This is a genomic window from Pseudomonas fluorescens, assembly GCF_002837185.1.
Lineage (GTDB): Bacteria > Pseudomonadota > Gammaproteobacteria > Pseudomonadales > Pseudomonadaceae > Aquipseudomonas > Aquipseudomonas fluorescens_AM.
In genome coordinates this window covers 1-47836 of the sequence record NZ_KZ478025.1, presented here as the reverse complement: position 1 = coordinate 47836, position 47836 = coordinate 1, and the positions used below count along the sequence as shown (strand labels likewise).

General features: G+C 56.4%; 43 protein-coding genes. 9 read left to right on the top strand and 34 right to left on the bottom strand.

Translation table 11 applies throughout. The annotated features are described in order from the left end of the window. The 3 genes from CIB54_RS24805 to CIB54_RS24795 form a co-directional block, all read left to right on the top strand. A partial coding sequence (locus tag CIB54_RS24805; protein ID WP_269801696.1) for an RHS repeat-associated core domain-containing protein occupies positions 1 to 724 on the top strand: 724 nt, incomplete at its 5' end. After that, the gene (locus tag CIB54_RS24800) at positions 708 to 1127 is read left to right on the top strand and encodes an Imm50 family immunity protein (protein ID WP_101221234.1); all 420 of its coding nucleotides are present in this window, start codon (positions 708 to 710) and stop codon (positions 1125 to 1127) included. The genes CIB54_RS24805 and CIB54_RS24800, both read left to right, overlap by 17 nt. A gap of 126 nt (positions 1128 to 1253) precedes the next feature. After that, positions 1254 to 1616 carry a DUF962 domain-containing protein gene (locus CIB54_RS24795; protein WP_065950354.1) on the top strand — a complete coding sequence of 121 codons (363 nt, stop codon included), beginning with the start codon at positions 1254 to 1256 and terminating at the stop codon, positions 1614 to 1616. A gap of 3 nt (positions 1617 to 1619) precedes the next feature. Here the strand turns inward: CIB54_RS24795 and CIB54_RS24790 are convergent, their stop codons facing one another. From CIB54_RS24790 to CIB54_RS24780, 3 genes are all read right to left on the bottom strand, one after another. Beyond that, positions 1620 to 2417, bottom strand: coding sequence for an acyl-CoA thioesterase (locus CIB54_RS24790; RefSeq protein ID WP_065950353.1), 798 nt, complete (start codon positions 2415 to 2417; stop codon positions 1620 to 1622). Positions 2418 to 2506: 89 nt separating this feature from the next. Continuing rightward, entirely contained in the window at positions 2507 to 3268 is a 762-nt protein-coding gene (locus CIB54_RS24785; RefSeq protein WP_101221233.1) for a CHAD domain-containing protein, read from the bottom strand. Positions 3269 to 3309: 41 nt separating this feature from the next. After that, positions 3310 to 3588 carry a hypothetical protein gene (locus CIB54_RS24780; RefSeq protein WP_101221232.1) on the bottom strand — a complete coding sequence of 93 codons (279 nt, stop codon included), beginning with the start codon at positions 3586 to 3588 and terminating at the stop codon, positions 3310 to 3312. A gap of 217 nt (positions 3589 to 3805) precedes the next feature. Between CIB54_RS24780 and CIB54_RS24775 the strand changes: the two genes are divergently transcribed. After that, positions 3806 to 4843 (top strand): patatin-like phospholipase family protein, encoded by a 1038-nt coding sequence (locus CIB54_RS24775; RefSeq protein ID WP_065950351.1) that lies wholly within the window; start codon positions 3806 to 3808, stop codon positions 4841 to 4843. Between the two features lie 123 nt (positions 4844 to 4966). Here the strand turns inward: CIB54_RS24775 and CIB54_RS24770 are convergent, their stop codons facing one another. The 6 genes from CIB54_RS24770 to kdpF all read right to left on the bottom strand — a co-directional run bounded on the left by CIB54_RS24770 (position 4967) and on the right by kdpF (position 13023). Continuing rightward, positions 4967 to 5656 (bottom strand): response regulator, encoded by a 690-nt coding sequence (locus tag CIB54_RS24770; protein WP_101221231.1) that lies wholly within the window; start codon positions 5654 to 5656, stop codon positions 4967 to 4969. Between the two features lie 130 nt (positions 5657 to 5786). Beyond that, positions 5787 to 8438: a sensor histidine kinase gene (locus CIB54_RS24765; RefSeq protein WP_101221230.1), complete on the bottom strand. Its 2652-nt coding sequence runs from the start codon at positions 8436 to 8438 to the stop codon at positions 5787 to 5789. 130 nt (positions 8439 to 8568) lie between these two features. Then, entirely contained in the window at positions 8569 to 9114 is a 546-nt protein-coding gene (gene kdpC, locus CIB54_RS24760) for a potassium-transporting ATPase subunit KdpC (RefSeq protein WP_101221236.1), read from the bottom strand. 40 nt (positions 9115 to 9154) lie between these two features. Continuing rightward, entirely contained in the window at positions 9155 to 11218 is a 2064-nt protein-coding gene (gene kdpB, locus CIB54_RS24755) for a potassium-transporting ATPase subunit KdpB (RefSeq protein WP_232790607.1), read from the bottom strand. Positions 11219 to 11229: 11 nt separating this feature from the next. After that, entirely contained in the window at positions 11230 to 12924 is a 1695-nt protein-coding gene (gene kdpA / locus CIB54_RS24750; RefSeq protein ID WP_101221228.1) for a potassium-transporting ATPase subunit KdpA, read from the bottom strand. 9 nt (positions 12925 to 12933) lie between these two features. After that, the gene (kdpF, locus tag CIB54_RS24745; RefSeq protein WP_003218754.1) at positions 12934 to 13023 is read right to left on the bottom strand and encodes a K(+)-transporting ATPase subunit F; all 90 of its coding nucleotides are present in this window, start codon (positions 13021 to 13023) and stop codon (positions 12934 to 12936) included. 412 nt (positions 13024 to 13435) lie between these two features. Here kdpF and eat point away from each other — a divergent pair, with 412 nt between their 5' ends. Both eat and CIB54_RS24735 read left to right on the top strand, forming a co-directional pair. Then, on the top strand, positions 13436 to 14800 hold the full coding sequence (eat, locus tag CIB54_RS24740; protein WP_065950346.1) for an ethanolamine permease: 1365 nt from the start codon (positions 13436 to 13438) through the stop codon (positions 14798 to 14800). Between the two features lie 111 nt (positions 14801 to 14911). Then, positions 14912 to 15079 (top strand): DUF2897 family protein, encoded by a 168-nt coding sequence (locus CIB54_RS24735; protein ID WP_065950345.1) that lies wholly within the window; start codon positions 14912 to 14914, stop codon positions 15077 to 15079. Positions 15080 to 15087: 8 nt separating this feature from the next. On the opposite strand, the gene CIB54_RS24730 is transcribed toward CIB54_RS24735, so the two are convergent. From CIB54_RS24730 to CIB54_RS24645, 18 genes are all read right to left on the bottom strand, one after another. Continuing rightward, the gene (locus tag CIB54_RS24730; protein WP_101221227.1) at positions 15088 to 15936 is read right to left on the bottom strand and encodes an urea carboxylase-associated family protein; all 849 of its coding nucleotides are present in this window, start codon (positions 15934 to 15936) and stop codon (positions 15088 to 15090) included. Positions 15937 to 16066: 130 nt separating this feature from the next. Further along, entirely contained in the window at positions 16067 to 16399 is a 333-nt protein-coding gene (locus CIB54_RS24725) for a ComEA family DNA-binding protein (protein ID WP_101221226.1), read from the bottom strand. A 111-nt stretch (positions 16400 to 16510) separates the two neighbouring features. Next, a complete protein-coding gene (locus CIB54_RS24720; RefSeq protein WP_065950342.1) occupies positions 16511 to 18505 on the bottom strand; it encodes a polysaccharide biosynthesis protein in 1995 nt (664 codons plus the stop codon). Positions 18506 to 18597: 92 nt separating this feature from the next. Then, the gene (locus CIB54_RS24715; RefSeq protein WP_065950341.1) at positions 18598 to 19626 is read right to left on the bottom strand and encodes an MraY family glycosyltransferase; all 1029 of its coding nucleotides are present in this window, start codon (positions 19624 to 19626) and stop codon (positions 18598 to 18600) included. Further along, complete coding sequence (locus tag CIB54_RS24710; protein ID WP_083217938.1) at positions 19623 to 20582, bottom strand: UDP-glucose 4-epimerase family protein; 960 nt, start codon at positions 20580 to 20582, stop codon at positions 19623 to 19625. The genes CIB54_RS24715 and CIB54_RS24710 overlap by 4 nt, the downstream gene beginning before the upstream one ends. Before the next feature lie 14 nt (positions 20583 to 20596). Continuing rightward, positions 20597 to 21724 carry a non-hydrolyzing UDP-N-acetylglucosamine 2-epimerase gene (wecB, locus tag CIB54_RS24705; RefSeq protein WP_057722891.1) on the bottom strand — a complete coding sequence of 376 codons (1128 nt, stop codon included), beginning with the start codon at positions 21722 to 21724 and terminating at the stop codon, positions 20597 to 20599. Then, positions 21717 to 22727, bottom strand: coding sequence for a polysaccharide biosynthesis protein (locus CIB54_RS24700; protein ID WP_065886424.1), 1011 nt, complete (start codon positions 22725 to 22727; stop codon positions 21717 to 21719). The genes wecB and CIB54_RS24700 overlap by 8 nt, the downstream gene beginning before the upstream one ends. Positions 22728 to 22743: 16 nt before the next feature. Continuing rightward, on the bottom strand, positions 22744 to 23601 hold the full coding sequence (locus CIB54_RS24695; protein WP_065950339.1) for a dTDP-4-dehydrorhamnose reductase family protein: 858 nt from the start codon (positions 23599 to 23601) through the stop codon (positions 22744 to 22746). A 9-nt stretch (positions 23602 to 23610) separates the two neighbouring features. Then, entirely contained in the window at positions 23611 to 24849 is a 1239-nt protein-coding gene (locus CIB54_RS24690; RefSeq protein WP_191951166.1) for a glycosyltransferase family 4 protein, read from the bottom strand. Position 24850: 1 nt separating this feature from the next. Further along, positions 24851 to 26062, bottom strand: coding sequence for a glycosyltransferase family 4 protein (locus tag CIB54_RS24685; RefSeq protein WP_101221225.1), 1212 nt, complete (start codon positions 26060 to 26062; stop codon positions 24851 to 24853). A 17-nt stretch (positions 26063 to 26079) separates the two neighbouring features. Then, positions 26080 to 27195 (bottom strand): EpsG family protein, encoded by a 1116-nt coding sequence (locus tag CIB54_RS24680; protein ID WP_065950337.1) that lies wholly within the window; start codon positions 27193 to 27195, stop codon positions 26080 to 26082. Continuing rightward, positions 27195 to 28475: an O-antigen translocase gene (locus CIB54_RS24675; protein WP_101221224.1), complete on the bottom strand. Its 1281-nt coding sequence runs from the start codon at positions 28473 to 28475 to the stop codon at positions 27195 to 27197. The genes CIB54_RS24680 and CIB54_RS24675 overlap by 1 nt, the downstream gene beginning before the upstream one ends. Next, entirely contained in the window at positions 28459 to 29604 is a 1146-nt protein-coding gene (gene rffA / locus CIB54_RS24670; RefSeq protein ID WP_065950335.1) for a dTDP-4-amino-4,6-dideoxygalactose transaminase, read from the bottom strand. The genes CIB54_RS24675 and rffA overlap by 17 nt, the downstream gene beginning before the upstream one ends. Continuing rightward, the gene (locus tag CIB54_RS24665; RefSeq protein WP_065950334.1) at positions 29588 to 30160 is read right to left on the bottom strand and encodes an acyltransferase; all 573 of its coding nucleotides are present in this window, start codon (positions 30158 to 30160) and stop codon (positions 29588 to 29590) included. Before CIB54_RS24665 ends, rffA begins: the two co-directional genes overlap by 17 nt. Positions 30161 to 30431: 271 nt before the next feature. Next, entirely contained in the window at positions 30432 to 31706 is a 1275-nt protein-coding gene (locus tag CIB54_RS24660) for a Wzz/FepE/Etk N-terminal domain-containing protein (protein ID WP_065950333.1), read from the bottom strand. Between the two features lie 446 nt (positions 31707 to 32152). Further along, positions 32153 to 32392 carry a LapA family protein gene (locus tag CIB54_RS24655; protein WP_065950332.1) on the bottom strand — a complete coding sequence of 80 codons (240 nt, stop codon included), beginning with the start codon at positions 32390 to 32392 and terminating at the stop codon, positions 32153 to 32155. A gap of 20 nt (positions 32393 to 32412) precedes the next feature. Beyond that, positions 32413 to 32709 carry an integration host factor subunit beta gene (ihfB, locus tag CIB54_RS24650; protein ID WP_065886416.1) on the bottom strand — a complete coding sequence of 99 codons (297 nt, stop codon included), beginning with the start codon at positions 32707 to 32709 and terminating at the stop codon, positions 32413 to 32415. Between the two features lie 131 nt (positions 32710 to 32840). Beyond that, positions 32841 to 33125 carry a hypothetical protein gene (locus CIB54_RS24645; protein WP_065950331.1) on the bottom strand — a complete coding sequence of 95 codons (285 nt, stop codon included), beginning with the start codon at positions 33123 to 33125 and terminating at the stop codon, positions 32841 to 32843. 474 nt (positions 33126 to 33599) lie between these two features. Here CIB54_RS24645 and CIB54_RS24640 point away from each other — a divergent pair, with 474 nt between their 5' ends. Genes CIB54_RS24640 through CIB54_RS28085 form a run of 3 tightly spaced genes read left to right on the top strand, consistent with a single transcriptional unit; the run spans position 33600 to position 36304 of the window. Next, on the top strand, positions 33600 to 34847 hold the full coding sequence (locus CIB54_RS24640; protein WP_101221223.1) for a hypothetical protein: 1248 nt from the start codon (positions 33600 to 33602) through the stop codon (positions 34845 to 34847). A gap of 39 nt (positions 34848 to 34886) precedes the next feature. Beyond that, complete coding sequence (locus CIB54_RS24635) at positions 34887 to 35894, top strand: glycosyltransferase family 2 protein (protein WP_065950329.1); 1008 nt, start codon at positions 34887 to 34889, stop codon at positions 35892 to 35894. Then, positions 35891 to 36304, top strand: a complete 414-nt coding sequence (locus tag CIB54_RS28085; RefSeq protein ID WP_101221222.1) for a GtrA family protein — start codon at positions 35891 to 35893, stop codon at positions 36302 to 36304. Before CIB54_RS24635 ends, CIB54_RS28085 begins: the two co-directional genes overlap by 4 nt. 177 nt (positions 36305 to 36481) lie before the next feature. Here CIB54_RS28085 and rpsA read toward each other — a convergent pair whose 3' ends face one another. The 7 genes from rpsA to gyrA form a co-directional block, all read right to left on the bottom strand. Then, entirely contained in the window at positions 36482 to 38167 is a 1686-nt protein-coding gene (gene rpsA / locus CIB54_RS24625; protein ID WP_065950327.1) for a 30S ribosomal protein S1, read from the bottom strand. 119 nt (positions 38168 to 38286) lie between these two features. Next, a complete protein-coding gene (gene cmk / locus CIB54_RS24620; protein WP_101221221.1) occupies positions 38287 to 38976 on the bottom strand; it encodes a (d)CMP kinase in 690 nt (229 codons plus the stop codon). Next, positions 38973 to 41183, bottom strand: coding sequence for a bifunctional prephenate dehydrogenase/3-phosphoshikimate 1-carboxyvinyltransferase (locus tag CIB54_RS24615; protein ID WP_232790608.1), 2211 nt, complete (start codon positions 41181 to 41183; stop codon positions 38973 to 38975). The genes cmk and CIB54_RS24615 overlap by 4 nt, the downstream gene beginning before the upstream one ends. 28 nt (positions 41184 to 41211) lie before the next feature. After that, positions 41212 to 42324 (bottom strand): histidinol-phosphate transaminase, encoded by a 1113-nt coding sequence (hisC, locus tag CIB54_RS24610; RefSeq protein ID WP_101221219.1) that lies wholly within the window; start codon positions 42322 to 42324, stop codon positions 41212 to 41214. 9 nt (positions 42325 to 42333) lie between these two features. After that, positions 42334 to 43428 carry a prephenate dehydratase gene (gene pheA, locus CIB54_RS24605; protein ID WP_003172650.1) on the bottom strand — a complete coding sequence of 365 codons (1095 nt, stop codon included), beginning with the start codon at positions 43426 to 43428 and terminating at the stop codon, positions 42334 to 42336. Further along, positions 43428 to 44513, bottom strand: coding sequence for a 3-phosphoserine/phosphohydroxythreonine transaminase (serC, locus tag CIB54_RS24600; protein WP_065950323.1), 1086 nt, complete (start codon positions 44511 to 44513; stop codon positions 43428 to 43430). Before serC ends, pheA begins: the two co-directional genes overlap by 1 nt. Positions 44514 to 44737: 224 nt before the next feature. Further along, entirely contained in the window at positions 44738 to 47392 is a 2655-nt protein-coding gene (gene gyrA / locus CIB54_RS24595; RefSeq protein ID WP_101221218.1) for a DNA gyrase subunit A, read from the bottom strand. Positions 47393 to 47836 lie beyond the last annotated feature (444 nt).

The window sequence follows — 47836 nt, the reverse complement described above, 5'->3', positions numbered from 1 at the left end:
ACTTACAACGCCCGACGGCGAAATCGCCTGGTCCGCCCACTACCGCGCCTACGGCCAGATCGCCCGGCTGGACGTAGGCAAAATCGACAACCCACTACGTTTTCAAGGCCAGTACTACGACCAGGAAAGCGGCCTGCACTACAACCGCCATCGCTACTACCATCCGGATATTGGTCGTTACCTGACGCCGGACCCGGTAAAGCTGGCGGGTGGGATCAATGCGTATCAGTACGTGCCCAACCCAACGGGATGGGTGGATCCGTTAGGGCTAAGCTTCAACTGTCCTGGTTTGGGAACGAAAAGCCCAACCTGTTCTTCTCCGGCCGAGCCGGACATCCCTAATATTTCTAGGAGAGGAGCGTTTCGAGAGGCGAAAAGAGATGCGAATATTCCTATGTCACAACAACCTGATAAAGTCGCCGACGCAAAATCCGGATTAGAAAAACAATACGGAACGGTTAAAATGTCAGATATAAATCAGCGAAGCATTTTAGACAGCTTGGGAAAACCCACTAACACGAGGGTGTACCAATACACGAGAGCCGATGGTTCTATAGTGCTAATTCAGGACCACTCTGCCGGGCATGTATTTGGAGATACAAATAAAAAAGGTGACCAGGGTGCTCACTTCAACCTACGACCTATTGCGACACCCCGAACTGGCAGCGTCCCGGGCACAAAAGACCATTACCCATTCAGGAAAAAAAATGAAATACTGGAATAGTCTAGAAGAAACTATTTTCTTCAACAAAGTATTTAGTTATCCAGTTGAAATTGGAAAAATCTATATACATTCATTAACCATCGAAAATGACCGACCCGACGTGGGGATTGGTTTTGACATACCAGAATTCCCTGATCGCTTACCTGAAAAATGGAAAAACAAAGGTTATAACACTTGCAGAATTGGCCTAAGCTGCTTAGGAGTGAGCGACTTACGAATAGTAAACCTTCCTAGAAGAGAAGTTTTCATTGCCAATATAAAGCAAGAACACGAGGGTTTTTTATTTACCGCAAAATCTAAAGAAGCCTCTATTGAGTTCAGGGTTAAATGGTTATCTCTAGATGGGCCGTCCGTTTACATAAACTGCCCTGACCCGGATGACCACGATTGGGAAAATCTGTAGTCATAGGCGGCATTCAAATTCTCAGAACGGCAACTATGACCCCCATAGTCAACCCCAATTCGCCGCCCCACCCTCTCCCACCTAAACTCCATCCAAGTTGTTTCAACGGACAGAGGATTCACCATCATGGGCAAACGTCACCCCAATCTCCCCGCCTGGCAATGGCGTCACTACCCACAAAACCATCAGCACCCGGCCAACCTGGCCTTGCACCTGATTGCCGTGCCGCTGTTCATCATCGGCTTCTTGTTGATCGTCTCCGGCGTGTTCAGCCTGAGTCTGGTCAGTGTTGCCATCGGCGTGATCGGCATCCTGGCGGGCCTGGCGTTGCAGCGTCACGGCCATAGCCTGGAAGCCCAGGCCAGTGAGCCGTTCAGCGACCGTAAGGACGCGGTGCAACGCCTGGTGGTCGAGCAATTCGTGACGTTTCCGCGCTTTGTGCTCAGTGGTGGCTGGTGGCGCGCGTGGCGTCGGCGCCACTCGCGTTGAATGTCAGGCGAAGACCACTACGGTCTGGCGGCTGAGCGCGATCAATTCGCCGGTCGGGCTCCAGAGCGCGGCGGCGGCGTGGCCGTAGCCGTCGCGGGCGTGTTCGATGTTGACGTGGTATTGGCACCAGTCAAGGGTGGTCAGGTTCTGCAATGGCTGGATGAACTCGATGGTCCAGGTCAAGGTGCTGCCCGGCGCCGGTTTGCGCAAATGCGGGAGCAACGCCGGGGGCCAGGCATCGACCAGTGCGAGGATGTGCGCCTCGGTCAGCGGTTCCTCCTTCACATCCCCACGCAAACGTACCCAACCGCCCATGTCACGGGATTTATTGCCGGTAAACGGCAGGCCGCCGACGCTCCAGCGCATTGCCAGGTGCCGCATGAATTCGGGCGTGACGCCCTTGATATAGGGCAGCTCCTGGCATTCATCCCACTGTTTGAACACCGGTGGCGGCTCGCTCGCTACATCAATCTCTGACTCACGGGACGCACCGAAACTGGCCTGGACCAGCGTCGCCACTTCACCGTTCTGCACCACACGGCCCAGCAATTGGCTGACGGCCTTGCCTTCGCGCAGCACTTCAACCTGATAACTGGCGGATACATCCGGCGCTACCGGGCCCACGAAGGTGATCGCCAGTGAGCGCAGCGGCCGGTCTGCCGGAACGTGCGAACGCAAGGCCTCGTACTGCAAGGCGGCGACCAAACCACCAAACGTGGCGCGGCCCTGGGCCCATTCGGCGGGAATGGTGACATCCAACGGGTGACTGCGAGCAGCGTCGAGCAAATCACTAAAGCGCATGGCGACCTCACATCAAGCAAACGATGCGGAGATCTTAACCATCCACCCCGCCAGGCACAGCGCCTATTCCGGCCAAAAGCCGGACCGGTTCAGAAACAATCGGCGCCGAGTTTATCCAGCACACGATCCGCCCGTGCCTCGGCCTTGACCATGGCGGCACGCCAGGTCGCAATGCAGGGCTGCAGGTCAGCCTGGTGCTCGGCCTGGAGCAGCCATTGCCAGCAGTCATGCCAGTCACCCAGCACGCCCTGCGCTTTTTTCAAAGCGGCCACGGCGTTGGCCGGCAGCTTGTCCAACTCGGGGTACGCTTCGGCCGCGTAGCGCACACGCTTGATCAGCAAGCGCAAACGGTGGCGATCATGCGCTGGATCCTTGAGCGCGTGATTGAGTGTTTTCCATTGCTTGGCCAGGCGTTTCTGGATGCGTGAGCGCAGGCTCTTGAGCAGTTTCTGGTGTTGGGATGCACGGATAAAGCGTGGAAACGCATCAAGGATCTGCAGCAGCTGGGCCAGCTCCGGGCTTTGCGCCACCTGGCGATAGGCCTCAGGTTGCAGGCGCAGACGACGCTCAGCCGCCTGATGATGCCCGTGCTGGTGCAAGTACGCCGCCAGCACTTCGCGGTCACGCAGCGGCGTGGTCAATTGGCCGACGGTGCGGGCGGCGGATTCAAGCTGTTCGACACCCGGTAACCCGCGCAAGGGCCGCAACAGGCTGCGCAAACGGCGCACCGTGGTGCGCAGATCATGCAAGGCTTCATCGTCGGTGACGGCGGCAAGACGAGCCTGGCAGCTCAGTAATCCCACTTCCAGGCCAATGACCTGAGCAACTAACTGATTGACCAGCGCTGACATCCTGCCCTCCCTTTGCGATGAAAAACTCTGCGGTGGCTAAATCAGCGCCCGGCGCGTGACTCATGGATATAGAAGCGCGCCTTCTCGGCCTTGTTGGAGCAGCCTTCGAACGCTTCGAATTGCTGCTGGGTCTTGGCCCCCGTCAACAGCGACAAAGCCTTGGAGTAGCTGACGGTGCCGGCGAAGCCCTCGGCCTTGGCCAGGTCGAGTTCTTTCCAGGCGGCATCCAACTGCGACCCGCAGCTGTCGCGATACGCGGTTTTCCCGGCACAGCCCGCCAAGGCCAACAGGATCACAGGTACACACATCCAGGCTTTCATTGATGACACCTCAAAATATACAAAATCTGTCGTAGCCTGTAGACGATGCCTACAAGAAAAAGTGCCTTGTCCCTAGCCTGAAATCAGTAGTACCTATTGCCAGAGCATACCCGAGCCTCGTGGCGATTCTGGAAAAATTTTGTCAGGGCTCACCGAGGATTGAAGCCGCCCCCTGGATGGGTGCATTGTGGGCACCTGTTTTGCGAAGGATCTGGTCATGAAGAAACGTGTTGCCTTGGTACTGGGCTCCGGCGGAGCCAGGGGCTACGCCCATATCGGCGTGATCGAAGAAATCGAACGACGCGGCTATGACATCGCCTGTATTGCCGGCTGCTCGATGGGCGCCGTGGTCGGCGGGATCTATGCGGCCGGCAAGCTGGACGAGTATCGACACTGGATCGAAAGCCTGGATTACCTCGACGTATTGCGCCTGGTGGATGTGAGCTTTCGCCTGGGTGCGATTCGCGGTGAAAAGGTCTTCGGGCAGATCCGCAAGATCGTCGGCGAAATCAATATCGAAGACCTGCGCATCCCCTACACCGCCGTGGCCACCGACCTCACCAACCAACAGGAAATCTGGTTCCAGGAAGGCTGCCTGCACCAGGCCATGCGCGCATCGGCAGCGATCCCCAGCCTGTTCACGCCGGTGATGCAAGGCAACCGCATGCTGGTGGACGGTGGTTTGCTCAACCCGTTGCCTATCGTGCCGGTGGTGTCGAGCCATTGCGACTTGATCATTGCGGTCAACCTCAACGCCACCAACCAGAAGCACTATCATCTGCCGGTGATCCAGCGCCCGCCGGCGTTCAAAAGCCGTTTCAACAGCCTGGCAAAATCACTGGGCTCGCACCTGCCGTTCCGCCGCAAGCAGGCCGAGCAGTTGATGAAGCTCGAGCAGGAAGCCTTGCAGGCCCAGGCCGCCGAGATCAACCCGTGGCTGGACTCGGCCGAGCCGGAATCCCAGCAACCCGCCGCCGCGCCGGAGAAGCCCGGCGCGCCGAAGTCGGCCACGGGCTCGTTCATCATCGACAATGTCGGGCCGGCCTCGCTGCTGGACCTGATCAACCAGAGTTTCGAGGTGATGCAGACGTCATTGGCCCAGTACAAAATTGCCGGTTACCCGCCGGACGTGCTGATCAACGTACCAAAGCGAGTGTGCCGTTTTTTCGAGTTCTACAAGGCGCCGGAGCTGATCGCGTTGGGGCGGGAAATTGCCAGTGATACATTGGATCGGTATGAGAGTGAGCAGGCCTGAAATTCAGGGTGTTATAGAGGGCCTCATCGGGGGCAAGCCCCCTCCCACCTTTTGATCGGTGAATACATTCAAAGTGTGGGAGTGGGCTTGCCCGCGAGGAGGCCGGTCCAGACAGCGGTAAACTCAAGCACCCAGCAACCGATAACCCACCCCCGCCTCAGTCACGATAAACCTCGGCTGCGTCGGATCATCCGCCAGCTTCTGGCGCAAATGGCCCACCACAATGCGCAGGTAGTGGCTGTCTTCGGTGTGGGTCGGCCCCCAGATATCCTTGAGCAATTGCTGCTGGGTAATTACCCGCCCAGGATGCCGCGCCAGTTGCGCCAGCACCGCGTACTCCTTGCGGGTCAGTGCCACTTCGGCGCCGTCAAGCAGGACGCGGCGGTAGGCCAGGTCCACGGTCAGCGGGCCGAAACTCAACGCGGCCTCCTGAGCTTCCCCCGTCGGAGCCTGGCGCAATAGTGCGCGCACACGGGCGAGAAACTCCTGAATGCCGAAAGGCTTGGTCACGTAGTCGTTGGCGCCACCGTCAAGGGCTTCGACCTTCTGCGCTTCGCTGGCCCGCACCGAGAGCACCAACACCGGCACCGTCGACCACTCGCGAAACTCGCGCAGCACCTGCTGGCCGTCCATATCGGGCAAGCCCAGGTCAAGTACGAGCAAATCCGGTTTGCTCAGTGCCGCCTGCGCGAGGCCTTCGTTGCCGGTACCGGCTTCGATCACCTTATAGCCTTGGGAGGCCAGGCTGATGCGCAGGAATTTGCGGATCTGCGGTTCGTCATCAATGACGAGAATCGTCGCGGTCTGGCTCATGGTGTCTCAGTTAAAATCAATTAAAAACCAACCAATGTAGGAGCGAGCTTGCTCGCGAAAAACGTCTAGGCGCCGCGTGCATTCAGGAAGCCATCTTTATCGTTAACGACCTTCGCGAGCAAGCTCGCGCCTACAAGTTTTGCTCCAAGGCAGGTTGTGTCGGCAGAGGCAGAAACAAGGTAATACAAGTGCCCCGCCCTTCAATACCGTCGGCCACACTGATGTGCCCGCCGTGCGCGCCGACCATGCCCTGGCAGATCGCCAACCCCAGGCCGGTGCCCTGCCCGCCGCGATCACCGCGCGCAGCGGTGTAGAACATATCGAAGATTTTTGCCCGTTCGTCCTCCGGAATCCCCGGCCCCTCATCGGCTACGGCGAAAAACACTTGGCCGTCCGACACGCCGGCGCTCAACTGCAAGCGGCCCTGGGGCGGCGAAAAGCGCGCGGCGTTTTCCATGACATTGACCAGGGCCTGCTCGATCAACGCCGCATGCACATAGAGCAAGGGCAGGTCCGGCGGCACATCGGTGTCGACCTGCAAAGGCGCCAGCACGGCGCGCAATCGCCCAAGGGCACTGCCGACGATATCACCGGGCGACACCCAATCGCGCGCCAGCTTCAGCGCGCCGTGGCCCAGGCGGGTCATGTCCAGCAGGTTCTGGATATAGCGGTCGAGGCGCTCGGCTTCATCACGGGTACCTTCGAGCAATTCGCGACGGTCCTCCAAAGGGATCGCCTCGCCCAGCGCCAGCAGGCTGTCGATACTGCCGCGCATGGAGGTCAGCGGCGTACGCAAATCGTGGGAGACGGAGGCGAGCAAGGCACTGCGCAGTTGTTCGGTCTCACCGTGCAAACGTGCGGACTCCAATTCCTGCGCCAACTGCGCACGCGCCAACGCCTGGGCCAACGGCTGGCTCAGCGCGGTGAGCAGGCGACGGCGTTGGCCGCTCAACGCCATGCCGGCTTTCGCGCTCACGCCCAGCAAGCCCAGAGGGCCCTCTTCACCCGACAACGGCCACCACCACCAGCGTCCAAATGGCAAGGTGCCGGTGCCCATGCCTGCCGGTTGATCGTGCTGCCAGGCCCAATCGGCGGCGGCACGTTCGGCCTCGGTGAGGGTCAGCGGCCCGCCGGTCTCGATCGTCCAACCGCCCTGACCATCGCGATTGACCAGGCACAGATCCAACTCATTCCAGCCTTGCAGGTGATGAGCCGCCGCACTGATGACCGCCTGGCGATCCGTGGCGGCGGTGAGCTTGCGTGACAGGTCGAGCAGCTCGCTGGTTTCTTCCTGGGTATCGCGCAGCGCCTGTAATTGCCGACGCTGGCGTGCGGCCAGGTTGCCGGTGAGGGCCGCCATCAACAGGAAAAACAACAGCGTGAGGACGTCTTCTTCACGCTGGATGGCGAAGGAGAAATTCGGCGGGATAAACAGAAAGTCGTAGGTCATGAACGACAACGCCGCGCACACCAGCGAAGGCCCCAGGCTGCTGCGCACCGCCACCAGCAGCACCGCAGCGAGAAACACCAGCGAGATATTCGGCAACGGCAAGATGCTGGACACCCCCCACGCCAAGCCTGCCGCGACAAGGGTGGCCGCCACGGCCAGGGCATAATCGAACCAGCGCAGCCCGCGCACATCCGGCAAGCGCGGTGCCGCAGGTATATCGTCGCTGTCGAGTACGTTGATTTCCAGGCCCCGCGCATTGCGCAGCAAGCGTGCGGCCAGGCCGCCGCCGAACAGCCGTCGACGCCAGCGCATGCGCGACTGTCCCACCAGCAGCAGACTGGCGCGGCGCTCGGCGGCATGCTGGATCAACGTCCTGGCCACCTCGCCGGCCCGCAGCAGCACCACCTCACCGCCCAGGCGTTCAGCCAGTTGCTGGGCATTTTGCAGGCGTAGCCGTGACTGTTCATCCCGCGCACGGCCGTTGTCGATATGCACCAGGCTCCACGGCAAATGTCGCCGCTGGGCGACGCGGCTGGCATGGCGCACCAGACGCTCGGCTTGCGCATCGCCATCGACCCCCACCAGCAGGCGACCCCGCACAGCCGGCGCCGCTTGGCCGAGTTGGCGGTAACCCTGGGCCAGATCGTCGTCGACATGGGCGGCAGCGGTCTGCATGGCCAGCTCGCGCAGGGCCATCAAGTTGGTCTGGGTGAAAAACGCATCGATGGCCGCACGCGCCTGTTCCGGCACATACACCTTGCCGTCGCGCAGGCGCTCGAGCAATTCGCGGGACGGCAAATCGATCAGCAGCAGTTCATCGGCCTCCTGCAGCACCCAGTCCGGCAGGGTTTCACGCACCTGCACACCGGTGATGCCACGCACCTGGTCATTGAGACTTTCCAGATGCTGGACGTTGACGGTGGTGAACACGTTGATGCCGGCCGCCAGCAGCTCCTGGATGTCCTGCCAGCGCTTTTCATGACGGCTGCCGGGGGCATTGCTATGGGCAAGCTCGTCGACCAGCACCAGCTTGGGCTTCGCCGCGAGCAGGCCGTCGAGGTCCATTTCTTCAAGCATTACGCCACGGTATTCGCTGCGTAACAGCGGCTGCTGCGGCAAACCGCTGAGCAAGGCTTCAGTCTCGGCGCGGCCGTGGGTCTCGACCACGCCGGCAATCAGACCCACGCCTTGGCGCAGTTGAGTATGGGCAGCCTGGAGCATGGCGTAGGTCTTGCCTACGCCGGGCGCGGCGCCGAGGAAAACTTTGAGCCGGCCACGGCCGTTGCGGGGCAGATCGGCTAGCAGGGCATCGGCGCGGCCGGAGTCGCTCATGTTGTGGTCCTTCAAAAATTTCGATGTAGGAGCAAGCTTGCTCGCGAAAAACCCCAGAGCGCCACGCTGACGCTGGATGCCCGCGTCATCGTTTAACGACCTTCGCGAGCAAGCTCGCTCCTACAGGGGGTCAGAGTTTTTCCAGGGCCATGTTCAGGGCCAGCACGTTTACTACGGGCGGGCCTACCAACGGGCTTTCGATGTGTTCATCCAACAGCCGCTGCAAGCTCGACACCGGTACATTTCGTGCGGCCGCCACTCGCGCCAGTTGATAGGCAATTGCCTCGGGTGGCAAGTGTGGATCGAGCCCGCTGCCGGAGGTCGTCAGCGAGGCCAACGGTACCGGCCCCTGGCCTGGCACCTGTTGTTTATTCGCGTCGTCAAAGATACGCGCGGCCAGCGCGGGGTTGCTCGGGCCAAGGTTGCTGGCGCTGCTGGAAACCGTCGCGAACGCGCCAGCCGAAGGGCGTGGGTGGAACCAGCCGTCGCCGCTGAAATCCTGGGCGATCAGGCTGGAGCCGCGCACCTTACCGCTGGCATCGCGCACCAGGCTGCCGTTGGCCTGGTCCGCAAAGGCCACTTGCGCGACGCCGGTCACCACCAGCGGGTAGGCGACGCCGGTGATCAGGGTCATGAGTACCAGCAGGCTCAGGGCCGGGCGGATTATATTAGTCATCATCAAATCCTCGTTGAATCGGGCCATAAAGACCGCAGGGTTACACCAGGTGCAGCGCCGTCAGCAGCATGTCGATCGCCTTGATGCCCACAAAGGGCACCAGCAGCCCACCCAGGCCGTAGATCAGCAGGTTGCGTCGCAACAATGCGGCCGCACTCGCGGCCTGCACACGCACCCCGCGCAGGGCCAGGGGAATCAGCACCACGATGATCAGCGCGTTGAACACGATGGCCGACAGGATCGCGCTCTGCGGGCTCTGCAAGTGCATGACGTTGAGCACGCCCAGCTGCGGATAGATCGCGGCAAATAGCGCCGGCAGAATCGCGAAGTACTTGGCCACATCGTTGGCGATGGAAAAGGTGGTCAGCGCGCCCCGGGTCACCAGCAACTCCTTGCCGATCTGCACCACATCCAGCAGCTTGGTCGGATCGCTGTCGAGGTCGACCATGTTCGCGGCTTCGCGTGCGGCCTGGGTACCATCGTTCATCGCCATGCCGACGTCGGCCTGGGCCAGTGCCGGGGCGTCGTTGGCGCCGTCGCCGCACATGGCGACCAGACGGCCGTCGTTCTGTTCATGGCGGATACGCGCCAGTTTCTTCTCAGGCGTGGCTTCAGCCAGTACATCATCCACGCCAGCTTCAGCGGCAATCGCCGCAGCGGTCAGCGGGTTGTCGCCGGTGACCATCACGGTACGAATGCCCAACGTGCGCAGCTCGGCAAAACGCTCGCGAATCCCGGGCTTGACCACGTCTTTGAGATGGATCGCACCGAGTAACTTGCCATCGGCGCACACCAGCAACGGCGTGCCGCCACTCTGGGCAATCTTGTCGATTTCCCGCGACAGCGCAGGTAACAGGTCGCTGCGTTGCTGGCCGATAAACGCCAGCAGCGAATCCACCGCGCCCTTGCGGAAGACGCGGCCCTGGTAGTCGACACCGGATAACCGGGTTTCGGCGCTGAAGGGTACGGCGGTCAGTTGGTCCAGCGTCGGCTCGGCCTGGGGGTGCAATGCGCGCAGGTATTCAACGATAGACTTGCCTTCCGCCGTGTCATCAGCCAGGGAGGCGAACAACGCGCCTTCAGCCACTTCCCGGCCACTGACACCGGGCGCCGCAACCACGGCCGAACAACGACGGTTACCAAAGGTGATGGTGCCGGTCTTGTCCAGCAGCAACACATGCACATCCCCTGCCGCTTCCACCGCGCGACCGGACTTGGCGATCACGTTCAGGCGCACCAGACGGTCCATGCCGGCAATGCCGATGGCCGAGAGCAAACCGCCAATGGTCGTGGGAATCAGCGTCACCAGCAGTGCGACCAGGAACACCAGAGGCAGGCTGCCATTGGCGAAGTGCGCGAACGGCTGCAGGGTTACCACCACCAGCAGGAAAATCAGGGTGAGGCCGATCAGCAGGATATCCAGCGCAACTTCATTGGGGGTTTTCTGGCGTTTGGCGCCTTCCACCAGCGCGATCATGCGATCCAGGGTCGACTCGCCGGGGTTGGCGGTGATGCGGATCAGCAGCCAGTCCGACACCAGGCGGGTGTTGCCGGTGACGGCCGAGCGGTCGCCGCCGGACTCGCGGATCACCGGGGCGGACTCGCCGGTAATCGCCGCTTCGTTGACCGCGGCGATACCTTCGATCACTTCGCCGTCGCCAGGAATCATTTCGCCTGCCGCGACGCGCACCACATCACCTTTGCGCAGGCTGGTGGCCGGGACCACCTTGAAGCTGCCGTCGGCCTCCTTGCGGCGCGCGCTCAGGCCTTCACTGCCGGCCTTGAGGCTGTCGGCGCGGGCCTTGCCACGGCCTTCGGCCAAGGCTTCAGCGAAGTTGGCGAACAGCACAGTGAACCACAGCCACACTGCGATTTGCACGGCCACGAAGGTCGGCACGCTGGTATCGGGCACAAAGCACAGCACGGTGGTGAGAATGGCGGTCAGCTCGACCACCAACATGACCGGAGAGCGTTGCAGTTGACGGGGGTCCAGCTTGACGAACGCCTGGACCAGCGCCGGGCGCCACAACGCAGAGATCGCGGTCTTGGCGGGCTCCTGAGTGCGCGCAGGGGCAGCATTTTTTACAGACATGTTCATTCTCATATCCCCTTAACTTAGAAGCCCATGCTCAGGTGTTCAGCAATCGGGCCCAGCGCCAGTGTCGGCAGAAAAGTCAGGCCGCCCACCAGCAAAATGGTCACGGTCAACAGCGTCACGAACAACGGGCCGTGGGTCGGGAAGCTGTTCTGGCCAATCGGTGCGGTCTTCTTCATCGCCAGGCTACCGGCCAGGGCCAGTACCGGGAGGATGTAACCGAAACGGCCGATCAACATGCCCAGCCCGAGCATCAAGTTGTGAAACGCGGTGTTGCCACTGAAACCGCCGAACGCCGAACCGTTGTTGGCACTGGCCGAGGTGTAGGCGTAGAGCAACTGGCTGAAACCGTGGGGCCCAGGGTTGCTGATGGCTCCGGCCGGGCCTGGCAGGCTCGCGGCGATGGCACCCAGCACGAGCACACCCACCGGCATCACCAGCAGAGTCACCACCAGCAATTGCACTTCCTTGGCCTGAAGTTTCTTGCCCAGGTATTCCGGGGTGCGGCCGATCATCAGCCCGGCAAGGAACACCGCGATCAACACGTTGAGCAACATGCCGTACATACCGGCACCGACGCCGCCGAAGATCACTTCACCGACCATCATGTTGACCAGCGCCACCATGCCGCTCAGAGGGCTGAGGCTGTCCTGCATGCCGTTGACCGATCCGTTGGAGGCCGCGGTGGTGGTTACCGACCAGAGCACCGTGCCGGTGGTGCCGAAGCGTGTTTCCTTGCCTTCCAGCGGCGCGGTCTGTTCCACGGCCGGGTTGTTCAGGGTCGGATTGGGCTGGTACTCGGACCACAGCGACGTCGCACCGCCAATCAGGAACAAGGCCAGCATGCACGCGAGAATCGCGCGGCTCTGACGCAGGTCTTTGACGTAGTGGCCGAAGGTGAACACCAGGGCGACCGGGATCAGGATGATTGATGCCACTTCAAAGAGGTTGGCCCAGGCCGTCGGGTCTTCAAACGGATGCGCCGAGTTCACCCCAAAGAAGCCGCCGCCATTGGTGCCCAGTTGCTTGATCGCAATCTGGCTGGCTGCCGGGCCCAGGGGAATGACTTGATCCACACCTTGCAGCGTCACGGCATCAACGTAATGGGCGAAGGTCTGCGGCACACCCTGCCATACCAGGAACAGTGCCAGCACCAGGCATAGCGGCAGCAAGCCGTAGAGAGTGGCGCGGGTCATGTCGACCCAGAAATTACCCAAGGTCGTGGCGGATTTGCGACCGATCCCACGGCAAAGCGCGACCAGGACTGCCAGGCCGGTGGCGGCACTGACGAAGTTCTGCACGGTGAGGCCGACCATCTGGCTGAGATAACTCAGGGAGGCTTCGCCGCTGTAGTTCTGCCAGTTGGTATTGGTCATGAAACTGACCGCTGTGTTGAACGCCAGCGTCCATTCCTGGCCCGGCAATTTCTGCGGGTTGAGTGGGAGGTAGTCCTGGAATAACAGAATCGAGAACAACAGTAAGAAGCCCGCAAGGTTGAACGCGAGCAAGGCCAGCATGTATTTCTGCCAGCTCTGTTCCTGCTGGGCGTCTACGCCCGACAGGCGATAACAGGCGTTTTCCACCGGCCCCAAAACCGGCGTCAACCAGGTGCGCTGACCTTCCATCACCTTGTAATAGAACCGCCCCAGAAACGGTGCCGGCACCAGTACCACGGCGAAGAAGGCGATGATCAGCCAATAGTCATAACTGTGCATAGCCCGCTCCTAGTTCCGATCCGCGCGTAACAGCGCAACCAGCAGATAAATGAACAGCGCCACGGCCAATAGCAGTGACACCCCGTCCAGAACGCTCATGGAAGTTTCTCCGTTTAACGGCGAGTGCCGCGTGTGGGGCAATTGTCCGCAGGAGGGGTGTAAAGGAACGAGAGCGAGGCGGGGCGCGGGGCGTAAAGATGGCGTAAAGAGTGGCTTTATGCAGGGTTTACAGGGGGATTTGCGGTGGCTGGCAAGGCCTCGTCGCGGGCAAGCCCACTCCCACCTTTTGATCGCGTTTTTCAGGCCCGACGCGGTGCACTGTGGGAGCCGGGCTTGCCCGCGATGGCAGCAGTCCAGGCACTATCGCCCTTATCTGGTGCGCACCAAGCCGTGTTCGAACGCCAAACCGTCTCGCCCGCGACATAGGCACTGCTTTGCGACAGGATTGCCAAGCCTGGCATAGCCACTGCAACAACCTGAATCATTCCAACCGTTCAGGGAACTCCTCACAATGAACACACAACTCAAACCCACCTTGGGCACGCTGCATCTCTGGGGCATCGCTGTCGGGCTGGTGATTTCCGGCGAGTACTTCGGCTGGAGCTACGGCTGGGGTGTCGCCGGCACACTGGGCTTTCTGGTGACCTCATTGATGGTCGCCGCGATGTACACCTGCTTCATCTTCAGCTTCACCGAACTGACCACGGCGATTCCCCACGCTGGCGGACCCTTTGCCTACAGCCGCCGCGCCTTCGGTGAGAAAGGCGGCTTGATTGCCGGCCTGGCAACCCTGATCGAATTTGTCTTCGCGCCACCCGCCATCGCCTTGGCCATCGGCGCCTACCTCAACGTGCAGTTCCCAGCACTGGACCCGAAACACGCCGCCGTCGGCGCCTACATCGTGTTCATGGGCCTGAACATCCTCGGCGTGAAACTCGCCGCCACCTTCGAACTGGTGGTCTGCGTACTCGCTGTCGCCGAACTGCTGGTGTTCATGGGCGTCGTTGCCCCGGCGTTCAGCTTCAGCAACTTCGCCCTGAACGGCTGGGCCGGCTCCGACACCTTCGGTGCCCCGGCGATTGCCGGCATGTTCGCCGCAATTCCCTTCGCCATCTGGTTCTTCCTCGCCATCGAAGGCGCGGCCATGGCCGCCGAAGAAGCCAAAGATCCCAAGCGCACCATTCCAAAAGCCTACATCAGCGGCATTCTCACCCTGGTAATCCTGGCCATGGGCGTGATGTTCTTCGCGGGCGGCGTGGGCGACTGGCGCACCCTGTCAAACATCAACGACCCGCTGCCCCAGGCGATGAAAACCGTGGTGGGCGAAAGCTCCGGCTGGTTGCACATGCTGGTATGGATCGGCCTGTTCGGCCTGGTGGCGAGTTTCCACGGCATCATCCTCGGCTACTCGCGCCAGTTCTTCGCTCTGGCGCGGGCCGGTTACCTGCCGCCTTTCCTGGCCAAACTGTCGCGATTTCAGACGCCTCACCGCGCCATCATCGCCGGCGGCGTGGTCGGCATCGCGGCCATCTACAGCGACGGCCTGATCAACCTGGGTGGCATGACCCTGACCGCCGCGATGATCACTATGGCTGTGTTCGGTGCCATCGTCATGTACATCATGAGCATGCTCAGCCTGTTCAGATTGCGCAAAACCGAACCGCTGCTGGAGCGGACTTTCCGCGCACCGGGCTACCCCATCGTGCCGGGTATCGCGTTGGTACTGGCAGCGGTGTGCCTGGTGGCGATGGCCTGGTTCAATACACTGATCGGGTTGATCTTCCTTGGCTTCATGGCCGTGGGCTTCATCTACTTCCAACTGACCGCCCAGGATCGCGCCGATGCGCCGGCGGATGCGATGTTGACCGGGCTATAAGGTTCGCGAGGCAGAACGGGCCTACAATGAACTACTCAGAACGCCCGTAACTCAAAGCAGTTATTACCGTGGGAAAATTCTCCCCCGGCAATCTGCCTCAAGGAGAGCCTTATGCCGTGGTATGCGTGGTTGATTATGATAGTTGCGATCGGATCGATCGTCGGTGGGTTGATGATGCTGCGCGACAGCGCCAACAAAGTGGAACTCACCGACGAACAACGCAAACGCGTGGCCGAGCGCAATGCGCAGGCGGATGCCAAGGATGCCCAGGATCGTTGAGCCTTGGGTTACTCCCAAGCCGCCTTGGCAATCTGCAACCCGTGCTGCCCTTTATAGGCAGCACGCTCGGGCTGGCTCCAGCCTTCAAGCAGCTCTTCCTCCAATTGGTAGATCTCGACGCCCAACGGGCGACACACCGTCAACGGATCCTGCGCATCCGGCCCCCACATCGGCAGCGACAAATCCCCACCCGGACACGTAGACAGCGCGCACAGCACATCAATCTCGGCAAAGAACTCCAGGTAATCGCCCTTCTGCGCAGGACAGGCTTTCATGAAGTACATGTCATCATGATTGAGCCCGGTGCACTGGAAAATATTCAGCACGTCGTGCACATCGAATTCCGTCAGACCGTGGGGCAATACCGCGCGAGTGAGGTTCGAATGGCAATGATGATGAAAGTCCTCACCGGTGAGCATACGGTTCACATACGGATCGCAGCGCGTGCCAAGCAAATCGTGCAGACGCCCGCCGTGTTCATCGATGCCATAGCCTGCCAGGCTGTCATCGGTAATGGTAACCAGGGGCCTCAGAAATGGAAGGTTCGACCACAAACGGTCGTGGGTGCTGACATGTGCGCCTTGGAGTTGCCGGGTGCGGGCTGCCCACAACCGCTCGCGCGGATCATTGGCGTTCCACACGTTGAAATCCCCCACCTGCGGGCCCACCGGAGTGGTTACGCGGAAGACATGCCCGGCAGGGACTTTCCATGCCCTGCCCGTGCGGATCGGTACCTCGAACTGTTCGATCAGCGTGCGCTGGCCCTGCCGATCCCGGATGCGCTCGTAGAACGCCGTATCCACCTGTAATGCCGAGCCTTTACTGACTTGGTAGGCGGCCGGATAGTCTTTATACATGGGGCAATCCTCCATCAAGGGTGACTGTTGAACAATCGATAATCTTGAGGTAACCACATTTCATGCCAGGGCTGGACTAAAAACGCAGAGGATAAAAGGCCGATCAATGATCGGCCTCTGGCAACGTCGTTTAGTTGATAACCAGCCTGTCGCGGTTCTTCTCCAGCAGGGCCTTGCCAATTCCCTTTACCTCCAGCAACTCATCCACCGCTGTGAAGGGGCCATTGCTTTCGCGAAAAGCAACGATCGCTTTCGCCTTGGCGGCGCCGATACCGAACAAATCGCGGCGCAGGGTTTCAGCATCGGCCGCGTTGAGGTTGACCTTGGCCGATTGCTCGGTTTTGGTCATTTGCGCGGAGATGGCGGTTGGGGCTTCAGGTTTGGCGGATGGGGCTGCGGTGGTGGCGACAGAGAGGCTGGCGAGGAAGGCGAAGACAAGGGAGGAAAGGTAGGTGTTTTGCATTGGTGACGCTCCATGACATCGGTAAGAGAAAAGCAGCTTTTCCGAAGCTGCTTCTCTAACTTAGGCGATGGTTGGAGGGTGTCAAAAGCGCTTGAGTAACAGGGTGTTAACTCACGGTTCCAGGCGACGCTGCTGATAGATCCAATCGACGATTTCGCCGTCGGGGGCATAGCCGCTGACAGTGTCGCGCAGAAGCTGACGGACACGGGTGTAGTCATCCTCATCAACCGCGGCAAGCAACTCAGAGAGCTTGCCTTTGAGTACGTCCCATGACAGATAATCTTCGTTGGCACTCATGATCATCGGGTGCTGGGTCGCAACAACGTTGTCGCCAATCAGCAACTCTTCGTAAAGCTTTTCGCCGGGACGCAGGCCGGAGAACTCGATGGCGATATCACCATGGGGATTCTTTTCGGAACGAACGCTCAGGCCGGAAAGATGAATCATTTTTTCGGCCAGCTCGACAATCTTCACCGGCTCGCCCATGTCCAGCACAAACACATCACCGCCCAGGCCCATGGAGCCTGCCTGAATCACCAACTGCGCCGCTTCAGGGATCGTCATGAAGTAACGCGTGATCTTGGGATGGGTGACCGTCAAGGGGCCGCCAGACTTGATCTGCTTGTGAAAGAGCGGAATCACTGAGCCCGAAGAGCCCAGTACATTGCCAAAACGCACCATCGTGAAACGGGTCTTGTTGACGCGTGAGACATTCGACTTATCACCGAACAGTACAGGAGCCAGCTCACGACTGAGCGCCTGCAAGGTAAGTTCGGCCAAACGCTTGGTACTGCCCATGACATTGGTCGGGCGTACGGCTTTATCCGTAGAGATCAGAACAAAGTTGGAAACGCCAACTTGAAGTGCGGCCTGGGCCGTATTCAACGTCCCGATTACGTTGTTCAGCACACCTTCTGCGATGTTGTGCTCAACCATCGGTACATGCTTATACGCTGCGGCATGATAAACCGTATCCACGCGCCAGGTTTTCATCACATCCAGCAGCTTGGACTGGTTGCGCACAGAACCGAGGATGGGCAATAACTTGACGGGCAACGACTCACGAACGACGCGTTGCTCAAGTTCCGAAAGGATGCTGTAGAGATTGAACTCACTGTGTTCGAACAACAGCAGCGTCGTCGGACGCAACGCCAGAATCTGCCGGCACAGTTCGGACCCGATCGAACCGCCCGCGCCAGTGACCAGAACGGTCTGGCCCTTGATGCAGTGTTCCAGGAGCTCGCCTTGAGCAGGCACGGTATCGCGACCCAGCAAGTCGGCGATGTCGACTTCCTGGATGTCATCTACCTTGACGCGACCACTGGCCAGGTCCATGAACCCCGGAACGCTTCGCACGTGAAGCGGGAAGCCTTCGAGGAAACCCAGGATTTCACGGCGACGGCCACGGTTGGAGGATGGGATGGCCAACAGAATTTCCTGGGCGCCAGTGGTATCGATCATTCGCTGGATATGCTTGGCCTTGTACACCTGCAGGCCCGAAATGACGCGATCAGTGATGCTTTCATCGTCGTCGATAAACGCGACAGGGCGCATCACCCTGCCCATCCTCAACGCCGCGACCAATTGGTTGCCGGCTGCGCCCGCGCCATAAATAGCAACGCGCGGCAGACCATCTTCCCGGCTAGTGAACGGAACGTGCTGAGCCGCCGTAAACCAGTCCCCCAGGAAGTATTGGCGCATCGCCAGACGCAGGCCGCCCACCATGATCAGGCTGAGCCACCAATAGTTGAAAATAATCGAGCGCGGGACCACATTCTGGTGATTGCTGTACCAATATACGACGACGCCAAGAATCAGCGATGAAAGGCTGACCGCCTTGATAATCGCAATCAGCGCGTCGTTACCGAAATACCGCATCACCGCTCGGTACATACCAAATCGAATGAACAGAGGTATTGCGACGACAGGCGCGGCAATAAACAGCCAAAGGTGAGCGATGATTGGATTAGCCATTTCATCGACGCCCAGACGTACAACGAAAGCCAGCCACAATGCAGCCCAGACCACCATTACATCGGTACTGACCTGAATCAGCCGCTTTTTGCGTCGAGGCAAACCGACTAAGAACGCCCGTAACTTATCCATAACCCCTTCGAACACCTCTGTACATTCCAATGCCTAATGCTGCAAAGCCATCCACGGGCTTTTCAGGACTCGCTGACCGACTACGATAACCTTTACTTCTGCGCGACCATAATCTCGAGCTCGCCGGCATGAAACTTTATCGCCAGCGCGACCAACGGCAGGTAGGCAACAACCAACGCCCACGTGCCATCCCATCCGCTCAAGACTACACCCGCTGCAATAGGTAAAAGCCAGAAAACGTTGATGGCAGCAACTGCCATGGTCACTGGCAAGTGCTTGCCATATTTGCGCGAGGCAAATTGATAAGCATGACTGCGATGCGCTTCGTAAACCTTATCACCCCTTACCAATCGACGAACAAGCGTGCAGGTTGCGTCGACGACGAATACGCCCAGCAAAATCAACCACGCCCAGAAAAAATCCGATTTGACCCAGGCTGCCTGCAGTGAGAAGAACGCCAGGGTAATCCCCAGGAAACCGCTACCGGCATCACCCATGAAAATCTTGGCGGGTGGAAAATTCCAAACCAGAAACGCCCCCACTGCTGCTGCCAGCAATAAAGGCAGCCAGATCATCTGCGGGTGACCGCCCAATACGTAAAGCAAACAGGCGCCCAGGCAGGCGCAAATCGCTTCCACGCTGGCGATACCGTCAATTCCATCCATGAAATTGTAGAGATTGAGCATCCAGACGATATAGACAGCCGCCAGCACATTACCGACAAGCCCCAGATCCAGGGCCCATCCGAACAGGTTCAGCGGGGCCAGTCCGTTGATCCAGAACAACGCCCATGCCGCCGCTGCAAAATGCCCTGCCAAACGCCAGCGAGCTGCAATGTGTCCATGGTCATCCATAAAGCCCAGGACGGCTATTACCACTCCGGCGCCGCCTGCTGCAACGAGCGAAGGCCACGGGACCAGGTCCAGCCATCCGACCAGCGGCAGTACCGCAAGAAAGGCCAATACAATGGCTACCCCGCCGCCCCTGGGCGTAGGAACAGAATGTGAACTCCGTGCGTTCGGTATATCAATGATGCTTCGAGATAGCGCATAGCGCCTAAGCACAGCGGTCATGACAAACGAGACAAACGCAACAACCGGAACGATCCACCAATAACTCATGTGTTTTGACTTTCCATATAAGCAGACGCCGTGACCTTGAGCGCCTCATCAACCGACAGCGGAGGCGTCCAGCCTAAAAGGGCACGCGTCTTCCCAATATCGACCTGCAGGGAACCGCACAACCGTTGGGACAGGCTGCGCTTGCCCAGCATGATTGCGGCAGTGCTCAGCAAAGAGGCTGGAACCGGAAGAAGACGCGCGGGTTTGCCCAGCGCAGACGCCATTTTGCGTAATAAAACAGTGGTTGAAAGATCCTCGCCATCACTGACCATGAATACCTGGTTGGCGGCGGCTGGATGAGTGATGCAGGTAATCGAAAGATCAACCAGGTTATCCAGCGCGACCAGACTGCGCGCGTTATGGATGGCGCCGAAAGGCAATGGCACACCTTTGTGCAGCCAACGCATCATGCTCAGGAAGTTGGCCTTTACACCCGGGCCATAAACCAGCACCGGACGGATGATCACCACTTCCATCCCTGTCGTTGCAGCCAATTCCAGCAGACCCTTTTCGGCCTCCATCTTTGATATGCCGTAAGGGTCCGACGGTGCCGGCGGCTGATCGGCGGTATAAGGCGCGCCCGAGACCGTGCCTTCACCGTTGACCTTGATTGAACTGAGGAACACAAAGCGTCGCACACCAGCCTGCGCCGCCTGATGCGCCAGGGCCAGGGTGCCCTGGACATTGACGCGGCGAAAGGCCTCAAGCGGATCGGCCTCGGAATCGTTCATCACATGAACGCGGGCCGCGCAATGAACAACCGCCTCAACCCCCGTCAGAACGCCTGAAAAATCAGCGCTCGACAGGTCGTCGAATTGAACCACTTGATCGGCGCCAGGACAGGAAAAACCGGGGTCTCTGACGGCAACCGTGACCTGAACATCTGTACGAGCGGATAACACTTGGACCAACCGGCTACCAACAAATCCAGATGCCCCAGTCACAAATATGCGCACACCAAACTCCTTGTTTAGGATTTAGACCAAACGGTGCGATTAATGTAATCGGTATAGCTGTGCACAATGCGCACGACTTTTTTGGAGACGGCGCCACCCAAATAATCGCCTACCACCGACATCACTCGTTCACCACGTACATGCTGGCTGGTCACGACCCTGACAGCGTTCAGCACGCGATCAGTCGTCAGGCCACACATGATAAGCGTGCCTTCATCCATGCCTTCAGGCCGCTCGTGAGCGTTGCGAATCGTCACCGCCGGCAGGTTCAACAAAGACGCTTCTTCAGTGATGGTGCCGCTGTCGGACAGAATGCAAAACGCTTCCATCTGCAACTTGATGTAGTCGAGCAGACCGAACGGTTTAACGAAGCGAATCAGTGGATGGTCAAGCGACTCACCCAATGCTTCAAGGCGCTTACGCGTCCTTGGGTGTGTGGAAACAATAATAGGCAGCTTGTACTCGTCCGCCAGTGCCTTCAGCGAGCCAATCAGATCCCGAAGATTATCCGGGGTATCTACGTTCTCTTCACGATGCGTGCTGACAATAAAGAAGCCACCGGAGGTCAGCCCTTCGCGAGCCAGTACATCGGACGCTTGGATCTTGGGCATGTAGAAGTCCAGGACTTCTGCCATGTGCGACCCGGTCTTGATGATCGTTTCCGGGCGCACGCCCTCATCCAGCAGATAGCGACGGGCGTGTTCGGTCAGCACCATGTTTATATCGCTGAGGTGGTCGAGAACCTTGCGATTCAACTCCTCGGGGACGCGCTGGTCGAAGCAACGGTTACCCGCTTCCATATGGAAAACCGGGATTTTTCTGCGCTTGGCAGAAATGACAGCCAGACAGGTATTGGTATCCCCGTAGAGCAGCAGTGCATCCGGCTTTTCCGACTCGAACAGCTCATCCGATTTAGCGATAACCTGAGCAATCGTCTGGGCCGCGGTATCACCTACGGCGCCCAGGAAATGGTCGGGCTTGCGGATATCCAGGTCATCAAAGAATACCTGGTTAAGCTCATAATCGTAGTTCTGACCGGAATGAACCAGAATATGGTGGGTCTGTTTATCCAGCTCTGCGATCACGCGGCTCATTTTGATGAGTTCCGGCCTAGTGCCCACCAAGGTCATGACTTTAAGCATTGAGTTGCTCCCGAACAAACTCCAACTTCATCAGCAGCGCTTTAACACCCTCAACATCCAGGCGTTCAGTGTTATGTGATGTATAGTCGTCCAACTCCGAAATATGCGTTTCACCCTCTACGAAATATTTCTCATAGTTCAGATCGCGATTGTCAGCAGGGATCCGGTAGTAACGGCCCATGTCTTCTGCCTTGGCCATTTCCTCGCGAGAAATCAACGACTCGTAAAGCTTCTCGCCGTGACGCGTGCCGATCACCTTGATCGAATTCATGCACTTGAACAGTTCTTTGAGCGCTTGAGCCAAATCTTCGACCGTCGATGCAGGCGCCTTTTGTACGAAAATATCGCCTTGTTCGGCATATTCAAAAGCATGCAAAACCAAATCAACCGAATCTTCCAGGGACATGAGGAAACGGGTCATGTTGGGGTCAGTTACCGTCAGTTCGCCGCCCTGCTTCAACTGATTGATGAACAAGGGGATCACCGAACCTCGGGAAGCCATAACGTTGCCATAGCGTGTGGAACAGATGACAGGACCGTTTTGCGGGATCATCCGGGACTTGGCAACGACCAGCTTTTCCGCCATGGCTTTGGAAATGCCCATCGCATTGATTGGGTAGACGGCTTTATCCGTACTCAGAACCACTACGCGTTCTACATTGTTGGCGATCGCCGCGTTCAGCACGTTTTCCGTGCCCATCACGTTGGTTTTGACCGCTTCCATCGGATAGAACTCGCAAGAAGGAACTTGCTTGAGCGCAGCGGCGTGAAAGATGTAATTGACCCCGACCATCGCCTGGGAAATGCTGGCATAGTCACGCACATCACCGATGTAAAACTTTACCTTGTCGTTACCCAGCGCAATGCGCATGTCTTCCTGTTTCTTTTCGTCACGGCTGAACACACGGATTTCTTTAACATCGGTATCGAGAAATCGCTTGAGCACGGTGTTACCAAAGGAACCGGTACCGCCGGTAATCATCAACACTTTATTATCGAACATCTGTAAAATCTCCTAATTATCGCTGAGCGCGCATAAATTGAATAAGGTCTGGCCAAGCAGGCGGAACGTAGCCCACTGCCTGGCGGAATCGCGTAGAGTCCAGAGACCGATCAATCGCTAGATGATCATCTGGGACAATGTCGATTTTCTTTTCATAAATCTTCGCGATTTCATTCAGCAACGTGAATTTATCGATAGGCTCAGCGGAAACATGATAGAGACCGAACAGCTGCGGATTGGGAATCACGAAATCGGTGATGATGCGAGCAAGTTCTGAGGTCGGTACACCCGAGAATATGGCTTTCGTAAAACCTTTTACGGCACCTTCCTGGGAGAGGAACCAGTCAACCAGAGACGCACTGCTTGCCAGCTCATGGCCGATGATTGAGGTGCGCAAGGTGATGGCGTGAGGTTGGTCTTGAACCTCACCAATAAACTTGGACTTTCCGTACAAGTCGACCGCGTCTGAAATGTCAGATTCCAAATACATTCCCTTCTCGCCAGTGAAGACGCAGTCGGTACTGATATGGACAAGCCGGGCACCGATCAGCGCGCACAACTTCGAGAGGCGATGCGGCAGCATCGAGTTGAGCGGCAACGTCGACAGCGGATCCTTGGCCTGGGCTAACTGTTTGATCAAGCCAACGCAGTTGATAACGACGTCCGGACGTGCCTGCTCGAAGACACCGACCAAGGCTTCGTAGTCCAGAACATCAACATCCGAATAGAAGTTCTCTGCGTACTTTTCATCGAAGTACTTACGCCCCCCTCTACCACGCATGGTGCCAAACACACTATGTGAGGTATGGCTGGCGATGTACTTGAAAACAGCACTTCCGAGCATCCCTGTCACACCCAGCACTAAAATTTTCATATTGGATCTCTACGTATTTTTAATTCGATCTTGAATAATTTCGACCAAGCGGCGGCACTGGCTTTTCATTTCGTAATTATCACAGAAAAACCGATACCCTGCGGCCCCGTAGGCGCTTCTTTTTTCGGGCTCGCAGCGATAAATTTGTTCGATATTACTCGCCAGCGCAGCAGCGTCACCTGCGGGAGAGCAGAGGCCGGCGCCCGCCAACTGCACGACTCTCGCACCCTCGCCGTCAAGGGCGGCCAAGATGGGCTTGCCTGCTGCCATATAGGCCTGGACTTTGCTGGGAATGGTCAGGGTGAATATTTCGTCCTTTTTGAGCGTCACCAGCAGGGCTTCACTCTTGGCGAATAATTCCGGCATTGATTCAGATGGCAAACGCCCCACCAATTCCAAGTTGTGCAGCGCATGCACACGCTTTTGCTCATTCATCCATTCAAGACGGCTACCACTGCCAACCACCACGATCTTGCAACTAAGGTGAGTCAGGGCTTTTGCCGCATCGACGATAGTTTCCAAAGATTGCGCAAATCCGAGATTGCCAGCAAACACAATGCAAAAATGGGAGGTTAACAACTGATTGATTTCATCAGGTAAAACACTGGCGGCGCCAGCGGGCGGCGCAGGTGACAGCCGATAGGAGTTGGGGTAATAAACGAGCTTGCTTTTCTCCACATACTTTTCGGCAGACGATATAAATGCTTCAGACTGTACCAATACGGTATCTGCCTTGGCATATATGAACCGAACCAGCAAACCCACGGCTTTCAGCGCCCAGTGATTTTTTATAAACCCGGTTGCTTTCAGCGTTTCGGGCCACAAATCCTGCACCCAGACCATCAGGTGCGCATCCGTAGAGCGTTTCAACACGATTGCGGGGATCGCAGCAGTGATGGGAGACACCGCGAACACAATGATCGCGTCGAATTTTTTTCCCGCATTCTGCTTTGGAAAATACTTGATGCCATTAACTACAAATGACAGGTAGTTAAGGATCAGATTCTTTGCACCGCCTGCATGACGTGGCCTTAAAGGTGCACGGTGAACCTTTATCGAATCCTTGTACATGTGCTCGCTGCAGGAAGCTGCCTGATACCCTTCGTAGGTATCACCGTCCGGATAATTAGGTTGCCCCGTGAACACTTCGACTGTATGGCCAAGCGATGCCAATTCCTGCACGATATCATTAATGATAAAGCTCTCAGGGTAAAAATACTGAGTAACTATTGCAATATTCAGGGGCATGTCAGCTCACACTATCGAATCTGGACTTGAGCGCTTTGGGCCCCAAAAAAATCACAGATTTAATGAATGACAACATCGCGATCCACCGGTTAATTTTAATATCGAAACGGGGGGCGCGATTTGATTTCTCTACAAACTGAGCAGAGGTTTCCAGTATGTCAAAAAGCTTGGCCTTCTTTCTGTGACGGTCGGAAACCTGCATGTACTCGGAAGCGCTCATCGCGTGCAGCATCGCAATGGTATCAAAAATCCCAACCCGGTTGGTGGTGGCGGACTCTTCGTTATAGGAATATCCGGCAACGTCCGAAAACAGACCACACGTGAGCGGGCGCTCAATCGACTCGATGCCAACGACAGAGGGAATGCCAGCTGCCGAGGCCTCGATAATCGTCGTCCCCGACCCTACAAAGCAAAATGCACCATCCAGGATAGAGGGCAGTTCAGCGTAATCTACCTCACCGCAAAAATGCACATAAGCCTCAACGCCGTGCGACTCAGCCAAGGCAATCAGCGCGTTGCGCTCAGGGCCGTCGCCATATATGAAGTACTCAAAATCGGCTAACTTGCGAAGCTCAGCCAGTTGCGAGATGACATGGCGATTGTAGATTTTGAAGTCAACCAAACGACCGACGGAAACTATACGCAAGGATGACTGGAGCGGCTGGCGAGCACTGTAGCTTTCAAAAGAAATGCCCAGCGGTAGAATATCCAGCCCCGACACATCGGCGCCACTGAATTCTGCAGCCATCTCAGCCGTTCTTTCGTTAGGAAATAACGTGAGCTGGACGTTGCGATCATACAACGCCAACATTTTTTTCCTGAAATAGATATTACGACCGCGCCACCAGGCAATTTCCTTAGAGTGATAAATACCGACACTGACCGATTTGAAATCCAGCTGATCTCTATTTAAACAAACATAGGCCAACGTCAGCACATCCACCACATGAACGATGTCGTACTTTGTGGTATCCGTTTTTGCCGGCAACAGCGCATTGACCCAACTGGAAGCAGACAGAAAAGGAACATGTTCGACAATCGTGACCGACGCGTGCTGGGAGAGTTCGGTAAACAGCCCCTGATCATACTTATCAGACAGTAAAGTCACGCTAACGGAGTGCCCGGCCAGCTTGAGATATTTGGCCAATCTGACCACGTAAGTCTCAACCCCGCCAATAGCGAGTCCTCCCATCACAAACAATATGCTTTTCATACACCCTCAACCACAATCTATAGGAAATCGAAAAACACTTCGGAACCACCTGTCCACCCTGAATTGCTGTTGAGGTTCAGGTACAAGGTTGCAAAGGTATAAGCCGCCACCAGCAAAAAGCCCAATTTCTTGCCACACACATGCACAGCGATCATGGGGATCAGCACGTACTCAAACATTGAAATACTTGCGTAGCCCCGACCCGCCAGGATCGCGAAATCGCCCAGCACAATACGCAAAAAGGCCGCACAATAAAAAATACAGAAAATCAGATTGAAACTCTGGTATCGATGTTCAATCTTCTTCCAACATACCAGGCCTGCGATGATCACCAGCAAATTCTTGATATTCACCATGTCAAAAAGCGGCAAGGCATAACTGTACATGTCGGCGTTGAGATACAATTCGATTTTATCCCCCACAAAACCGAAAATCGCCATTTGACGCAGCACAGATTTAAAGTCGATGGTTGCGGAGATAAAGATCAGAACGGCACTGACGAGAAGATACAAACTGCGCTTGGGCCGAAAAAGATACAACCCCACTGGCACAATAAAAAATACCGATGACACATGAACCAATGTCGCGGCAACGATCAGCGCCGTCATCATTTTATACTTTCGCTGATCCAGATAGGCCGCAGCGAGGAATAGCAACCCGGATGCCAACCCCAAGCGTATTGCATTGAGTTCTTTGGCCAGGTAAAAATGCGTAAAGTAAACCAGCACCGCCAATGCAAAGTAAGGAGAAAAATACCTTATGCTGCGAATATTTAACGTCACCGCAACTAACGAACTAAAGCCGAATAAAACGGCCGCATTCTTTCCGAGTGCTGCCAATACCGACAGGAACATGAAAAAACCGAACTCGACATTGAATGTCGCGTAGCTGTAATCGCAATAGACGTTCTGGCAATCCAATACCGACGGTATCTGATAGAGCATCTCGAGATAAGCGGCATCATCGCTGCCAACTCCCACTGCCCTGAACGTAGCCAGGAAAACTAGCGGAACAGCCATCAGCACAGACACAACAATCGCTGGTAGTTTCCTATCACTTAAGGTATCAAATGCAGCCACCAGCACCAAAAAGCCATAAGCCAGGTATAACGGGAGAGTGAATTCCAGTTCCATTATCTACGCGCCCAGCAGGCAAAACCGATGACACACATGACAAAAAATACGATGTAAGCGATCATATAAGAATACATGACACCGTAAATACCGCCGATACTTTTTCCCAGCGAAAAAGTGAGCCCGACAAACAGCAGCGCTTGAATAACTTCAGACAGTATATACAATTTGGTCGCAGCCTTGGCCACTGCCACGAACCCGATCACGTAAGCGGATACTTTGAAAAAATCGCCCACCAGCTGAAAAATTATATAATTCTCCAGCTCATTAAATTCGGAAGACAGCAGCAGCGGGATGAAGAAGTGCCGACCAAAATAAAGCACACTTCCGCCGATAAGGAACCCGCCCATCACCAGCAACATGAACTTGATGACCTGACGTGTTATCGCCTTCTTCTCTCGCGTTGCCGAAATAAGTGGCATATAGTAAGACGCCAGGAAGACGCTAAAAAATCCAATATAAGCGCTTGAGAGTTTTATACTCCCCTGCCATATACCTGCCTCACTGTACCCCACCTGCGTTATCAGCGACTCCCTGATAACTATTTCCACCACAGGAAACATGACCGCACTGACCAGTAACATCAAACCGAATCTGGCAAAACCCTTCCCAATGCCAACATCAAATTTTCGCCACTTGATCATTCTGAACAGCGGCATGCCTTTAACAAAAAACAACGAAACAATAATCGGCATGACAAAGATCGCAAGCATGGCAATCGCCGCACCTGGCATTTTATAGCTTGAAATCAAAAACCATATTAATGGCAGTGCCAGGATATTTGAAACAACCTGCACCACCGCATTCACCTTCAGTTTACCGAGCCCATTGAAGAAACCGGAAAACAGAATATTGAACGCGAACGCAACCTGGGCGACAGCAAGGCACAGGATCACCCAGTAAAAGCGAGGCTCTCCAAACACCAGGACCGATATCTTCTCAGCAAATGAAAACAAGGCCACCAAGACAAGTATGGAGGCCCCCAACGCATAGAACACCGAGGTGGAAAACAGCCTGTACAGGCTAAACTTACTGTCCTTGAACTCGGCTACATATTTGATGACACCGTGCCCCAATCCCCCCCCCGCCAACAAGACCGCGATGGAGACCAGGCTCATAAAGTGCCCCAATTTCCCGAGGCCATCTGCACCCAAATACAAAGCAATCAGCTTAAGAATGCAGAACCCTACCAGGATTTTTGATGCTTGAGCGGCGCTCGTGAAAAAAGCGCCCGCCAGCAGTCCCGCCCTTTTCTCTTTTAATTTACCGACCGGCGGCATTAACTGCACCTATCACAGAATCAATGACGTGCTGAATTTCAACGTCTGACATTCCGTACCATACCGGCAGACGAAGAAGACGCTCACTTTCCTTAGTGGTAAAGACATCTTCGCCGTTAAAACGTCCCAACAGAATTCCCGCCGGAGCGCTGTGCAGAGGTACATAATGAAAAACCCCGCCCACGCCGGAGGCATTCAGATGTTTAAGCACTGCCGTGCGGGCGACAATATCTTTAACCTTAATATAAAACATGTGCGCGTTGGCTACACAGCCCTCTGGAACTGACGGCGTTTCGATCAGACCGGCACCGACCAGATCTTTAAACGCGGCATTGTAGCGATTCCAGATTTTGCAGCGGAATTCGTTAATCACCTCCGCCCGTTCTAATTGACCGAACAGATAGGCTGCCTGAAGTTCACCAGGCAGGTAGCTGCTGCCAATATCCACCCAGGTGTACTTATCAATCATCCCTCTGAAAAACTGGCTACGGTTAGTGCCTTTTTCACGGATAATTTCAGCGCGCCCAATAAAACGCTCGTCATTAATGAGCAGCAAGCCACCCTCACCGCCACTGGTGTAGTTTTTTGTTTCATGAAAACTGTAGGCAGCTAAATGACCAATAGTGCCCAACTTACGTCCTTTGTAGGTGGACATCATGCCCTGTGCTGCGTCTTCGACAACAAACAACTTGTGTCGCTGCGCAATGTCCATGATGGTGTCCATTTCACACGCCACGCCTGCGTAATGGACCGGCACTATGACCTTGGTTTTTTCAGTAATGGCCGCTTCAATCAGGGTTTCATCAATATTCATCGTGTCCGGACGAATATCGACAAATACGATTTTTGCCCCGCGAAGTACAAAGGCATTGGCTGTACTTACGAAGGTGTAGCTGGGCATTATCACTTCATCGCCCGGCTGTATATCGACCAATATTGCCGCCATCTCAAGCGCCTGGGTGCAAGAGGGCGTCAATAATGCCTTTTGGCACGAAAACGTTTCTTCGAACCAGCGCTGGCAATTTATCGTGAAGTCTCCATCTCCGGACATCTTCGCGCTGCGCATGGCGCGGGTTACATATTGATCCTCATTACCGGTATAAGGCGGCTTATTAAAGGGAACTTTCATCGAACTCACCATAAAATTCTTTTTCTAGTTGAAGTAAATCTTTCTTACGTTCTTTGACACGTTTTGCGGGTATGCCTGCATAGACACCCCAGGCGTCAGTAGGTTTGGTAACAAGCGCCATCGCGCCTACGGCGCATCCTTCAGCCAGTATCACACCTGGAAAAATGACAGCGCCAGCGCCTACTATTACGTGCCTGTGCACGTGTACCGCAGAAAACAACTCGTTCTTGAATTTTTTTGGAATTAAAGAGTTCGTTAACGTTTCGCCGCTGTAATCATCCGACTGGGAGAATATCTTGACGCCGTACGCCAACGTACAAAAATCCTCAAATACGATACCCGGCGTCCCACCAGCGATAAGGCACATAGGTGTTATATGATTGAAGCGACCGAATGTAATCTTGCCTGAAATGACGCAAAAATCATCAATTCGCGAAAAATCGCCAATCTCAATTTGATCAGCATTATAAATGCTGGCTCGATCACTGATTTTCACATCTTTGCCAAGCTTTTTAAAACCGAGCTGAGCCAGCTGCTCGTTTGATAAATACGCCATAATCTCTCCACAGCTAGCCAATACTGTCAGCAACCTAACGCACGGTTCTGCAGCTGGACGCTGCTGACAGGCGCATCAAAATGTATCAGCAATTTTAAACTTGTTTTTCCTGGCGTAATAGCATAATCGCCTACAGCCACCCAACAAATCAGGCCAATCTCAGGCCCGGGCACAGACAATGGGCTACTGGCCATCACTTAACACGACAGTGGAGCGCATTCTTGCAAGCGCTTGCTAGCGCAGGTAGCAAGATGTACTCCAGCGGCCGCCTCTACGCCAGCCTCTTGGAGCGAAAAACGCTGGAGAACAACGCGAAGGCTATACCGAGAACCAAACCCGCAATAATACCACCCATGATGATCAGCAGCTTCTTGGGCTTTACTGCGCTCAACGGCTCCATAGCGGCTCGATCAATGGCCACTAACTTTATGCGACTCATATCGATATTCAAATTGCGCAAACGCGCCATTTCCGCCCTCAGCGGCTCAACCCCGGCTAGAAAAATGTCTTCGTTTTCTCGGCGATTGAGTACTTCAACTTGACGATTGGATTGAAGCAGCTGCAGTTCTTTGGCGATTTGGGCAATACGCGCCTCAGCGAAGTCGTCCGAGTTTCGTTGATTGAGTGCTCGCTTTTCGGCCTCGAGCGCCTCTACCCCCATGAAATAAAGAGGTATCTGCTGGTTGTTCACTTCCGTACGCATCACGCTGTTTGAGCTTGCGCGTTCAGCGTCTCCCAACGAAGAAGGTGTCGTCGGTTTGTTAATGCCCAGTGATTTAGCGATGCCGATAGCCTCAGCCAATTGCGACATGCGATCGGTACGCAACGTTTTCAACTGGGCACGCAGCGCCTTCAATTCGTCCAACAGCTGTGCGCGCTTCAGATTGTCGGCCTCGAGCAATGAAGCTATCTTCGCTTCCTTGTCGGTTTCATAACTTGCTCGCGCAGCGTTAAACTTACCCGTAATTTCGTTGATTCGGTTTTTGACAATAACATCCATATCGGCCGCTATCTGCTTGCGCTCGCTGGCAATCGCATACTGAACGAAATCGTTCAGAATCTTTACACCATCGACGCCCTGCGGGTAATTCATTTCGAGTTTGATATAGGCACTCAGTGACTCAGCTTTCTTCAAGTCAGGCACTATCAAACTGATCGAATTACGATTGAACTCTTCAAAACTCTGCTCAAGGGTACGCCCTGGACGCTCAAACTCGCTAAAGAGCTGCTGATTGGCTCTGAAAAAATTCAATCGGGTTTCATAAGATTCAAGGGAAGCTCCAACTTTCAGAAGCGCTTCACTCGGTGGCAACTTATAAACTTCCGAACGATTTAAGGCGTCCAACTCATTGATCGCGGCAGGCCTTAGTACACTGCTCACCTGATATTCAGGAGTCGCCAGGAATGCATACGCCGCTGCGAGCAGCGCCACGCCAGCAGTGGTGATCAGGACTATTTTTTTCTGACGCCAGACGATTTGAGATAACGCAAAGAGGTCGACTTCACCCGTCGAGGGCACAGGGGGGGCGCGGAAGCTACTACTCACAACAAAAACCTGCCTTCAATGAGAAACTGCGGGCTCGTTATGCAGACTATCTTGCGTGATTTTTCCATCAACCGCCCAACGAAGCCCAGCTTCGCTGCCTGGCCTTGAGCGCACAAAATGACTGTTCTCGAGAATATGTTGCATTTTGCCATCTCTTCGCTACATTGCAAGACTTGACAAGTCAATGAGACGCTTCCCGCCTACGCGTAGGATACTTCCGCAGAGCTAGCAATGCGCAGCCATTCCCCCTTAAACACTGTCATTATCATTAATTAAAAATAGATTCGACCCGTAGCTGCTGCCAGAAAAAGCTGCGGTTTTAAATCCTGATATTCATTTATAGGATGTACATCAGCGTATTCGACGCGAAAAACGATCAGATTGATCCGACAAACGGCACCCCTCGTCACCGGCAATCTTGTCCACCTGAACGACCTGGATCCAGGTCACGCTGCAGGTATCTTTCCTCGGCTCTGCCTAGGCTTGAAAAGCAGGAACAGCACTGGGCCCAGTAGCATTCCGATTATCAGTGCCAACGTAACGAATACTGAAACAGGCAGTGTGGCGGAGGACCACCCCAAGAACGAAAGCGAGGCTGACTGTTGGTTCTCAAGCACGAAGCCTACAATTGCGAGAGCAACGATTGAAGCAATGATGACAGTAAAAATACGCTTGAACTGACGCATAACATACTCCTGGCAAACAATCAGATGCCCTCTTCCTCATCTTCATTTACCCGATCGCGTAACTCTTTACCGGGTTTGAAATGAGGTACGAACTTCCCATCGAGACTGACGGACTGGCCAGTCTTGGGGTTACGCCCTACTCGCGGTGCACGGTAATGCAGCGAAAAGCTACCGAAGCCGCGGATTTCTATACGATCTCCGGTGGCCAGGCATTGGGACATTTGCTCAAGCATAGTCTTGATAGCCAACTCGACATCCTTGGATGAGAGCAGCCCTTGATGGGTGACAATTCGTTCGATCAACTCCGACTTCGTCATATTTTTCCCTTCTTTTTCAAGCAGCTAGGAAAATCGCTTCGAAGGTTTTAGCATGACCTGAGGATTTTGAACAGCCCATGTACTAACTTATCTGCGCGCCTACTCCAAGACAGCCGTAAACACCCAAATCATCAATTACAGATCACCAACATCGTGCGCGTAAGCGCGCCAGCCGGGTTCCAGCCGAACGGATAGTCTTCGGCGTCATCCTTGGCTTCACTGGACCGGGCGATGACCTTGTAACCACGCGCTTTGCACTCACGCATCGCACGCGCATCGCACTTCTCCCATTTATTTCCCAGACCCGAGCAGTCGATCTCAATACCGCTGCCGCCCCGCGTTGCATGAGTCTTGGCGCTGGTAGCGGAGCAGCCTGCAAGCGTCAGCACTGCCAGCACTATGATAAACCTGTTCATTCATCCCCTTATTGAATCAGCAATGTGGAGCAATCAAGACTATAGCCACTTGTGACCTTGAGACGTACGCGTTAGTTCTTGGTTTTTGATTCACTTGATTTCAGAACCGGCAGCAAGCAGCCTTTCAATGGTCGCACTCTCTACATCATTCAACCACGTCTCGAAACGCCCGTTCCGCAAAGGGGCATGCGCACTTCACGACTACATGTCCTGATGGCTAGATCAAGCCCACCTCCGGATGACTCTCCAGACAGCTGTAAGCCACGTCACTTGCGAATCGACACCGCCCATGCATGCACGGACATCCCGTAACCTTCGAAAGCCGAGCGCGGTGACGGCGCTGACGCTATCGGGGCGCAAGCCCATACGATGAGAAGCCTGCAAAAAGCGCATCATCATCGCTCAGCAGGTATAATTACCTTAAGTTAATCCGGTCCGCATGTTCACAACGAAAGCCAAAGGGATGCAGCAGCAATGACGTTATTTAAACCTGCTAAACCAATTAAAAAAAACAGCAGGGTGCACACTAGCACGATAGCCGACACACCTCAGTCAAAGCGCCTTACGAACTTAGTGGCCTATGGGATACTTCTGGGAATTTGCATTATTCTATTTGAGCCTCTTATCAGCACTCTCTCTACAAACGCGTTCGACTATGTCACTCACTTAAAGTGGGCCAGCGACATGGAGAATGGTCAGAAATTAATATTGCCTCACCCGCTGTATCACGTGCTCACCATACTTTCCAAAAAAGCACTCGCCATCAGTTACCCCCAGGCGTCAACACTGGTCATAGTGCTTTCAATCTTCTTCCTTGCTATTTTAAATTACAACATTTTGAAAGCTCACACGTCCGCGTTGATCGCTGTATTTTTCTCAGTCTGCTTGCTTGTCATAACGCCCTTACAACTCTTCTTCGCTATTGATCAGCACCTTTACTTCGGCTACATAGGAATAAGCATTTATCACAGCCCTACCATGCTGCTGCTGAAGCCTCTATCCCTCCTGGCGTTCTGCTATGCACTCAAGTCTGTAGACAGCCCGCAGCACAACAATCTCTCCAACGGACTCGCACTCGCGTTCGCTTTGTTCCTCAGTGGGATTTCAAAGCCTAATTTCTTGATGATCGTGCTCCCCGCCTTTGTGCTTTTCCTGCTGATCACCCACCGGCTCAAATCAGCACTCATGGACAAGTATATCTATCTCGCATTTTTTCTCCCCATCATCGCTTTGCTAGGCCTGCAGTTTTTTCAAACGTTTTTCTTCCAAGACCTTTCACAAGCCACCGGCGCTACTGAAAGCCATATTGTTGTTCTACCCTTTGAGACCATGGCTCATTATTCAGACTTTCTATTTCCGAAGCTGATTTTATCGATAGCGTTCCCGCTGCTGGCCTTTTTATGCTACCCGAGAGATTTCATACAAGACAAAGCTGTCGTTTTTTCCTGCTGCTGCCTTTTGATGGGCTTGGTGCTGACCTACTTCTTCGCAGAAAGCGGATCGAGAATGTACGATGGAAACTTCTGGTGGAGCGGACAAATGGGGCTCTATCTGGTCTTCCTGTTCTCTGTCGCATTTCTAGTTAAAAACAGACATCACCTGACGATTCGCACCGTAGACAAAGTAAAGTATTCACTCTGTCTGATGTTGTTTTTCTTACACGCGCTTTTTGGAATATTCTTTTATAAACAAGAGCTTTTTTTCAATGCGAAATTTTGGTAACAATCCGTCTATCCCACACACCAACAAGATAAAAATATTATGCCAGCAAAATTGACATCACCTCATATCTCGGTGATCGTTCCAGTTTACAAAGCCGAAAACTCACTTGAGGAGCTTTACTCACGCCTGAAATCCGCCCTCGAGGAAATCTCATCCGATTTCGAAATCGTATTGATAGAAGACTGCGGGGGTGATCGCTCGTGGCAAATTATAGAGCGCCTCGCCGAGGCGGACCCAAGAGTACGTGGCATCCAGTTGAGTCGAAACTTTGGCCAGCACTATGGAATCACCGCAGGCTTGGATGCTTGCCGAGGCCAATGGGTCGTTGTGATGGATTGCGACCTTCAGGATCGCCCTGAAGAGATTCCTCGCCTCTATGCCAAGGCGCAAGAAGGTTACGATATCGTTTTAGCCTTGAGAGGAAAACGAAGTGATCCGCTACTTAAGAGAGCAACCTCTTGGCTGTTCTACAAGACGTTCAGCTATTTAGCCGACTTTGAATATAATGGCGACAGCGGAAACTTTCGTATTATTTCGCGAAAAGTAGTCGATAACCTCTGCCAAATGCGCGAGCAACTTCGCTTTTTTGGTGCACTCGTTCATTGGACAGGTTTCTCAAGCACAGGGATTGAAATCTCGCACGCAGAACGCCTGGATGGAAAAAGTACCTATACGTTTTCAAAGCTCTGGAACCTGGCGATGGAGACAATAATTGCCTATTCAGACAAACCACTTCGGCTTGCAGTGAAGTTAGGTTTCACCATGGCAGCACTGGCGTTTATCTTTGGGGCGTACCTCATGTTCACCACGATGCTACACGGAGCCGTGGTACAGGGCTGGACCAGCCTCATGGTTTCTACATTCTTTATTGGTGGCATTGTCATTTCAATCCAGGGCATTGTTGGCATATACGTCGGCAAAACATTTGACCAGACCAAGAACCGCCCCCTGTATATTGTAGGACGGAAAACCTACGATTTATCTGATGACACAGTTGGCACACACACGCAAACATCTCGATCTACCTTGCGCTTCGAAAAAGAATGAAGGCCAGAAAGAGTTTTTTTACCTCACCCGCTTTTTTACAACTGATACGTTATGGGGTTGTCGGCCTGACTAATAATGCCCTGCTTTACGCGGGCTACTTATTGCTCGTGTATTGCGGAAGCGGTGAAAAGCTGGCGATGACGTTAATTTATATAATAGGTGTTCTCACCAGTTATACGTTCAATTACAAGTGGACGTTTTCTCAGAAAAAGAATCGAGGTGCCTTCATACGATACATCCAGATGCACTTAACCGGGTACCTCATAAACTTTTTGCTTCTGTATATCCTTGTCGACAAGTTACTTTACCCTCATCAACTTGTTCAAATCTTCGCAATCATAGTTGTAGCGTTTTTTGGGTTTTTCACATGCAAGTATTTCGTTTTTCGTGACAAATCGGCTCGCGAATAAGCCTATCTTTCACGTACGGGTGCTAGTGCCACTCACTGAAGCGCAGCCGCTATGAGTCAGACGTTATTTCGGCCGTGACTTGCGCCACTGGATTACGAGCTGCCAGTCTCATCAGGCTGAACCAACAGGCACAAAAAAGGGCGACCGAAGTCGCCCTTTTTTACAGCCTTACAGAACTTAGTTCTGCTTAGCCATTGCTTCGCGCAGCAGGGAGGCCATGGTGGTCTCGCCAGTTGCAGCTTCCGGAGCGGATTTCAGGCTCTGGATAGCTTCTTTCTCTTCCACTTCATCTTTCGACTTGATGGAGAGTTGGATTACGCGGCTCTTGCGGTCAACGCTGATGATCTTGGCTTCTACTTCCTGGCCTTCTTTCAGAACGTTGCGCGCGTCTTCAACGCGGTCACGGCTGATTTCGGAGGCTTTCAGAGTCGCTTCGATATCGTCGGCCAGAGTGATGATGGCGCCTTTGGCGTCAACTTCTTTCACTGTACCTTTAACGATGGCGCCTTTGTCGTTCTCTTGTACGTACTCGGAGAACGGATCGCTTTCCAGTTGCTTGATGCCCAGGGAGATGCGCTCGCGCTCTGGGTCAACCGACAGGATAACGGTGTCCAGCTCGTCGCCCTTCTTGAAACGACGAACAGCTTCTTCGCCAACTTCGTTCCAGGAGATGTCGGACAGGTGAACCAGGCCGTCGATGCCGCCGTCCAGACCAATGAAGATACCGAAATCGGTGATCGACTTGATGGTGCCGGAGATTTTATCGCCCTTGTTGAACTGGCCAGAGAAATCTTCCCATGGGTTAGATTTGCACTGCTTGATGCCCAGGGAGATACGACGACGCTCTTCGTCGATGTCCAGAACCATAACTTCCACTTCGTCGCCGACTTGTACGACTTTCGAAGGGTGGATGTTCTTGTTGGTCCAGTCCATTTCGGAAACGTGTACCAGGCCTTCAACGCCTTCTTCCAGCTCAGCGAAGCAGCCGTAGTCGGTCAGGTTGGTAACACGCGCGGTCACGCGGGTGCTTTCTGGGTAACGGGCTTTGATAGCGACCCATGGATCTTCACCCAGTTGCTTCAGGCCCAGGGAAACACGGTTGCGCTCGCGATCGTATTTCAGAACCTTCACATCGATCTCGTCGCCAACGTTGACGATTTCCGAAGGATGCTTGATACGCTTCCAAGCCATGTCGGTAATGTGCAGCAAGCCATCGACGCCACCCAGATCGACGAATGCGCCGTAATCGGTGAGGTTCTTGACGATACCTTTGACTTGTTGGCCTTCCTGCAGGGATTCCAGCAGAGCTTCACGCTCGGCGGAGTTCTCTGCTTCCAGGACGCTGCGACGGGAAACGACAACGTTGTTGCGTTTCTGGTCGAGCTTGATGACCTTGAATTCGAGTTCTTTGCCTTCCAGGTGCGTGGTGTCGCGCACAGGACGAACGTCGACCAAAGAACCTGGCAGGAACGCACGGATGCCGTTAACGTCGACAGTGAAGCCGCCTTTAACCTTACCGTTGATAACGCCCTTGACCACTTCTTCAGCTGCGAAGGCTGCTTCGAGAACAATCCAGCATTCAGCGCGCTTGGCTTTTTCACGGGACAGCTTGGTTTCACCGAAACCGTCTTCAACCGAGTCCAGAGCAACGTGAACTTCGTCACCGACATTGATTGTCAGATCACCAGCATCGTTGTAGAACTGTTCCAGCGGGATCAGAGCTTCAGACTTCAGACCAGCGTGAACGGTTACCCAGCGAGCTTGGTAATCGATATCAACGATAACACCGGTGATGATGGAGCCTGCCTGAAGGTTCAGGGTTTTTAGGCTTTCTTCAAAGAGTTCCGCAAAGCTTTCGCTCATTTTAATTCCTGTTGATAAGGGCGAAGAATACGCCCATCTCCACACCCCAGACGGTATGGGTCAGTTTCAATTAGAAGAAGCACCACAGGACTATGACTGGTCCCCTGCGGCCTTCTTGGTCACCCGGCGATATCACGAATGGCGATCTCGCTCATGATGCGTTCCAGCACCTGCTCGATGGACAACTCCGTGGAATCCAGCTGTATGGCGTCAGCCGCCGGCTTGAGCGGGGCTACCGCACGCTGGGTATCACGCTCATCGCGTGCACGGATCTCATCTAGCAGACTCGACAGACTAACACCATCGACTTTGCCCTTCAACTGCAAGTAACGGCGGCGAGCACGTTCCTCGGCGCTGGCGGTCAGGAAAATCTTCAGCGGCGCCTCGGGAAAGACCACCGTGCCCATGTCACGGCCGTCGGCCACCAGGCCCGGCGGCTCCTGAAACGCGCGCTGGCGCTGCAGCAATGCGTCACGTACGGCGGGCAGCGCGGCAACCAGGGAGGCCCAGGAACCGACTTGTTCGTTACGCAGGTCGTCGGTCACATCGTCGCCTTCAAGGATGATGCGCTGGGGATGACCTTCCGTCGCGCCGACGAACTGCACGTCAAGGTGCGCCGCCAGCAACGTGAGGGATTCCTCGTTGGTCAGGTCGACGCCATGGTTGCGCGCGGCGAACGCCAGCAGGCGATACAGCGCGCCGGAATCGAGCAGGCACCAGCCGAGGCGCTTGGCCAGGATGCCGGCGATCGTGCCCTTGCCCGAGCCGCTTGGCCCGTCGATGGTAATCACCGCAGCTTTGATATTCACAATTGAGCCTCTTGGGCTACACGCATGCCGACATGGGCACACAGTGTAAGAAAGTTCGGAAAAGATGTGGCGACGTTGGCGCAATCGCGGATACGGATCGGCGCCACCGCTCGCAACGACGCCACGCTGAAGGCCATGGCGATCCGGTGATCGCCATGGGCCTGCACGTCGCCGCCGCCTATCGGGCTGCCGTCAATGATAATCCCATCAGGTGTCGGTTCACACTTCACACCCAGCGCCAACAGACCGTCGGCCATGACCTGGATACGATCGGACTCCTTCACCCGCAGCTCCTCGGCACCGCGCAACACTGTGCGCCCCTCGGCGCAGGCGGCGGCTACGAACAGTACGGGAAATTCATCGATCGCCAGCGGCACCAGCGCTTCGGGAATCTCGATGCCTTTGAGCCCAGCGGCGCGTACACGCAAGTCGGCAACCGGTTCGCCACCCACTTCACGTGGGTTTTCAACGGTAATGTCCGCGCCCATCAGGCGCAGAATATCGATCACCCCGGTGCGCGTCGGATTGATACCGACATGTTCGAGCAACAACTCGGAACCCTCGGCAATCGTGGCCGCTACCAGGAAAAATGCCGAGGAGGAAATATCCCCCGGCACTTCTATATGGGTAGCGGTCAACGCATGCCCGGACTCGAGCGACGCCGTCGCGCCCTCCACCACCACCGGGTAACCAAAACCGCGCAACATGCGCTCGGTGTGGTCGCGGGTCGGTGCAGGCTCGGTCACTGCGGTTCGGCCTTCGGCATACAGTCCGGCCAGCAACACACAGGATTTCACCTGGGCACTGGCCATCGGCAGTACATAATTGATGCCTTTGAGTGCCTGGCCACCGTGTATGGTCAGCGGCGGGCAGCCTTGCGGCCCGGTCTCGATCACTGCACCCATGTCTCGCAACGGCTTGGCCACGCGGCTCATCGGGCGCCTGGACAGCGAGGCGTCGCCCGTCAGCACGCTGTCGAAGCGCTGCGCCGCCAGCAACCCGGACAACAGGCGCATGGACGTACCGGAATTGCCCAGGTAGATCGGCCCCGGCGCCGGTTTCAGGCCATGCAGGCCCACGCCATGAATCGTCACTCGACCGTGGTGCGGCCCTTCAATCACCACGCCCATGTCGCGAAACGCCTGCAAGGTCGCCAAGGCGTCCTCACCTTCAAGGAAGCCTTCCACTTCGGTCACGCCCTCAGCCAATGAGCCCAGCATGATCGAGCGATGGGAGATCGACTTGTCACCCGGCACCCGAATGCGCCCGCTCAAGCGGCCACCGGGACGGGCGATGAAGGTCAGTTCTTCGGCATTCACTGCGGTTTCCACATAGGCGCGGCGCGCCAGGATCTTGCTGAAGTGTTCACGCGCCACCCGCGCACGGGTGAACACGCCCAATAGTTGATGGCCATCGCCCGCATCCACCGCGTCGCGCAGGGCATCGAGGTCGCTGCGGAAAGTATCCAGGGTACGCAACACCGCTTCACGGTTGGCAAGGAAGATGTCGTGCCACATCACCGGGTCGCTGCCGGCAATTCGCGTGAAGTCGCGAAAGCCACCGGCGGCATAGCGGAAAATCTCCAGGTTTTCGTTGCGCTTGGCCAACGAATCCACCAGGCCGAATGCCAACAGATGGGGCAGATGGCTGGTCGCCGCCAGCACTTCGTCGTGACGCTCGACCTGCATATGCTCCACATCCGCCCCCAGCTCGCGCCATAACCGGTCTACCACGGCCAAGGCCGCAGGATCGGTCTGTTCAAGCGGAGTCAGGATCACTTTGTGCCGCCGAAACAGCTGCGCATTGGACGCTTCCACCCCACTCTGCTCGGAACCGGCAATCGGATGGCCCGGCACGAAGCGCGGCGGCATGTCACCAAACGCCAGTTGTGCGGCGCGCACCACGTTACCCTTGGCGCTGCCGACATCCGTGAGAATCGCGCCGCCCAAATCCAGGCCGGCCAGGATCGCCAATAGCTTTTCCATCGCCAGGATCGGCACGGCCAGCTGGATCACATCGGCGCCCTGGCAAGCGATGGCCAGGTCCGCCTCGCAGCGATCCACCACCCCAAGCTCCACCGCCAGCTTGCGCGATTGCGGGTCCAGGTCCACGCCGACCACTTCGCCGCACAGGCCGCTCTCGCGCAGGCCTTTGGCGAAGGATCCACCGATCAACCCAAGACCGACCACCACCAGGCGACCGATCATAGGCACAGCAGGTTGCAATGCAGTGACATCAACCACGGGCCAGAACCTTGGCCAACGCCTCCAGGAAGCGGCTGTTCTCCGCCGGCAAACCGATGGTGACGCGCAGGTGGTTTGGCATGCCGTAATTGGCCACCGGGCGCACGATCACACCTTCGCGCAGCAACCCCTGGAAGACCGGGGCGGCTACCTGTCCGAGGTCGACACAGATAAAGTTGCCCCTGGACGCAATCCAGCCCAGGCCCAACTCGCGAAAACCGTCCTGCAATTGCTGCATGCCGCGTTCGTTGAGGCGACGGCTTTCTTCCAGGTAATCGGCGTCATTCAACGCCGCGCAGGCCGCCGCCAGGGCCAGACTGTTGACGTTGAACGGTTGGCGCACGCGGTTGAGCACATCGGCGACTACCGCTGTGGACAAGCCATAGCCAACCCGCAGCGACGCCAGGCCGTAGGCCTTGGAGAACGTGCGCGACACCAGCAGGTTCGGATAGGCCGCCAGGAAGTCCAGGCCATCCGGCAGGTCGCTGCCTTCGGCGTACTCGATATAAGCCTCATCCAGCACCACGAGGACGTGCTCGGGCACGTCCTGCAGGAATTCGTTCAAGGCCTGCTCATCGAACCAGGTGCCCGTCGGGTTATTCGGGTTGGCGATAAACACCACGCGGGTTTGCGCATCGATGGCGGCCAGCATCGCCGGCAAATCGTGCCCCCAGTCTTTTGCCGGGATAACCCGCGCATCGGCACCTACGGCCTGGGTGACGATCGGGTAGACCGCAAATGCATGCTCACTGAACACCGCATTCAGGCCCGGCGCCAGATAGGCCCGGCCGACCAGCTCGAGGATGTCGTTGGAGCCGTTGCCCAGGGTCACCTGATTGAGCTCTACCCGGCATTTTTCTGCCAGCAGGGACTTGAGGGCAAAGCCGTTGCCGTCGGGATAACGGGTCAGCTCAGCCAACTCATCGCGAATCGCCGCCAGCACTTTAGGGCCAGGGCCCAGCGGGTTCTCGTTACTCGCCAACTTGACGATTTTGGACGGATCCAGATTCAACTCACGTGCCAGCTCGTCCACAGGCTTGCCTGGGACGTAAGGCGAGAGTTGTTGCACGCCCGGCTGCGCCAGGGCGAGGAAGTTGCCACTCATGTCAAAGCCTCACAAAACCGCTTTCGGGTAAGAGCCCAGCACCTTGAGTGCCACGGCCTCCTGGCTGATTTTCTCCAGCACACCTTTGACCAGTGGGTCGCGGTGATGCCCGATGAAGTCGATAAAGAACACGTAGGTCCATTTACCGCTGCGCGAAGGACGCGTCTCGATGCGCGTCAGATCAATCCCGTTGTCGTGGAACGGCACCAGCAGCTCGTGCAGCGCGCCGGGTTTGTTGCTCATGGAGACGATAATCGAAGTCTTGTCGTCGCCGGTGGGCGGCACTTCCTGGCTACCGATCATCAGGAAACGCGTGGAGTTGTCCGGACGGTCCTCGATTTTCTCGGCCAGGCGCGTGAGCCCGTACAGGCCCGCCGCCATATCGCCGGCAATCGCTGCCGAGTTCCACTCGCCCTTGACCCGCTTGGCCGCCTCGGCATTGCTGGAGACTGCCACGCGCTCGACGTTCGGGTAATGCGCATCCAGCCACTTGCGGCACTGGGCCAGGGACTGGGCGTGGGAATAGATACGGCTGATGCTGTCGGTCTTGGTGTTTTCGCCCACCAACAGGTGATGGTGGATGCGCAGCTCAACCTCGCCACAGATCACCATGTCGTGTTCCAGGAAGCTGTCCAGCGTGTGGTTGACCGCGCCTTCGGTGGAGTTTTCCACCGGCACCACGCCAAAATTCACTGCGCCGGCCGCCACTTCGCGGAACACTTCGTCGATCGCTGCCATGGGCTTGCTGATCACGGCGTGGCCGAAATGCTTCATGGCCGCCGCTTGGGTGAAAGTGCCTTCCGGGCCGAGGTACGCTACTTTCAGCGGCTGTTCCAGCGCCAGGCACGAGGACATGATTTCACGGAACAACCGCGCCATCTCTTCGTTGCCCAGCGGGCCCTTGTTACGCTCCATCACGCGCTTGAGCACCTGGGCTTCTCGCTCGGGCCGGTAGAACACCGGCACTTCACCTTCCGCCAGGGACGCCATTTTCACCCGTGCCACTTCCTGGGCGCAGCGTGCGCGCTCGCTGATCAGCTCGAGGACTTTCTCGTCCAGGCTGTCGATGCGTACCCGCAGGGCCTTGAGTTCTTGCTCAGACATTAGCCGTGTTCCTTTTCGAACTCTGCCATGTAGGCAACCAGCGCGTTGATGGCGTGGATGTCGACAGCGTTGTAGATGGAGGCGCGCATGCCGCCGACTGAACGGTGACCCTTGAGGTTCAGCAGGCCGCGCTCGTCGGCGCCGGCCAGGAACGGCTTGTCCAGGCGGTCGTCGGCCAGGCGAAATGGCACGTTCATCCATGAGCGATTGGCGAGGTTGATCGGGTTGCTGTACAAGCCGCTGGCGTCGATGAAGTCGTAGAGGGTGCGCTTCTTCACTTCGTTGAGCTTGCCCATGGCCGCCACGCCGCCCTGCTCCTTGAGCCATTCGAACACCAGGCCGGACAGGTACCAGGCGAATGCCGGCGGGGTGTTGTACATCGAGCCATTATCGGCTGCGACCTTGTAGTTGAGCATGGTCGGGCACAGCGAGCGGGCGCGGCCGAGCAGGTCTTCGCGGATGATGTTGACCAGAATGCCGCTCGGGCCGATGTTTTTCTGCGCACCGGCGTAGATCATGCCGTACCGGGACACGTCGATCGGGCGCGAGAGGATGTCCGAGGACATGTCGCACACCAGCGGGACGTCGCCCACTTGCGGCACCCAGTCGAATTGCAGGCCGCCAATGGTTTCGTTGGCAACGTAGTGCACGTAGGCCGCATCCTTGGACAACTTCCATTCGTTCTGACCAGGAATGGCGAAGTAGTCATAAGGCTTGGCGGTGCCTGCCACGTTGACATGACCGTAGCGGGAGGCTTCTTCAATGGCCTTCTGACCCCAGATACCGGTGTCGATATAGTCAGCGGTGCCGCCTTCAGGCAGCAGGTTCAGCGCAATCTGGGCGAACTGCTGGCTCGCGCCACCCTGCAGAAACAGCACTTTGTAGTGGGAGGGAATGTCCAGCAAGTCGCGCAGATCCTGCTCGGCCTTGGTGGCAATGGACACGAACTCATCGCTGCGATGGCTCATTTCCATCACGGAGAGGCCTTTTCCATGCCAGTCGAGGAGTTCAGCCTGCGCGCGCTGCAGGACTGCTTCAGGAAGCGCCGCGGGACCGGCACAGAAGTTATAGGCTCTCTTGCTCACATCCAATCTCTCTGATCTGGTGGGACTCAAATCACACACTGTAGGAACGAGGGGGACGCCCGGTTCTTGCTCGCGAAAAAACCGAGAGCGCAAGGGCGTATCAGGCAGCCCGCGCCATCGTTGGCGATTTTCGCGAGCAAGCTCGCTCCTACAGGGGGCGGCGTATATTTCAAAGGGGACAAACAACAAGGGGGCGAATCTTCATCCGCCCCCTGTGTGTCCGCTTATTCCTGCGGTTCTTCTTCGTCTGCGGCAGCATCGAGGGTTGGCTCGTCGACGTTGTCATCGCCGGCTGCGATCACCTCGCCGTCGAACTCCTCACCTTCCAGCTCTTCGCCCTCAACTTCCGAAGGCTCCTGCACACGTTCCAGGCCGACCAGTTTTTCGTCCTTGGCCAGCTTGATCAGGGTCACGCCCTGGGTGTTACGGCCCAGGCTCGAGACCTCCGCCACGCGGGTACGTACCAGGGTGCCCTGGTCGGAAATCAGCATGATTTCCTCGCCGTCGAGCACCTGGACTGCGCCGACCAGACGGCCGTTGCGGTCGTTGCTGACCATGGCAATCACACCTTGGCCGCCACGCTTGTACTCCGGGAACTCACTGATAGCGGTACGCTTGCCATAACCACGCTCGGAAGCGGTGAGGATCTGGCTGCCTTCTTCCGGGATCAGCATCGAAATCAGCTTCTGCCCTTCTGGCAGACGCATGCCGCGCACACCGCGGGCGGTACGGCCCATGGCGCGAACGTCGGATTCCTTGAAGCGCGTTACTTTACCGCCGTCGGAGAACAGCATGACTTCGCGCTCGCCATCGGTGATCGCGGCGGAGATCAGCACGTCGCCTTCATCCAGCTCCAGGGCGATCAGGCCCACGCTGCGTTGACGGCTGAAGGATTCCAGCGGGGTCTTCTTCACGGTGCCCTTGGCGGTGGCCATGAAGATGAAGTGACCTTCGGTGTAGTCCTCGACCGGAAGCATGGTAGTGATGTATTCATCACTGTCCAGCGGCAGCAGGTTGACCAGTGGGCGACCACGGGCGGCACGGGAGGCTTCCGGGATTTCGTAGGTTTTCAGCCAGTACACCTTGCCCTTGCTGGAGAACAGCAGCAGCGTGGTGTGGCTGTTGGCGACCAGCAGGTGAGCGATGTAGTCCTCATCCTTGACGCCGGTAGCCGATTTACCTTTACCGCCACGACGCTGAGCCTGGTACGCAGCCAGCGGCTGGGTCTTGGCATAGCCACCGTGGGAGATAGTCACCACGCGCTCTTCTTCCGGGATCATGTCGCCCAGGGTCAGATCGAGGCGTGCATCGAGGATTTCGGTGCGGCGCACGTCGCCGTATTCGGCGCGGATCACTTCGAGTTCTTCGCGGATCACTTCCATCAGGCGTACGGCGCTGTTGAGGATGCGGATCAACTCGCCAATCTGGTTGAGGATCTCCTGGTACTCGGCCAGCAGCTTCTCGTGCTCCAGACCGGTCAGGCGGTGCAGGCGCAGTTCCAGGATGGCCTGGGCCTGTTCCGGCGACAGGAAATACTTGCCGTCACGCAGGCCGTATTGCGGGTCCAGGGTCTCGGGGCGGCAGGAGTCCGCGCCGGCGCGCTCAACCATGGCCACGACGGCGCTGGATTCCCACGGCATCTTGATCAGGGCTTCCTTGGCTTCCGACGGCGTCGGGGAGGCCTTGATCAGCGCGATCACCGGGTCGATGTTCGACAGCGCAACCGCCTGGCCTTCCAGGATGTGGCCGCGCTCGCGGGCCTTGCGCAGTTCGAACACGGTACGACGGGTGACCACTTCGCGACGGTGACGTACGAAGGCTTCCAGCAGATCCTTGAGGTTCAGGATGCGTGGACGGCCATCGATCAGGGCAACCACGTTGATACCAAACACGCTTTGCAGCTGGGTCTGGGCGTAGAGGTTGTTGAGGATCACCTCGGGCACTTCGCCACGACGCAGCTCGATCACCACGCGCATACCGTCTTTGTCGGACTCGTCGCGCAGCTCGGTGATGCCTTCGAGCTTCTTCTCTTTAACCAGCTCGGCGATCTTCTCGATCAGGCGTGCTTTGTTCAGCTGGTACGGGAGTTCGGTGATGACGATCTGCTGGCGGCCACCGACCTTGTCGATGTCTTCGATGATCGAGCGGGCGCGCATGTAAATGCGGCCGCGACCGGTGCGGTAGGCTTCGATGATGCCGGCGCGACCGTTGATGATCGCGGCGGTCGGGAAGTCCGGGCCGGGGATGTATTGCATCAGCTCATCGACGGTCAGCTCGGGGTTGTCGATGAGGGCCAGGCAACCATCGATGACTTCACCGAGGTTGTGCGGCGGGATGTTGGTGGCCATGCCCACGGCGATACCGCTGGAACCGTTGACCAGCAGGTTGGGAATACGGGTGGGCATGACGGCCGGGATCATTTCGGTGCCGTCGTAGTTCGGCACCCAGTCCACGGTTTCTTTATGCAGGTCGGCCAGCAACTCGTGCGCCAGCTTGGTCATGCGCACTTCGGTGTATCGCATGGCCGCGGCGTTGTCGCCGTCGACCGAACCGAAGTTGCCCTGGCCGTCTACCAGCAGGTAGCGCAGGGAAAACGGCTGGGCCATCCGAACGATGGTGTCGTACACCGCAGTGTCGCCGTGAGGGTGATACTTACCGATCACGTCACCGACAACACGGGCAGATTTCTTGTACGGCTTGTTCCAGTCGTTACCCAGCTCGCTCATCGCGAACAGCACACGCCGGTGCACGGGCTTCAAGCCGTCGCGCGCATCAGGCAGTGCCCGACCGACAATGACGCTCATCGCGTAGTCGAGGTAGGACTGTTTCAGCTCGTCTTCGATATTGACCGGGAGGATTTCTTTGGCCAGTTCGCCCATGAGAAGCCTGATTCCTTTTTCGGGTGAAACTTCGTTACATCCATTCGGGACGAACAAAGCTCGCCGCTGCCGGCACGGTGCCTGACAACGACTTACGACAAATCAACGAGTTATGACACGGATCTGCGCGTTATGGACCACCCCTCGGGGCAGCCCTGGAAACCGCCGGATGTTATCACAATCGCCGCCACGCACCTATCCCCCTGATGCGCATGGAGGCTAGTAATTTGATGAATGACAGGCTTGAGGGGGACGAGAGGGGCTCAGAGGTGGGGTGGTGTTGTTTTTTGAGGCTGGATCCGGGACTTTTATTGACTTTGAGGGCCAATCGGGGGCAAGCCCCCTCCCACATGTTGACCGTGTTCACCATTCAAGTGTGGGAGGGGGCTTGAACTGGTCAAGTAATCTTGGACACTGATTAAGGTTCACGCCGCCAACCTTTCC

What these genes read in the sequence shown, in the direction of transcription:
- kdpB (WP_232790607.1), bottom strand. Translation starts at nt 11,218, where the DNA reads ATGAGAATGAACATGTCTGTAAAAAATGCTGCCCCTGCGCGCACTCAG.
- CIB54_RS28085 (WP_101221222.1), top strand. Translation starts at nt 35,891, where the DNA reads ATGAAGGCCAGAAAGAGTTTTTTTACCTCACCCGCTTTTTTACAACTG.
- pheA (WP_003172650.1), bottom strand. Translation starts at nt 43,428, where the DNA reads ATGTCTGAGCAAGAACTCAAGGCCCTGCGGGTACGCATCGACAGCCTG.
- wecB (WP_057722891.1), bottom strand. Translation starts at nt 21,724, where the DNA reads ATGCTTAAAGTCATGACCTTGGTGGGCACTAGGCCGGAACTCATCAAA.
- CIB54_RS24765 (WP_101221230.1), bottom strand. Translation starts at nt 8,438, where the DNA reads ATGAGCGACTCCGGCCGCGCCGATGCCCTGCTAGCCGATCTGCCCCGC.
- CIB54_RS24795 (WP_065950354.1), top strand. Translation starts at nt 1,254, where the DNA reads ATGGGCAAACGTCACCCCAATCTCCCCGCCTGGCAATGGCGTCACTAC.
- CIB54_RS24615 (WP_232790608.1), bottom strand. Translation starts at nt 41,183, where the DNA reads ATGATCGGTCGCCTGGTGGTGGTCGGTCTTGGGTTGATCGGTGGATCC.
- ihfB (WP_065886416.1), bottom strand. Translation starts at nt 32,709, where the DNA reads ATGACGAAGTCGGAGTTGATCGAACGAATTGTCACCCATCAAGGGCTG.
- gyrA (WP_101221218.1), bottom strand. Translation starts at nt 47,392, where the DNA reads ATGGGCGAACTGGCCAAAGAAATCCTCCCGGTCAATATCGAAGACGAG.
- CIB54_RS24715 (WP_065950341.1), bottom strand. Translation starts at nt 19,626, where the DNA reads ATGAGTTATTGGTGGATCGTTCCGGTTGTTGCGTTTGTCTCGTTTGTC.
- CIB54_RS24635 (WP_065950329.1), top strand. Translation starts at nt 34,887, where the DNA reads ATGCCAGCAAAATTGACATCACCTCATATCTCGGTGATCGTTCCAGTT.
- CIB54_RS24695 (WP_065950339.1), bottom strand. Translation starts at nt 23,601, where the DNA reads ATGAAAATTTTAGTGCTGGGTGTGACAGGGATGCTCGGAAGTGCTGTT.
- CIB54_RS24775 (WP_065950351.1), top strand. Translation starts at nt 3,806, where the DNA reads ATGAAGAAACGTGTTGCCTTGGTACTGGGCTCCGGCGGAGCCAGGGGC.
- CIB54_RS24675 (WP_101221224.1), bottom strand. Translation starts at nt 28,475, where the DNA reads ATGCCGCCGGTCGGTAAATTAAAAGAGAAAAGGGCGGGACTGCTGGCG.
- eat (WP_065950346.1), top strand. Translation starts at nt 13,436, where the DNA reads ATGAACACACAACTCAAACCCACCTTGGGCACGCTGCATCTCTGGGGC.
- rffA (WP_065950335.1), bottom strand. Translation starts at nt 29,604, where the DNA reads ATGAAAGTTCCCTTTAATAAGCCGCCTTATACCGGTAATGAGGATCAA.
- CIB54_RS24725 (WP_101221226.1), bottom strand. Translation starts at nt 16,399, where the DNA reads ATGCAAAACACCTACCTTTCCTCCCTTGTCTTCGCCTTCCTCGCCAGC.
- CIB54_RS24685 (WP_101221225.1), bottom strand. Translation starts at nt 26,062, where the DNA reads ATGAAAAGCATATTGTTTGTGATGGGAGGACTCGCTATTGGCGGGGTT.
- CIB54_RS24690 (WP_191951166.1), bottom strand. Translation starts at nt 24,849, where the DNA reads ATGCCCCTGAATATTGCAATAGTTACTCAGTATTTTTACCCTGAGAGC.
- CIB54_RS24720 (WP_065950342.1), bottom strand. Translation starts at nt 18,505, where the DNA reads ATGGATAAGTTACGGGCGTTCTTAGTCGGTTTGCCTCGACGCAAAAAG.
- CIB54_RS24735 (WP_065950345.1), top strand. Translation starts at nt 14,912, where the DNA reads ATGCCGTGGTATGCGTGGTTGATTATGATAGTTGCGATCGGATCGATC.
- CIB54_RS24730 (WP_101221227.1), bottom strand. Translation starts at nt 15,936, where the DNA reads ATGTATAAAGACTATCCGGCCGCCTACCAAGTCAGTAAAGGCTCGGCA.
- kdpC (WP_101221236.1), bottom strand. Translation starts at nt 9,114, where the DNA reads ATGACTAATATAATCCGCCCGGCCCTGAGCCTGCTGGTACTCATGACC.
- kdpA (WP_101221228.1), bottom strand. Translation starts at nt 12,924, where the DNA reads ATGCACAGTTATGACTATTGGCTGATCATCGCCTTCTTCGCCGTGGTA.
- CIB54_RS24640 (WP_101221223.1), top strand. Translation starts at nt 33,600, where the DNA reads ATGACGTTATTTAAACCTGCTAAACCAATTAAAAAAAACAGCAGGGTG.
- CIB54_RS24645 (WP_065950331.1), bottom strand. Translation starts at nt 33,125, where the DNA reads ATGAACAGGTTTATCATAGTGCTGGCAGTGCTGACGCTTGCAGGCTGC.
- CIB54_RS24700 (WP_065886424.1), bottom strand. Translation starts at nt 22,727, where the DNA reads ATGTTCGATAATAAAGTGTTGATGATTACCGGCGGTACCGGTTCCTTT.
- CIB54_RS24790 (WP_065950353.1), bottom strand. Translation starts at nt 2,417, where the DNA reads ATGCGCTTTAGTGATTTGCTCGACGCTGCTCGCAGTCACCCGTTGGAT.
- CIB54_RS24770 (WP_101221231.1), bottom strand. Translation starts at nt 5,656, where the DNA reads ATGAGCCAGACCGCGACGATTCTCGTCATTGATGACGAACCGCAGATC.
- CIB54_RS24655 (WP_065950332.1), bottom strand. Translation starts at nt 32,392, where the DNA reads ATGCGTCAGTTCAAGCGTATTTTTACTGTCATCATTGCTTCAATCGTT.
- CIB54_RS24800 (WP_101221234.1), top strand. Translation starts at nt 708, where the DNA reads ATGAAATACTGGAATAGTCTAGAAGAAACTATTTTCTTCAACAAAGTA.
- kdpF (WP_003218754.1), bottom strand. Translation starts at nt 13,023, where the DNA reads ATGAGCGTTCTGGACGGGGTGTCACTGCTATTGGCCGTGGCGCTGTTC.
- CIB54_RS24665 (WP_065950334.1), bottom strand. Translation starts at nt 30,160, where the DNA reads ATGGCGTATTTATCAAACGAGCAGCTGGCTCAGCTCGGTTTTAAAAAG.
- rpsA (WP_065950327.1), bottom strand. Translation starts at nt 38,167, where the DNA reads ATGAGCGAAAGCTTTGCGGAACTCTTTGAAGAAAGCCTAAAAACCCTG.
- hisC (WP_101221219.1), bottom strand. Translation starts at nt 42,324, where the DNA reads ATGAGTGGCAACTTCCTCGCCCTGGCGCAGCCGGGCGTGCAACAACTC.
- CIB54_RS24780 (WP_101221232.1), bottom strand. Translation starts at nt 3,588, where the DNA reads ATGAAAGCCTGGATGTGTGTACCTGTGATCCTGTTGGCCTTGGCGGGC.
- CIB54_RS24680 (WP_065950337.1), bottom strand. Translation starts at nt 27,195, where the DNA reads ATGGAACTGGAATTCACTCTCCCGTTATACCTGGCTTATGGCTTTTTG.
- CIB54_RS24785 (WP_101221233.1), bottom strand. Translation starts at nt 3,268, where the DNA reads ATGTCAGCGCTGGTCAATCAGTTAGTTGCTCAGGTCATTGGCCTGGAA.